This is a genomic window from Lactobacillus sp. UMNPBX12 (genome assembly GCF_002553955.1).
GTDB classification, from domain to species: domain Bacteria; phylum Bacillota; class Bacilli; order Lactobacillales; family Lactobacillaceae; genus Lactobacillus; species Lactobacillus crispatus.
Genome location: NZ_PCYY01000008.1, coordinates 1 through 57,671, shown reverse-complemented (window position 1 = coordinate 57,671; position 57,671 = coordinate 1). Strand labels below are relative to the sequence as shown.

53 protein-coding genes, 2 pseudogenes and 1 other annotated feature (1 of these 56 running past the window's edge) are annotated in these 57,671 nt (G+C 37.9%); of the genes and pseudogenes, 39 read left to right on the top strand and 16 right to left on the bottom strand.

The genetic code is table 11. The features are described 5' to 3' along the window. A protein-coding gene (locus CP363_RS04750; protein WP_005723897.1) for a PTS sugar transporter subunit IIA crosses the window boundary here: on the top strand, window positions 1-162 show its end. The gene continues 237 nt to the left of window position 1, outside the view; 162 of the gene's 399 nt are visible here — the last part of the coding sequence; its start codon lies off the left edge, out of view; its stop codon occupies window positions 160-162. A 49-nt stretch (window positions 163-211) separates the two neighbouring features. Here CP363_RS04750 and CP363_RS04745 read toward each other — a convergent pair whose 3' ends face one another. Continuing rightward, on the bottom strand, window positions 212-2,863 hold the full coding sequence (locus tag CP363_RS04745; RefSeq protein ID WP_098035900.1) for a calcium-translocating P-type ATPase, PMCA-type: 2,652 nt from the start codon (window positions 2,861-2,863) through the stop codon (window positions 212-214). Window positions 2,864-3,042: 179 nt separating this feature from the next. After that, complete coding sequence (locus CP363_RS04740) at window positions 3,043-3,729, bottom strand: DUF4145 domain-containing protein (protein ID WP_057726746.1); 687 nt, start codon at window positions 3,727-3,729, stop codon at window positions 3,043-3,045. 140 nt (window positions 3,730-3,869) lie between these two features. Here CP363_RS04740 and CP363_RS04735 point away from each other — a divergent pair, with 140 nt between their 5' ends. Next, window positions 3,870-5,141, top strand: a complete 1,272-nt coding sequence (locus CP363_RS04735; protein WP_089146076.1) for a hypothetical protein — start codon at window positions 3,870-3,872, stop codon at window positions 5,139-5,141. A 142-nt stretch (window positions 5,142-5,283) separates the two neighbouring features. Here the strand turns inward: CP363_RS04735 and CP363_RS04730 are convergent, their stop codons facing one another. Together CP363_RS04730 and CP363_RS04725 are read right to left on the bottom strand one after the other, a co-directional pair. Continuing rightward, window positions 5,284-5,934 carry a histidine phosphatase family protein gene (locus tag CP363_RS04730; protein ID WP_089150047.1) on the bottom strand — a complete coding sequence of 217 codons (651 nt, stop codon included), beginning with the start codon at window positions 5,932-5,934 and terminating at the stop codon, window positions 5,284-5,286. A gap of 60 nt (window positions 5,935-5,994) precedes the next feature. Further along, window positions 5,995-6,687 (bottom strand): M57 family metalloprotease, encoded by a 693-nt coding sequence (locus CP363_RS04725; protein WP_005727351.1) that lies wholly within the window; start codon window positions 6,685-6,687, stop codon window positions 5,995-5,997. A gap of 153 nt (window positions 6,688-6,840) precedes the next feature. Between CP363_RS04725 and helD the strand changes: the two genes are divergently transcribed. From helD to CP363_RS04700, 5 genes are all read left to right on the top strand, one after another. After that, the gene (gene helD, locus CP363_RS04720; protein WP_013086836.1) at window positions 6,841-9,147 is read left to right on the top strand and encodes an RNA polymerase recycling motor HelD; all 2,307 of its coding nucleotides are present in this window, start codon (window positions 6,841-6,843) and stop codon (window positions 9,145-9,147) included. 42 nt (window positions 9,148-9,189) lie between these two features. Beyond that, window positions 9,190-9,422, top strand: a binding site (T-box leader). Between the two features lie 158 nt (window positions 9,423-9,580). Continuing rightward, entirely contained in the window at window positions 9,581-10,228 is a 648-nt protein-coding gene (locus tag CP363_RS04715; RefSeq protein ID WP_089143440.1) for an amino acid ABC transporter permease, read from the top strand. Window positions 10,229-10,241: 13 nt separating this feature from the next. Beyond that, a complete protein-coding gene (locus CP363_RS04710; RefSeq protein WP_023488342.1) occupies window positions 10,242-10,862 on the top strand; it encodes an amino acid ABC transporter ATP-binding protein in 621 nt (206 codons plus the stop codon). A 3-nt stretch (window positions 10,863-10,865) separates the two neighbouring features. Continuing rightward, window positions 10,866-11,681 carry an amino acid ABC transporter substrate-binding protein gene (locus CP363_RS04705; protein ID WP_089147258.1) on the top strand — a complete coding sequence of 272 codons (816 nt, stop codon included), beginning with the start codon at window positions 10,866-10,868 and terminating at the stop codon, window positions 11,679-11,681. 1 nt (window position 11,682) lies between these two features. Then, window positions 11,683-12,132 carry a GNAT family N-acetyltransferase gene (locus CP363_RS04700; RefSeq protein WP_089143443.1) on the top strand — a complete coding sequence of 150 codons (450 nt, stop codon included), beginning with the start codon at window positions 11,683-11,685 and terminating at the stop codon, window positions 12,130-12,132. On the opposite strand, the gene CP363_RS04695 is transcribed toward CP363_RS04700, so the two are convergent. Continuing rightward, window positions 12,129-12,686 (bottom strand): SGNH/GDSL hydrolase family protein, encoded by a 558-nt coding sequence (locus CP363_RS04695; RefSeq protein ID WP_005725650.1) that lies wholly within the window; start codon window positions 12,684-12,686, stop codon window positions 12,129-12,131. The genes CP363_RS04700 and CP363_RS04695 overlap by 4 nt on opposite strands. Window positions 12,687-12,745: 59 nt before the next feature. Between CP363_RS04695 and coaA the strand changes: the two genes are divergently transcribed. Both coaA and efp read left to right on the top strand, forming a co-directional pair. Then, a complete protein-coding gene (coaA, locus tag CP363_RS04690; RefSeq protein ID WP_098035899.1) occupies window positions 12,746-13,660 on the top strand; it encodes a type I pantothenate kinase in 915 nt (304 codons plus the stop codon). Window positions 13,661-13,777: 117 nt separating this feature from the next. Next, window positions 13,778-14,353 (top strand): elongation factor P, encoded by a 576-nt coding sequence (gene efp, locus CP363_RS04685; protein ID WP_005723909.1) that lies wholly within the window; start codon window positions 13,778-13,780, stop codon window positions 14,351-14,353. Window positions 14,354-14,399: 46 nt separating this feature from the next. Here the strand turns inward: efp and CP363_RS04680 are convergent, their stop codons facing one another. Further along, on the bottom strand, window positions 14,400-14,987 hold the full coding sequence (locus tag CP363_RS04680; RefSeq protein ID WP_023488332.1) for a PepSY domain-containing protein: 588 nt from the start codon (window positions 14,985-14,987) through the stop codon (window positions 14,400-14,402). Window positions 14,988-15,113: 126 nt separating this feature from the next. Then, a complete protein-coding gene (locus CP363_RS04675) occupies window positions 15,114-15,509 on the bottom strand; it encodes a DUF1304 domain-containing protein (RefSeq protein ID WP_013086828.1) in 396 nt (131 codons plus the stop codon). Between the two features lie 300 nt (window positions 15,510-15,809). Here CP363_RS04675 and CP363_RS04670 point away from each other — a divergent pair, with 300 nt between their 5' ends. From CP363_RS04670 to CP363_RS04655, 4 genes are all read left to right on the top strand, one after another. Then, complete coding sequence (locus tag CP363_RS04670; RefSeq protein WP_089148005.1) at window positions 15,810-17,456, top strand: peptide ABC transporter substrate-binding protein; 1,647 nt, start codon at window positions 15,810-15,812, stop codon at window positions 17,454-17,456. Between the two features lie 119 nt (window positions 17,457-17,575). Then, window positions 17,576-19,195 carry an ABC transporter ATP-binding protein gene (locus tag CP363_RS04665; protein WP_060462227.1) on the top strand — a complete coding sequence of 540 codons (1,620 nt, stop codon included), beginning with the start codon at window positions 17,576-17,578 and terminating at the stop codon, window positions 19,193-19,195. Between the two features lie 95 nt (window positions 19,196-19,290). Beyond that, complete coding sequence (locus CP363_RS04660) at window positions 19,291-19,746, top strand: MarR family winged helix-turn-helix transcriptional regulator (RefSeq protein WP_098035898.1); 456 nt, start codon at window positions 19,291-19,293, stop codon at window positions 19,744-19,746. Further along, entirely contained in the window at window positions 19,746-20,270 is a 525-nt protein-coding gene (locus CP363_RS04655; protein WP_057726739.1) for a GNAT family N-acetyltransferase, read from the top strand. Before CP363_RS04660 ends, CP363_RS04655 begins: the two co-directional genes overlap by 1 nt. A 61-nt stretch (window positions 20,271-20,331) precedes the next feature. On the opposite strand, the gene CP363_RS04650 is transcribed toward CP363_RS04655, so the two are convergent. The 5 genes and pseudogenes from CP363_RS04650 to CP363_RS04630 form a co-directional block, all read right to left on the bottom strand. Then, window positions 20,332-20,943, bottom strand: coding sequence for a PepSY domain-containing protein (locus CP363_RS04650; RefSeq protein ID WP_089148097.1), 612 nt, complete (start codon window positions 20,941-20,943; stop codon window positions 20,332-20,334). 17 nt (window positions 20,944-20,960) lie between these two features. Continuing rightward, a complete protein-coding gene (locus CP363_RS04645; protein WP_098035897.1) occupies window positions 20,961-21,509 on the bottom strand; it encodes a PepSY domain-containing protein in 549 nt (182 codons plus the stop codon). A 118-nt stretch (window positions 21,510-21,627) separates the two neighbouring features. Beyond that, window positions 21,628-22,962, bottom strand: a pseudogene (locus CP363_RS04640) (ATP-binding protein). Continuing rightward, complete coding sequence (locus tag CP363_RS04635) at window positions 22,949-23,668, bottom strand: response regulator transcription factor (protein ID WP_098035896.1); 720 nt, start codon at window positions 23,666-23,668, stop codon at window positions 22,949-22,951. The pseudogene CP363_RS04640 and the gene CP363_RS04635 overlap by 14 nt, the downstream one beginning before the upstream one ends. Window positions 23,669-23,725: 57 nt before the next feature. After that, a complete protein-coding gene (locus CP363_RS04630) occupies window positions 23,726-24,643 on the bottom strand; it encodes a prolyl aminopeptidase (protein ID WP_005722412.1) in 918 nt (305 codons plus the stop codon). A gap of 121 nt (window positions 24,644-24,764) precedes the next feature. Here CP363_RS04630 and CP363_RS04625 point away from each other — a divergent pair, with 121 nt between their 5' ends. Both CP363_RS04625 and CP363_RS04620 read left to right on the top strand, forming a co-directional pair. Then, complete coding sequence (locus CP363_RS04625; protein ID WP_098035895.1) at window positions 24,765-26,369, top strand: ABC transporter ATP-binding protein; 1,605 nt, start codon at window positions 24,765-24,767, stop codon at window positions 26,367-26,369. 148 nt (window positions 26,370-26,517) lie between these two features. Next, a complete protein-coding gene (locus CP363_RS04620; protein WP_054832838.1) occupies window positions 26,518-27,258 on the top strand; it encodes a PAS domain-containing protein in 741 nt (246 codons plus the stop codon). A gap of 43 nt (window positions 27,259-27,301) precedes the next feature. On the opposite strand, the gene CP363_RS04615 is transcribed toward CP363_RS04620, so the two are convergent. After that, the gene (locus tag CP363_RS04615; protein WP_061205181.1) at window positions 27,302-27,613 is read right to left on the bottom strand and encodes a hypothetical protein; all 312 of its coding nucleotides are present in this window, start codon (window positions 27,611-27,613) and stop codon (window positions 27,302-27,304) included. A gap of 254 nt (window positions 27,614-27,867) precedes the next feature. On the opposite strand from CP363_RS04615, the gene pnuC reads away from it, so the two are divergent. From pnuC to CP363_RS04530, 17 genes and pseudogenes are all read left to right on the top strand, one after another. Next, window positions 27,868-28,608: a nicotinamide riboside transporter PnuC gene (gene pnuC / locus CP363_RS04610; protein WP_013086814.1), complete on the top strand. Its 741-nt coding sequence runs from the start codon at window positions 27,868-27,870 to the stop codon at window positions 28,606-28,608. Window positions 28,609-28,711: 103 nt separating this feature from the next. Continuing rightward, window positions 28,712-29,161, top strand: a pseudogene (locus CP363_RS04605) (DUF3290 domain-containing protein). After that, window positions 29,161-29,808 (top strand): DUF421 domain-containing protein, encoded by a 648-nt coding sequence (locus CP363_RS04600; RefSeq protein ID WP_005720683.1) that lies wholly within the window; start codon window positions 29,161-29,163, stop codon window positions 29,806-29,808. The pseudogene CP363_RS04605 and the gene CP363_RS04600 overlap by 1 nt, the downstream one beginning before the upstream one ends. Window position 29,809: 1 nt before the next feature. Next, complete coding sequence (locus tag CP363_RS04595) at window positions 29,810-30,631, top strand: hypothetical protein (protein ID WP_060462234.1); 822 nt, start codon at window positions 29,810-29,812, stop codon at window positions 30,629-30,631. Window positions 30,632-30,646: 15 nt separating this feature from the next. Then, window positions 30,647-31,603, top strand: a complete 957-nt coding sequence (locus CP363_RS04590) for an exonuclease domain-containing protein (RefSeq protein ID WP_098035894.1) — start codon at window positions 30,647-30,649, stop codon at window positions 31,601-31,603. A gap of 9 nt (window positions 31,604-31,612) precedes the next feature. Next, window positions 31,613-32,467 carry a DNA/RNA non-specific endonuclease gene (locus CP363_RS04585; RefSeq protein WP_098035893.1) on the top strand — a complete coding sequence of 285 codons (855 nt, stop codon included), beginning with the start codon at window positions 31,613-31,615 and terminating at the stop codon, window positions 32,465-32,467. Between the two features lie 56 nt (window positions 32,468-32,523). Then, entirely contained in the window at window positions 32,524-33,951 is a 1,428-nt protein-coding gene (locus tag CP363_RS04580) for a C69 family dipeptidase (protein ID WP_057726832.1), read from the top strand. Between the two features lie 255 nt (window positions 33,952-34,206). Then, window positions 34,207-35,295, top strand: a complete 1,089-nt coding sequence (locus tag CP363_RS04575) for an ABC transporter ATP-binding protein (protein WP_061205184.1) — start codon at window positions 34,207-34,209, stop codon at window positions 35,293-35,295. Continuing rightward, a complete protein-coding gene (locus CP363_RS04570) occupies window positions 35,295-36,161 on the top strand; it encodes a carbohydrate ABC transporter permease (protein WP_005720695.1) in 867 nt (288 codons plus the stop codon). Before CP363_RS04575 ends, CP363_RS04570 begins: the two co-directional genes overlap by 1 nt. Window positions 36,162-36,164: 3 nt before the next feature. Continuing rightward, window positions 36,165-36,989, top strand: coding sequence for a carbohydrate ABC transporter permease (locus tag CP363_RS04565; protein WP_005720697.1), 825 nt, complete (start codon window positions 36,165-36,167; stop codon window positions 36,987-36,989). Continuing rightward, window positions 36,973-38,268 carry an MBL fold metallo-hydrolase gene (locus CP363_RS04560; RefSeq protein WP_098035892.1) on the top strand — a complete coding sequence of 432 codons (1,296 nt, stop codon included), beginning with the start codon at window positions 36,973-36,975 and terminating at the stop codon, window positions 38,266-38,268. The genes CP363_RS04565 and CP363_RS04560 overlap by 17 nt, the downstream gene beginning before the upstream one ends. A 53-nt stretch (window positions 38,269-38,321) precedes the next feature. Next, window positions 38,322-39,623 (top strand): extracellular solute-binding protein, encoded by a 1,302-nt coding sequence (locus CP363_RS04555; RefSeq protein WP_005723945.1) that lies wholly within the window; start codon window positions 38,322-38,324, stop codon window positions 39,621-39,623. Window positions 39,624-39,741: 118 nt separating this feature from the next. Next, window positions 39,742-40,659, top strand: coding sequence for a magnesium transporter CorA family protein (locus CP363_RS04550; protein WP_005726582.1), 918 nt, complete (start codon window positions 39,742-39,744; stop codon window positions 40,657-40,659). A 15-nt stretch (window positions 40,660-40,674) separates the two neighbouring features. Beyond that, window positions 40,675-41,619 carry a serine hydrolase gene (locus tag CP363_RS04545; protein ID WP_065990829.1) on the top strand — a complete coding sequence of 315 codons (945 nt, stop codon included), beginning with the start codon at window positions 40,675-40,677 and terminating at the stop codon, window positions 41,617-41,619. Window positions 41,620-41,751: 132 nt separating this feature from the next. Further along, entirely contained in the window at window positions 41,752-42,327 is a 576-nt protein-coding gene (locus CP363_RS04540; protein ID WP_005723949.1) for a TetR/AcrR family transcriptional regulator, read from the top strand. Window positions 42,328-42,331: 4 nt separating this feature from the next. Continuing rightward, a complete protein-coding gene (locus CP363_RS04535; protein WP_098035891.1) occupies window positions 42,332-46,012 on the top strand; it encodes an MMPL family transporter in 3,681 nt (1,226 codons plus the stop codon). Between the two features lie 113 nt (window positions 46,013-46,125). Next, on the top strand, window positions 46,126-47,142 hold the full coding sequence (locus CP363_RS04530; protein WP_005727326.1) for a zinc ribbon domain-containing protein: 1,017 nt from the start codon (window positions 46,126-46,128) through the stop codon (window positions 47,140-47,142). Window positions 47,143-47,261: 119 nt separating this feature from the next. Here the strand turns inward: CP363_RS04530 and CP363_RS04525 are convergent, their stop codons facing one another. Continuing rightward, a complete protein-coding gene (locus CP363_RS04525; protein ID WP_061205187.1) occupies window positions 47,262-48,644 on the bottom strand; it encodes an NAD-dependent succinate-semialdehyde dehydrogenase in 1,383 nt (460 codons plus the stop codon). 166 nt (window positions 48,645-48,810) lie between these two features. Between CP363_RS04525 and CP363_RS04520 the strand changes: the two genes are divergently transcribed. Further along, a complete protein-coding gene (locus CP363_RS04520; RefSeq protein ID WP_089146058.1) occupies window positions 48,811-49,314 on the top strand; it encodes a nucleoside 2-deoxyribosyltransferase in 504 nt (167 codons plus the stop codon). Between the two features lie 27 nt (window positions 49,315-49,341). Here CP363_RS04520 and CP363_RS04515 read toward each other — a convergent pair whose 3' ends face one another. After that, window positions 49,342-50,202 (bottom strand): helix-turn-helix domain-containing protein, encoded by an 861-nt coding sequence (locus CP363_RS04515; protein ID WP_057726973.1) that lies wholly within the window; start codon window positions 50,200-50,202, stop codon window positions 49,342-49,344. 2 nt (window positions 50,203-50,204) lie between these two features. Then, window positions 50,205-50,999 carry an alpha/beta hydrolase gene (locus tag CP363_RS04510; protein ID WP_061205190.1) on the bottom strand — a complete coding sequence of 265 codons (795 nt, stop codon included), beginning with the start codon at window positions 50,997-50,999 and terminating at the stop codon, window positions 50,205-50,207. 157 nt (window positions 51,000-51,156) lie between these two features. Between CP363_RS04510 and CP363_RS04505 the strand changes: the two genes are divergently transcribed. The 6 genes from CP363_RS04505 (at window position 51,157) to CP363_RS10720 (ending at window position 57,289) form a co-directional block, all read left to right on the top strand. Further along, window positions 51,157-51,762, top strand: a complete 606-nt coding sequence (locus tag CP363_RS04505; protein ID WP_005722611.1) for a TVP38/TMEM64 family protein — start codon at window positions 51,157-51,159, stop codon at window positions 51,760-51,762. Further along, a complete protein-coding gene (locus CP363_RS04500; RefSeq protein WP_005727319.1) occupies window positions 51,762-52,313 on the top strand; it encodes a GNAT family N-acetyltransferase in 552 nt (183 codons plus the stop codon). The genes CP363_RS04505 and CP363_RS04500 overlap by 1 nt, the downstream gene beginning before the upstream one ends. A gap of 230 nt (window positions 52,314-52,543) precedes the next feature. Further along, the gene (gene serS, locus CP363_RS04495; RefSeq protein WP_098035890.1) at window positions 52,544-53,851 is read left to right on the top strand and encodes a serine--tRNA ligase; all 1,308 of its coding nucleotides are present in this window, start codon (window positions 52,544-52,546) and stop codon (window positions 53,849-53,851) included. 215 nt (window positions 53,852-54,066) lie between these two features. Then, window positions 54,067-54,402, top strand: a complete 336-nt coding sequence (locus CP363_RS04490; protein ID WP_232785577.1) for a YSIRK-type signal peptide-containing protein — start codon at window positions 54,067-54,069, stop codon at window positions 54,400-54,402. 237 nt (window positions 54,403-54,639) lie between these two features. Continuing rightward, window positions 54,640-54,819 carry a hypothetical protein gene (locus tag CP363_RS10930; protein ID WP_233187131.1) on the top strand — a complete coding sequence of 60 codons (180 nt, stop codon included), beginning with the start codon at window positions 54,640-54,642 and terminating at the stop codon, window positions 54,817-54,819. A 151-nt stretch (window positions 54,820-54,970) separates the two neighbouring features. Continuing rightward, complete coding sequence (locus tag CP363_RS10720) at window positions 54,971-57,289, top strand: MBG domain-containing protein (protein WP_233187130.1); 2,319 nt, start codon at window positions 54,971-54,973, stop codon at window positions 57,287-57,289. The last annotated feature ends 382 nt before the right edge of the window (window positions 57,290-57,671 follow it).

The following is a 57,671-nucleotide window of genomic DNA, read 5'->3' as shown; positions in this document are numbered from 1 at the left end:
TATCCTGAGCGAGTACGGGTAATTAGCGGTGTTAATTTGCCAATGGTGCTGGAGCTTAGTCATAAGATGATCAATGCTAGCTTGAATGAAAGTACCGAAAAGGCAATTCAGATTGGTCGTAGTCAGATAGATGTTGACCAATTGGCAGCAGCCAAAGTTTAATATCAAAAAAGACGATAGTGTTGTAATGCTACCGTCTTTTTGTAACTAATTAATCTTCAATTAAATTATTGTCATTAATAAAAATATTTCTAAATTTTGTCCAACCTTTTACTAACTCAACTTGTGCAATTGAAAGTAAAGCTAGGGTAACTACGATTAACCATTGTCCAGCTGACAAACTGGTAATGTGAAATGCATCTTGCATTGCTGGGACAAAGAGAATAATACACATGAAAAATGCAGAGATAATGAATGACACTGTTAACCATGGATTATTACCAGCTGATCTTTTCCAGATGGGATCAGTATTTGAATGCTGGTTAAATGAACGAATCATTTGGGCCAATGCTAAAATACTGAAGGCCATGGTTTGTCCGACAACTTGATTGCCGATTTCTTTACCAATGAAGTAACCAATTAAAGTAAGCAGGGCAACAAATATTCCTTGGGTAATAACCCGAATAACTAGGTCTTTTTCGAATAAAGTACCAGCTTTAACTGGCTTGTGTTTCATAATGTTTTTACTTGCTGGGTCTACGCCAAGAGCAAGGGCAGGTAGAGTAGCTGTAGCTAAGTTAACCCACAAGATGTGTACTGCCAATAATGGCGCATCCCAGTTAAAAATAGTTGCCGCAAACAAAGTGGTAATTTCAGCAATGTTACCAACTAGCAAGAACTGAATTACTTTTTGGATGTTGCGGTAAACGCGGCGACCTTCCTTGATAGCGTGCGCAATTGTGGTAAAACTATCATCAAGCAAAATCATATCAGCCACGTCCTTAGCCACGTCTGTACCCGTTACACCCATAGCGACACCGATATCGGCAGCCTTTAAGGCAGGTGAATCGTTTACTCCGTCACCGGTCATAGCTGTTACCTCACCATTTCGCTTTAAGCTTTGAATGATGCGCAGTTTGTCAGCAGGAGAAACGCGAGCAAAAACGGTAGCCTTTTCAACAGCTTGATCTAATTCCGCATCAGACATTTGGTCTAATTCAGTTCCCGAGATTGCTAAGTCACCTGGCTGATAAATGTTTAACTTTTTCGCAATTGCCAAGGCAGTTACCTTGTGGTCACCGGTAATCATAATTGTGCGAATACCGGCTTCACGGCAGGTTTTAACTGATGCCGCAACTTCTTTTCGTGGTGGGTCAATCATGCCGACAATCCCGATAAAAGTCAAATTATTTTCCAAATCAGCATTTGCTTCAGGTAAGTTATCCACTATTTTGGTAGCAAAGCCTAGTACTCGTAAAGCGTCAGCTTGCATTTGGTGAGACAAGTGGGCAATTTGCTTTTTGTCTTGGGGTGTAATTTTACGCACGCCATTGTCAGTCATAATGTGTGTACATAACGGCAACATTTCGTCCGTTGCACCCTTAGTGAATACCGTTAATTGACCGTCAATTTTGTGCAATGTTGTCATCCGTTTTCTGTCCGAATCAAAGGGTTGTTCGAACAAACGGGGGAATTCTTTCTTTAAGTTAGATTGGTTAAAGCCAAGCTTTTGGGCAAAAGGAATTAAGGCTATCTCAGTTGGATCACCAATTTCTTTTTCACCATTCAAGCTGGCATCGTTACAAAGAGCGCTAGCATAGGCCAAAGTTTGATTGGTTTTATTTGCTGCAAGCTGGTCAACTGCGTGACTTTGGCTGAAGTCATTCGTTGCTGCCTGTGTAACAGTCATTTTGTTTAAGGTTAAAGTACCAGTTTTGTCGGAACAGATGACAGTGGCGTTACCTAAGGTTTCGACTGCTGGCAACTTTTTGATCAAAGCGTTACGCTTAACCATGCGTTTAACGCCTAAGGCCATAACAATTGTCGCGGTTGCTGGCAGACCTTCTGGAATAATTGAAATTGCCAATGAGATAGCAACCAAGAATTGTGGTAAAAGTGGACGGCCATAGAAAGCACCAATTGCAAAGACCAAACTACAAATAATTAAGCCGATAATCGTTAAGACCATGCCGGCTTTAGCTAATTTGCGTTTCAATGGTGTTTGTACTTCAGTTTGATCTTCTAACATGCCAGCAATGGCACCCATTTCTGTTTGCATCCCAATTGCTGTCACGACGCCTTGACCACGACCATAAGTCACAATTGAGGAAGAAAAAGCCATATTGATGCGGTCACCAAGAGCACAATCTGGATTTAAAACAGCAGCTGCGTCTTTTTCTACCAGTACTGATTCACCAGTAAGGGATGCTTCTTGAATTTTCAAGTTAGCTGTTTCAATTAAGCGCAAATCGGCTGGAACCATGTCCCCATCATGCAAGATAACAATATCACCAACTACTAATTCCTTGGCCGGTATGATTAATTCTTTGCCATTACGAATTACATGAGCAGTTGGCGCAGATATGTCACGTAACGCAGCTAAAGAAGACTGTGCCTTTTTTTCCTGAACTACTCCAATAATGGTATTAAGAACCACGATTGTCGCGATAATAATGGCTTCGGTATATTCGCCAAACATAGCAGATAAGAGGGCAGCTACTAATAAGATACCGATCATTGGATCAAAAATCTGCTCTTTGACCATTTGGATTACTGTTTTAGGAGGTTTAGCTGCGAGCTCGTTTAAACCAGCTTGCTGGCGTATTCGAACTTCGTCTTCAGTTAAACCAGTTTCGGTTGTTTTTGTATTTGTTAATACCTCAGACTGTTCGACAGCCCAAGGTTTTTGCCTGTGATTATCCATAGCGGACTAACCACTCCTTTCGTAAAAAAATAATGGAAAACGACCTACTAGCATAAGCCGTTCCCCATTTGAGAAACTTGTTCAGTTTTCATTTGCGTATCGGCAGCGTCATAGGCGCTTCTCGGTATGTAAATTATATAATATATAGTTTATCGCATTGTGACATATTGTCAATATAACTAATCATGGTGAAAGAGTTCTTTAATTTTTCTTAACCAATTGTCTTTAGTAGAAGGAGTAGTTTTCGTTTGTGACGCAGAGTTAGTTTGCTCTATATGCTGTTTACTGGAAAAATGTTTAACATGTTTCGCCTTTTTTGGTGCAGATGCGGACTGTTTTTTCTTAGTATTTTGATGATCATGCAATTTCATTATTTTTGGTTGCTTATTTTGGCGCACATAATAATGGTCTTCATCAGTTTGTGCTTCCATCGCAATATCGGGACGCAAATAATATAGGTCTTGACCGTCATAGCTGTTAATTAAAAAGACAAGAATATCGTGTAAATCACAAATACAGTGCCAGGCTTGCTTTTGATCTGGTTCAATTTGGTTATCGTGGACAGCAGCGTTGCCCATGCGGCGTATTTCGTCAAATAAATCCATGATCGAAAGAGGGTAATCTAGTTCATTGCGTAAATAATGTGTATTATTACGCAAATTACGGTGTTCGCCATCATGAACTGTGTAATATGGACTGAGATTTTCTAACTTAAAAATTTTTTTGATTAGACTCTCTAATAGAAGACGTGAATTTGAAATAACGTCACGATAATCATCAATTGTGTATAATTTGTGGATTTTTTCAGCGGTAGGAAAGGCTTCCTTGAAGCTGCTATTTTTTACAAAATCAAAATTTACTTCCACTGTGCAATCCCCTCCAAAATAAAATAATGCTACTAAATATAATAAGAACTTCGTCTTGATTTGTGAACAAAAGATGTTTGCTTTTTTTGATCAACTTGTTAATCTAAGTTAAAAGGATTTGTGAAAAGGTGTTTTGATCAATGAAAAAACATAAGAAAATTTGGATATCGGGAGTTATTATCCTGTTAATTGGTATTGCATGGCTAATTGGCAATTTTTATTACACTAAAGAACGTCAAATTGACCGCATTGTAGCTAAAATGCAGGATCCTAAAACTGAGCTGGCTCAGTATGTCACGGCTTCAACGCCTGATATGGATGTGACAGATAAATCGCTGAAGCCGCTTCAAAATTACTTTAAAGAGCATCACAGTGCAGCTAAACGTTTAGCCTATAATTTGCGTCATAATCGCGATCATGGTGAAATCAGACTGATTCAAGATGGACGCAATTTTTTGCTTTTTCCAAAATATAAGTTGTGGATACAAGTATATCGCCCACAGGTGAAGACCAATCACGCTAATTCAACTTTGACGGTTAACCAAAAGGATTATGGTGAAATGGAAGGTGGCAACCAGAATTACTATCAAGATTTAGGTATGGTCTTTCCTGGTCGCTATCATATATTAGTTAAATCTAAGGTTAATGGTCGCCATTTAGATGCTGATTCGATTGTTAACATTTGGTCAGATAAGACTGTTGATATGAAGATCAAAACGGCCACTTTCCAAGTGCGCAGCGTTCCTAATGGTACGATCTATATCAATGATCGTAAGGCGGGTAAATTGAACCAGCATGGTAGCTATACTTTCAAGGATTATCCGATTGCTAAGCGAATGGAAATCTATATTAAGAGTAAGGCAGATGGTCAAACTATTAAGTCCGAAAGGGTAACGGATTTGTCGCAATCGATTAGTTCAGAATTTTCTAATAGTGAGGATGACGTCACTGATTATGATGGTACTGCTGAATATCAAGGCAATGGCGAAAAAGATGTCTATCAGGATGCAGAAGGTGACTATATTGTTAACCCGATTTGGCCTGGCTTGATTAAGGTTGGGGATGCAGCTAAGCTATTGTACAACACCCTTAAGTCGCCAAATGCAGATGACTTTGAAAATGGAAAAGAAAATCCAGACTATAAGAAGATTGCTAAGCAACTAAAGGAATGGCATAAAAAGAAGAGTATCAAGAAATTAAGTGTAAAGATCAAGGTGCTCTCTGTTTTACCAGGTAAGCGTAATTATAGTCGGATTAACTATGAAGTAACCTTTATTAAAAAGTATAAAGATAAGAGTAAAAAGAAAGAACGATTGTCGTATCAAAACGCTGTTTTCCACCAAAAAGATGGCAAACAATTGATTCAGACTTTGGGCGACTGCAAGTTAATAAAAACTAAAACAAGTGACTAAAGATTAGTTAGAGTAAGACTTCCTACTGTTAAAAATAGTAGGAAGTTTTTTAATAACAGTGAAGCTATATAAGAATATTGTTTTGCAAAAATAATTAAACAAACAAAATAAGATTAGGCCCGATTCGCCTAATCTTATTTTGCTATAAATGCATTAAATTCCACTTAGGTATCTTAATTTCGCCTTTCTCACTCATTGTCAAAATAGTGATTGAAGCATTCTTAGGACCTGGAACCAAAGGAATATGGTCACCATAACGATACCAGAGACTTCTAATAGTGAAGCCGTGAGTAACTAGCAGAATGTTTTCAGCGCCATCCAATTGACTGATTAATTTAAAACCATCATCAAGACGAGCCCAATATTCTTCAGCGTTTTCTGCTTGGTGATAAGGATCGGCTTCTTTAATCCAATCCTTAATAGTATCGATGCTCTCATGAGCAAACATTTCTTGCCGTGTTCCGTAGCCGTGACTGCCACCAATCATTCGCCAAGCCATTTCGGAATCCATTCCTTCGAAGTAGCCGTAGAATTGTTCTCTGAAAAATGGACTAGCGATGTGCTGCAATTCGTCTTTGTTGGCGTTATATTTCATGATGATCTCACAGGTATCACTTGCTCTCTTAAGATCACTAGACAATGCAATGTCAAAAGGTACTTCGCTTAAAGCTTTACCAGCTTCTTCAGCGCCTTCAATTCCTGGTGTAGTTAATGGTGTGTCACACCAACCTTGCATCTTATTGTAGCGATTGATATAAGTTTGACCGTGACGGACGATATAAATTCTTTTCATATTTTTCTCCTCGTAAAAAGCTCACACTTTATTGTAGAAAAAAGAGGTGAGCTTTTAAAGTTAATTATTTTCGTGGTAGATCTTTTTAACAGTTTTAATATCTTGCGGTTGAATCGTATAGATCGAACCCTTTGGGTACATGACTGAGACATTATTAGTGTGGTTTAAGCCAATTGCGTGGCCTAATTCGTGTTCAGCAGTATTAACGATTCGATTGTAACTGTAACCATACCATTCGTTTTGCAAATAGTAACGGTTCAAGTTGACCGTGGCCTTTAACAAATGTCCTGTAGCAGGGTTATAGGTAGTTGCTGTTTCTCCTGCGGCATTAGTGTCGCTATTATCGACTGTATTAATGACGATTTGAGCGTCTTTTTTATCATTTATTTGGTGAAAAGTAAAAGCACCGGTACGATTCCAAGCGTTCATTGCATTGACTGCAGCTGATCTTAGTTGAGCATTATTGCTAATATCGATATAAACCTTAGCTTCAGGATTTGACCATACACGATTGTCTGAAGAATCGTCATTTTCTGTTTTATCTGTGTCAGTTTTGATATTAGTAGTCTTTTTTTCGTTATTGGGAGAAATGGTCGTTTCGTTAGTTAGAAGTTCGTTAATTCGATAGCTAAGTGTAGCTAGGGAGTCTTGCGTTGCGATACGAATATTGGGATTGTTCTGATAAGTCCAAACGCCAAGAGCGATAAGAGCAAGCAAGAGAACATTTCTCAGTAATTTAAAAAATCTTTTCATGTATATATCACCCCCAATATGTCAAGATTATAGTCTCTAAAGTTAAAGTTTTCATCAATTTTTATTTATATTTTTCTCACGAGCAGGAAAACTATTATGAAAGCGCTATTCATGGTAAAATAGTATGCGAATTTTTAAAGAAAAGGTGATTAGATGGCTACAGCCAAAACTGAAAAAAACGAAAAAGAACTTGAACAAAAGCACCTTGATAATATTATGGGTCAGATCAAGGACCGCGAAAAAACTTTAAAAAAATCTATCAAATCAGCTGAAGGCGAAGCAAGAGAGCTTAATTCACACTTTTTTGACGATGTTAAATTGGATTATGATGGTTATTCCACTTCAATGGAAACAGCACTGTCAATCCACCAGCAGCAACAATTATTGAGTGAACGTGAACATGCTTGGCAACATTCAGCTAAGCAGCTAGAGACTGTAGAGCGTTTAGAGAAGCGACCATATTTTGCTCGGGTTGATTTTAAAGAAAAAAATGAGGACCGAACAGAGACGATTTATATTGGTCTAGGTTCTTTTGCAGACAAGGACGATCACTTCTTGATCTATGACTGGCGGGCACCAATATCTTCAATTTATTATGATGGTAAATTGGGTAAAGTTTCTTACAATTCGCCTGAAGGTGAAATTACAGTTGATATGACTAAGAAACGCCAATTTATGATTGAAGATGGCAAGATTGTGAACATGTTTGACACTGATGAGTCAATCGGTGATCAAATGCTCTTGGAAGTTTTGTCAGAAAAATCATCAACGCAGATGAAGTCAATCGTAACGACGATTCAACGCGAACAAAATAAGATTATTCGAAACACCAAAGCAGATCTGCTTTTTGTCCAGGGTGCGGCAGGTTCTGGTAAAACCAGTGCGATTTTGCAGCGGATAGCCTTTTTGCTTTATCGTTATCGTGGCAACCTGACTTCAAGTGATGTAATCATGTTCAGTCCTAACCAGTTGTTTAATGACTATATTAAGAATGTTTTGCCTGAAATGGGCGAACAAAATATGGTTCAAATGACTTACTGGCAGTTCGTTGCGCGACGGTTGCCAGGTATGGAAGTTGAAAACTTGTTCAGACAGTTTGAAGATCAAACCGCAGACAGCAATATTTCTAAGTTTAAGGATTCAGTTAATTTCTTTAACTTGTTAACTCGTTATGCAGAGCACTTGAATAAGCGCGGTGTTATTTTCAAGAATATTTATTTCCGTGATAAGAAGAAGCCTTACTTTGATAAGGAAAAAATTAAGGAGATCTATTATTCTTTCAATGAAAATTACAAGTTGGCCAACCGAATTGATGCAACGCGTGAAGAATTGATCAAGATGTTGAATCGAAAGATTACGCCAGAAACTAAGAAGGCTTGGGTGGCACACGCTATTGAAGGAATGAGCCAATCTGAATTAAATGAGTTATATGATCGACCTGATCAAGAATTTGAGTCTGAGGCTAAGGAAGAGGCCTTTTTAGGTAGAAAAATTGTATTATCAGCCTTGAAGGGCGTGCATAAGCGTATTTTGCACAACCACTTTTTGAATATGCGAGCACAATACCTGAGCTTTTTGCGAGCTGTACCTAAGATGGTTGATCTATCTAAGTGGAATATTGATGAAAATGATTGGTTGGCTCATGTGGAAGAAGTTAAGAATAACTTTAAGCAGCACCATATTGCCATGAATGATGTTTCAGCTTACTTATATTTGTATGACATGATCACTGGTCGCAGGACTGACTTTGAGATGCGTTATGCCTTCATTGACGAAATTCAAGATTATACTCCATTTCAATTAGCTTACTTGAAGTATAATTTCCCACGGGCCAAGTTTACAATGTTGGGTGACTTGAATCAGGCTATTTTTACTAAGGATGAAAGTCGTAGCTTACTTAAGCAGATCTCTGGCTTATTTGATCCTGAAAAAACTGATGTGGTGCAATTAACGAAATCATATCGTTCAACTAAGGAATTGACCAATTTCACCAAGCAAATTTTGCGTCAAGGCGAAAAGATTGAAGCCTTTAACCGTAAAGGTCCTAAGCCTATAATTTGGGGCAGAAAAACCGATGATGAAGCAATTGATGTTTTAGTTAACGTTTTGCATAATAATGAACAAAATAAGCGTACGACAGCTGTTATTACCAAAGACTTAGCTGCAGCTAAATTTGTGCATGAAGAATTAGCTAAAAAAGGTGAAAACACGACCTTAATTGCGACTGCTAATCAGCGACTAGTTGATGGTACTCTAGTTGTGCCTTCTTACTTGGCTAAGGGACTAGAATTTGATGCGGTAGTCATGTGGGATGCCTCTAAAGCTGCTTACCATAAATTGGATGAAACTCAACTTGTTTATACTATTACCTCTCGTGCAATGTATAAGCTAGATATTATTTATACTGGAGAAAAGAGTCCATTGCTTGATGTTGATCCAGATACTTATGAAGAAAAATAATTGACAAAAGTTGCTAGATCATTTAACATTTATTCAACATTAAAAACAACTTAGAACAGAAATAGTAATACTAGTCAAAGTAATAGAGAGTCTTTGCTGGTGGAAATAAGATATTTGCTAGTATGAATCACATCTGTGAGTTGGTCTTCTGAACAAAAGTAGGAGAATCCGGGATAGCCCGTTATAGCTAAAGGTTGATTATTGAACTTATTGAGGCAAGTTGCGTGAGCAATTTGTAAACATGAGGTGGAACCGCGATTACATTCGCCCTCGTAGCCGTTTGGCTATGAGGGTTTTTCTTTTAAAATAATCAACCTAGTGAGGCATTTCTGCGTGAGCAGGTGCGAACATGAGGTGGAATCACGAGCAGTCGTCCTCTTAGGTTAATCCTAAGAGGGCTTTTTTATTAGGAAAGAAAAATGAAGGTGAGAGTATGTCATTAAAATATATTGCAGAAATTTTACCCGCTCTTTTGTCAGGAGCAGGCATGACGTTAAGTATTTTTTTCTGGACGTTAATTTTAGCAACGCCATTAGGAATTTTGGTCTCATTAGGTGAAAAAAGTAAGTTTAAACCATTACGCTGGTTGGTTAACTTTTATGTTTGGATTATGCGGGGCACGCCCTTATTATTGCAATTGATCTTTGTCTTTTATGGCTTACCAATTATTCATATCGTCTTTCCCCGCTATCAAGCAGCCTTGTTTGCTTTTGTTTTGAATTATGCGGCTTATTTTGCGGAAATTTTTCGTGGCGGCTTCCAATCGATTGATGAAGGCCAGTTTGAAGCAGCGAAAGTTTTGCGCTTGAGCCGCTGGCAAACGATGACCAAGATCATTATTCCCCAGGTAATAAAAATTGTTTTGCCTTCAATTGGAAATGAAGTAATTAACTTGGTAAAGGATTCATCGCTAGTTTATGTCATTGGTTTAGGTGATTTGCTTAGGGCCGGCAATGTGGCAATGGCCAGAGACGTAACGCTAGTACCGTTAGTTTTAGTAGGTGTAATTTATCTACTGTTGATCGGTATTTGTGCTTTTGTTTTGAAAAAGCTGGAAAACCACTTTTCTTATTACAAGTAGTTGAGGTGAGAATATGTTAGAAGTGAAAAATTTGAGCAAAGAATTTAACGGTCACCAAATTTTGCGTGACATCTCCTTTACCTTGAAAGATGGAGAAATTATGACAATTGTAGGCCCATCTGGAGCGGGGAAAACCACCTTACTAAGAATTATTGCCGGTTTGGAAACAAAAGATGCCGGTGAAATTTTGATTGACGGTAAACCTTATGATTCAGGCAAGGTTGGCGTTGTTTTCCAAGATTATAATCTTTTTCCTAATTTGAACGTTTTACAAAATATCACTTTGGCACCTACTTTGGTATTAAAAAAGAGTAAAACTGAAGCAGAGCAGGATGCACGATTATTGTTAAAACGTCTACAAATGAGTGGGCGTGAACAGCAGTATCCTTATGAGTTATCAGGTGGGCAGAAACAGCGAGTAGCTATCGCTAGAGCTTTGGCTATGAAGCCGCGGATTCTTTGTTATGATGAGCCAACTAGCGCGCTAGATCCTAATTTACGTAAAGAAGTTGAGAAAATGATTTTAAGCTTAAAAAAATCGGGTTTAACCCAGCTGATTATCACCCACGACTTGAATTTTGCAGAGAATGTGGCGGATCAGATGCTCAAGGTTCGACCGTTAAGCGAGGATTAGGCAATGAAAAAATGGATTTTAGGTATCGTCTTGGCCTTAACATTATGTTTAACTGGTTGCCAAAGCGTACAAAAAGAAGCTAATACTCAAGATACATGGAATAGGATTGCCAGAAAAAAGCAAGTGGTAATTGGCTTAGACGATAGTTTTGTACCAATGGGTTTTGAAAAGAAAAACGGCCAATTGACGGGTTATGACATCGACTTAGCTAAGGCAGTCTTTAAACAATATGGCATTAAGGTTTCTTTTCAAACGATTGATTGGTCAATGAACGTTACAGAGCTGCGTAACGGTACGATCGACTTACTCTGGAATGGTTACAGCATTACGTCAGAACGACAGAAAAAAGTAGCTTTTAGCAAGCCATATTTACGTAATCGCCAGGTTATAGTTGTGAAAAAAGATAGTGGCATTAGTTCATTTAAACAAATGAAGAATTATGAATTAGGAATGCAAACTGGTTCAACAGCAGAGCAGTGGTATGAAACTAAACAAGACGTGCTGCATGCTAAGAAAACAGTTTTATATGATACGATCTCTAACTCATACTTGGATCTGAATGCAGGACGAATTCAAGGAATTCTGTTAGATGAAGTTTATGCCGACTATTATATTGCTCACATGGCTAAAAGTAGCGAATACAAGGTAATTCAGAATGATCGCGTGCCAATGGACTTGTTCGCTGTGGGGATGCGTAAGGGAGACAAAACTTTGCGTCAGAAGGTCAATCAAGGTTTAGCAAGATTGCAAAAAAATGGTCAATTGCGTAAACTTAATGAAAAATGGTTTGGCAGAAACAATAGTCGGTTAGGCAAGTAATATGAAGATAGATAATTTTACTTTTAAAAAGATTGATGAAATGACAGCTAGAGAATTCTATTGCGTAGAAAGATTGCGCAACACGATTTTTGTGGCTGAACAGAAGATAACTCTACCAGATTTAGATGATGAGGACCTAATTGCTGTTCAGGTTTATTTACTCAATCAAAAACAGACGACTGCCTTAGCGACTTGTCGTCTGTTTCAAGAAGATGGTAAATGGATGCTAGGACGCGTTGCTGTGTCAAAAGAAGCGCGCGGACAACAGCTAGGATCGAAAATGATTACAGCTGTGCATAAATTTTTACGGCAAAATAAGATTGATGCAGTTTACTGTCACGCCCAAATGCGGGTAAAGCCTTTCTATGATAGCTTGGGCTATCAAGTTGTAGGCGAACCGTTTGATGAAGGCGGCGTAGAACATGTGATGATGAAGAGGGACTTGGCTTAGGCTAAGTCTTTTTTGATTACTGGCACGATTTGATTAACTAAAAACTCATTTCCTTGATCAGTTAAATGTTGCCCGTCGGCTTGATAATATGTCGATTTGTCTTTTAAGTTTCTCATTGCAGGTAAAATATCCACAAATTGTGCACCATGTGCCTTTGCGACTTTTTGGGCGATATTGTTAAAAAGATCGAGTCTTTCAGCACCATAATATTGAAAAATGTCACTTTCTGGATTGGGATTGCACAATCCCACAACAATGGCTTTGCCTACTGCACTAAGGATTTGAGCCAAGTTCTTTTCGTAGCTTTCTGGACTAATGCCCCAAGCTGTTGCGGCATCGTTATTGCCGTATTCAACAACAACTAGATCATGTTCTGGGGGAATTTGCTCCAAATAATCGACGCCTTCAACTGTGGTAGCACCGCTTTTAGAAATGTTTTCCACCTGTGCATAATTAATTAGTGCCTGTTGAAATAAATTAGTTACTAGGTTTGTATTTTGACCATTACGATATCCGTTAAAAATGGAATCGCCGAATAGGATTATTTTTTTCATATTTTTAGCGCTTTCTATTATAATAAGTTAGTGTTTTAGAAGGAATATGGATACGATATATGAGAAATTATACGAGTTTTAACAGAAATGAATGGGCTAAATTAGCTCCTTTAGATAAAGTCAATATTACCAAAGAAGAATTAGCTGATATCAAGTCTTTAGGAGACGTGATTGACCTAACCGACGTGCATGAGATCTATACCAGTTTGATCAGTTACTTACACTTAGTTTACCAACAAAAAAAGAATGCGCAAAAAGCACAAATCAAATTTTTGCATAAAAGTTTTTCACCAGCTCCGTTTATCATCGGTATTTCGGGTTCGGTTGCGGTTGGCAAATCAACCACTGCGCGTTTATTACAATTGTTGCTCAGTAGAACCTATCCAGAATTAAAGGTACACTTGATGACCACGGATGGTTTTATTTATCCTAATGAGGAATTAAAACGGCGCAATTTAATGCCCCGCAAAGGTTTTCCAGAAAGCTATGATATGGCTTTACTTAGCAACTTTTTGCGTGATGTCTTGAGTGGCAAAAGCGATATTGTTTATCCGTTGTATTCTCAAGAATTAAGCGATATAGTACCTGGAAAATATGGTCATGTAAAAAATCCTGATGTATTGATTATTGAAGGAATTAATACATTGCAATTGCCCGAGAGTGGACAAGTTGTGACTAGTGACTTTTTCGATTTTTCAATTTATATTGACGCTGAAGAAGATTTGATTGAAAAATGGTACATGCAACGCTTTAGAAAAGTACTTAAATTAAATAAAAATAAGCCAGATAATTTTTACTATAAAATGGCTAATGGACCACTGGAAGATGCAATTCAATTGGCTGAAGAAACCTGGCAGATGGTTAATCTGGTCAACTTGCGTGAATATATTGCGCCAACCAAGGAACGTGCTAGCCTGATTTTGCATAAGACTGACGGACATTTGATTGATCGGATATACCTGCTGCACATCTAATTTGGTATACTAGGTATTATGAATACGATTTATTTACTGTTGATAAAAAAATTTGCTTTGCCTCCAGCGTGTTTAGACTAGTCGAAAGGTAAGTTTAAATTAAAGGGAGAAGAAATAATGGTACAAGCAATTAATTTGAAAAAAGGTATGATTTTTAGCCAAGATGGCAAATTGATCAAAGTTTTAAAGGCTAACCACCATAAGCCAGGTAAGGGTAATACCGTTATGCAAATGGATTTGCGTGACGTTAAGAGTGGTGCAGTTGTCCACAAGACCATGCGTCCAACTGAAAAGGTAGACTTAGTTGAAGTAACTAAGAAAAAGGCTCAATACCTTTACGGCGAAGGTGATACTTATACTTTCATGGATACTGATACTTATGATCAATATGAAGTTTCAGCTGATCAATTGGGTGATGACGTTAAGTTCTTGATGCCTAACATTATGGTTGATATGGACTTTACAGATGATAACAAGATTATCGGTATTGAATTGCCATCAACTGTTGAAATGACCGTTAAGGAAACACAACCAGAGATTAAGGGTGCAACTGTAGCTGGTGGTGGTAAACCTGCTACTATGGAAACTGGCTTAGTTGTGCAAGTTCCTGATTTTATCAAGAATGGCGAAAAGCTAATTATTGGTACTGAAAACGGTGATTACAAGTCACGTGCAGATAGTCAACCTAGATAAAAGATAAGAAAATAATCCTCAACTTGTGCATAAGTTGGGGATTATTTTAGATTACAGCCTTTGTTCTAGCATTAATTTTTACGGTATGTTTGTGTTCACCGTGGATCATTTTAACTTTCCAAATTGAGTGATTATTGTCATCAGTTAACTCCCATGAAATTGGTGTCCCTCCACTAAATTCTTTTAGGGCAATTTCATTAGCTTCTTGGCGTGAAATTGTCTTTTTTAGGTTCAAGGACGCATCTTTTTCGTAGTCATAGTCAAGCACCTGCGTAGATTGACCTAGGATTTTGTTATTAGTTGCGTCAACCTGAATAGTGCAGTCTTTACGGTCATCATAACCCACTATGTCATAAACATAGATATCTTTACTTAAACTAAGCGTGATCGATTTGACTACTGCATGTGTATATAATGATTTGAATTTCTGGACGGCGGAATCCTGTGAGAGATTAATCTGTGGCAAGTTATTGCTAGAATAGCTGATCGTTTCCGGCTTAGCTGCTAAATTAGTAGTTCGAATGGTAAAGTTACTTACTTTTGACGACTGATTATTTAGATAGATCGTTGTCCCAATTATTCCAACAAGTAACCCAGTGATAATGCTGCTGGTAATGATAAAAAATTTTCTCATGAATTCCACCTCGTTATTATGTTCTATATGTTTACTGATATTATATATTACATAACCACAAAGTGACAGTTTATCACTAGGTGTTTTAAATTTTCTTATGGCTTTTGGTACAAAAATGCAATATTTTTAAACAAAAAGAAAAATTAATGCTAAAAGCGCGGGTAGCATTTGTACTAGGAAGATTTTTTTAGTTGCAGTGAATCCGCCATAAATTGCTACTATGACAATCAAACTTAGAATTAATTTCCATACGTTAAAAAGAATAGGGATAGGAAAAATAAAGAAAGCAACGATCAAAATTACACCCAACATCCCATTGTAGATACCTTGGTTAGCTAGTGAAACTTGAGCAGCTTCTTGTTTAACAAAATTGATATCCATGTCGAAAGCCTTAGCTTGTTGTTCAGGTTTACCAAACATTTCTAAGAAACAGATACCGATATGCTCAATAGCCACGATAAATGTTAGGATTGTTCCAATAAGTGTGAAAAGAGTGTAAGGACCATATTTTATAATTTCCATAAAAATTCCTCCAAATATTTTTCTATAATTATACAATAGATTTTTGTTGACAATCGTGATCGAATAAATTATGATTATTCTTATCAAAAGTAAGAAGGAGGATGAATCACATGTTTAAGCGTCAAATGCAATGTCAATACACTGAATGTTGTTGTACAAACAGCATTTGTTTGACATGCTCTGATGTGGTGATTCATCTTAAGACTATTACTGATTAACTAGTTAAAAAGTTGTGGTTCTTAATGGGATGTATTCCGTGTTGGAGTACATCCCATTTTTTTGTTTGAGAAAGGAAAATTTATGTCGAAACTAAAGGGAGTTTTAGCAGGAGTCGTTACTATTTCATTAGGAATGCTTCTTGCAGCATGTGGTAATGGCAATAGCAGTAGTAAGTCGGCAGCTCAAAGTGGCACTTTAAATTTAAGCACCACAGCTCCATTAGATACTATTGATATCAGTAAGTCTACCGGATTTGGTCAAACTGGCAATGTATTCGAAAGTTTTTATCGTCTTGGTAAAAATGGTAAGCCAACAGCCGGCTTAGCTAAAACTGGGACCGTATCTAAAGATGGTAAGACCTGGACGTTTAAGATACGTGATTCTAAGTGGTCCAATGGTGATCCGATTGTAGCGCAGGACTTTGTTTATTCTTGGAGAAGAAGCTTGAATCCTAAGACCGCTTCTCCGTATGCCTATCTTTTTAGTGGCGTGAAGAATGCTGACGCAATCATTGCAGGAAAGAAATCACCTAATGCATTAGGAATTTCTGCACCGGATAAAAAGACAGTAGTGGTTAAGTTAAATCGCCCGATCGCTTACTTTAGAGTATTGATGGCTTATCCACTATTTGGGCCGCAAAACGAAAAAGTTGTGAAAAAGTATGGCAATAGATACGCAACTAAGGCTCAGTACCAAGTCTACTCAGGTCCTTTCAAGATTAAAGGATGGAATGGAACTAATGATACCTGGTCATTTGTTAAGAATAATGATTACTGGGACAAGAAGGTAGTCAAGTTGAACAAGATTAATTATCAGGTAGTTAAGTCCAACAATACTGGTTATCAGATGTATCAACAAGGTAAGCTGGATTTAACTCCGCTTTCAAGTGAGCAAGTTAAGAACTTAAAGAGTAATAATGACTTTACTCAATATCCATATTCACTTGTTAGATTCTTACTTTACAATTTTAAAGACAAAAATCAGATTAATCGTGCAGCTTTAAACAATAAAAATATTCGTTTAGCTTTATCACTTTCAATTGATCGCGATGTTGTAACCAAAAAAGTTTTAGGCAATGGTTCAACTTTGCCAACAGGTTTTGTGGCAAATGACTTAGCTTCAAATCCTAAAACTGGTGAGGATTTTGCTAAAGAACAGTCTGTGAATAATACAGTTGATTATAATTCAGCCTTGGCTAAAAAGTATTGGAAGAAAGGTTTGCAGGAAATTGGTCAAAAGAATTTAACCTTTGATGTCTTATCTTCAAATGATGAGGCTGATAGTGATCAATTAACTCAATACTTGCAATCTCAATGGACCAAGGAATTGAAGGGACTTAAGATCAATATTACGAATATCCCTGAAAAGTCATCTGATTCACGCGCACAACAAGGCAATTTTGATATTTATCTATCACATTGGGGCGGCGACTTTAACGATCCAATGACCTTTATGCAAATTCCAATGACTGGCACTTCATATAATTATGGTAAGTGGTCTAATTCTACATACGATAATTTGGTTAAAAAAGCTGGTAATGAAGATGCAAACAATCCAGAAAAGCGGTGGAATGATTTAGTTAAGGCGGCGAAGATCGTAAACGGCAATCAGGCAATTACACCAATATATCAACAAACAACTGCATATTTACAAAATAAGCGTGTTCACGGCCTTATTCATAATACTGCTGGTACACAATGGTCATACAAGTATGCTTATGTAGATTAAAGGAGAAGGGAGCGATCCCTTTTAATTTTGCAGTAATTTAAGTAAAGTATTAAAAAATATTGAATAAATACATAAATATAGTATTATTAATTTAATTATTTTTAATATAAGGAGAATCAATGGAATTACTGCAATATTTTAAAAGATTAAAGTGGGAATTTTTATTTGTTACATTTTTAATAGTCATTAATGCAGGCTTTTTGACACTAGCCGGAATATCTAGCGCTAATGCTTTAAGTGCAGTTGCAAAATTAAAAGCTGAGCGTTTTTTCATGTGGGTTGCCTTAATGGGCGGTGCCTATATTTTTTACGCGATTGTTAACTGTCTAGTCAATGTTGAGCAAACCCGTTTGGCACAAAATGTGGATAAATTAATTAGAAATGACATTGCGCAAGATCTATCACAGACGAGTTATTCAGGCTTTCATCAACAAACGGTAGCTACTTACAATTCTTGGCTGACCAATGACATTACAACCATTAATAACTTTGGTGTCGAGGATTTCATGATGATCATTAGACAAATCAGTGAAATTGTTTTCGGTATGCTCACTTTGGCGTACTTCAATGTCAGTCTTGTGGTCACTGTGATTATTTTGACAATTATTATGGGAGTGGTTCCCAATTTGTTTTCTAAAATTTTGGCCAAAAGGTCATTAGAATATACCCATGCCAATGAACGTTTGGTTAATTCAATTAATGATGTGTTGAATGGCTTCAATACCTTATTTCTTGCCAATTTACCGCAAACAATCGTCAAAAAGATCAATGGCGCTTCTGATGATGTTAAAAAACATGCGCTAAATTATAGTAAAACAGCCGGGATAACTCAGGCGATTACCAATGGTCTAGCCTTTATCAGTCAAGTTATCATTTTAGGGCAAACAGGCTGGTTGATTTTGCATCAATTAACGCCAGTCGGGACCATCAGTGGGGCACAATTTTTTGCCAGTACAATTTTCGCTGAATTAAGTGGGATTAGTTTTAATTGGCAAGAATTCAAATCAGTTAAACCAATTATAGAAAAATTTAAGACTATACCGCTTAAAACTGTTGATGGAGCTTTGCCTGCTGATTTTAAACTAAGCAATCTAGAATTGGATAAAGTTTCTTATCAGTATTCTGGACAAGATAAGCCTATCTTTGAGAATTTGAATTTAAATTTTAAACTGAAAAATAAATATATTCTGATGGGGGACTCTGCTGCAGGAAAATCAACTCTGCTGAATTTGATTTCTGGCTTACTTAGAGATTATCAGGGGAAAATTGAAATTTCTGATGTGGAATATAACCAGATTTCAGATAAGGATTTGCATGATCAGATTACATATTTGCAGCAAGATCCATATATTTTTACTGCTTCTCTAGGGTGGAATTTAACTTTGGGACGCCAAGTTTCAAAAGCAAAAATTTCTGAAGTGATCAAAGAATGTGGATTAGAGGATCTAATTGCTAAGTTGCCTGATGGCATGGATACTGTTTTAGCTGACCAAGGTAAACAGTTGTCCGGTGGGCAAAAACAGCGTGTTGCTTTTGCACGTGCATTGCTGCGTGATACACCAATTTATCTGTTAGATGAAGCTACTTCTGCCTTAGACAAAGCTTCTAGCGTACAATTAGAAAGATTGATTTTGACGCAAAAAGATAAAACCGTAATTATGGTAACTCACCACTTAAGAGATGAAGTTAAGCAGTTAGCTGATCAGGTAGTCGATCTAAATGAACTAAAGAAAAATTGATGAATTAACTAAAGGGAGCGATCCCTTTTTTAGTTTTTATATTTTATTGCTGCAATTACAACAAAATTAAATATAATAGTTTTTAGGTGAAAAACATGAAAGAAGATATTTTGCGTCAAATTGGCACTATTGCGCGAGCACTTGATTCGATTGCTAATATTGAATTTAAAGAGATGCAATTGAATCGAGGTCAGTACCTGTATTTAGCCCGCATTAAAGAAAATCCGGGAATTATTTCTGACCATCTAGCAGGGATGCTTAATGTTGATCGGACGACGGCAGCGCGTAGCATTAAAAAACTGGAACAAAATCAGCTGATTAGGAAAGAAAATGACCAGCAGAATAAAAAGATTAAGCATCTGTTTGTGACTGATTTAGGTAAGCGACTAGCAATAAAAATTGAAAAAGAAAATACTTACTCAAATGAACTAGTTTTATCAGGATTAAGTTTAAAGCAAAGAGCGGAATTAACTGCTTTACTAAAGGTTGTAGAAGACAATGCCAGCGAAAACTGGCGCTTTGTTAAAAATGGTGGAAAGAGGGAATATTGATGGATTATACAATTAAGCCTATTACTACAAGTGATGTTGAAAAATTACAGAAAGTTTCACGTGAAACTTTTAAAGCGACTTTTGATCCTTACACTGCACCAAATGATATGGCACGCTTTTTGGAAGAAGATTATGAAACAGTAAAGTTAGTCAAAGAAATTGAAAATCCGAATAGTCGTTTTTACTTTTTAATGGTGCAGAATGAAATAGCAGGCTATTTAAAAATCAATGTTGGGGATGCACAGACAGAACATTTGCGTGAGAATGCCTTAGAGGTGGAACGAATTTATTTGCGTTCTAGTTTTCAACATCGTGGCTTAGGAAATGTGTTGCTTGATTTTGCGGAAAAAACGGCGCGTGAAGAAGGTAAAGACTACATGTGGTTGGGCGTTTATGAAAAAAATGTACCAGCACAGCATTTTTATAAGCGGCATGGTTTTAGTAAAGTGAGTCAACACACTTTCCAAGTGGGGAGTGACCCACAAACTGATTGGCTGTTAGTGAAGAAATTGACCAGAAATTAAACATACGAAAAGGCACAACTTGAAGAATAATGTTGTGCCTTTTTCTATGTGTTCTTATTCGTTAATCATCGTGTTCAGTTGAAATAATCTCCCTAGTATGGGCGTTGATTTTAACGTCTGTTTCTTGATGACCATTTTTAACTGTAACTTCCCAGTATGTTTTACCGGTATCTTCATCTTGTTCTAGTTTCCATTCCTCACTAGTACCTTTAACGTGTTCTTCTGCAATGCGGCTAGCGTCGTCACGGCTAATGGCACCTCTGAGGGCCAAGGCCTTTTGATTGCGATCATCATGATCTAATTTTTCTGAATGAACGTGGCTAATTTGACCAGTTTCTGCATTGATATTAACAGAGTATTCATTGGTTGAATCGAATCCCTCAATTTCGTAAAGGTAATGATTACCTTCACGACTTAATTCAATACTTTTAAGCTGCTTACCACTAAATTGTTGATGGAATTTATCAATGGCTTCTTGCTGGCTTAATTTGATTTGAATATTATCTTTTTGAGTTTGTTTGCTCATTGCTGACTCAGAATTGTGTGTAACTTTTGAGGAAGTAACACTTTTTTGAGTAGTCGTCGCAGTGTCGTTTTGCTTAGAACAAGCTACTACTGTTGTTAATAAAGTTGCGCTTAGTAGTGCGACACTTGTAAGTTTAGTAAATTTCATTCTATGTCCTCTCGTAATTAATCACGGTCAACACTAATTACTTTTTTAGTAATTGCGTTAACCTTAACTTCACTTTTTTGACCATTCTTACTGATGGTTACTTCCCAGACATGCTTTGAACCTTCCCGGTCTAATGACCATTCAACTGCCTTTCCAGCTACTCTTTTTTGAGCAATTTTAGTAGCAGTAGAGCGAGAAATTGTCTTGCTTAAGCTTAAAGCCTTTTTGCCACATTCATCGCGATCTAATTTTTCGGAATGCGATGAGATAGTTTTGCCAGTTGAAGCATTGATTTTCATTTCATATTCCTTGCTTGAAGTGAAACCTTCAATGTCGTAAACGTAGCGACCATTTTCTTTATCTAAACTGATTGATTCAATCTTGGCAGTCTTGAACTTTGCCTTAAACTTTTTAACAGCTGTATTTTGTGAAACCTTAATTTTGCTTGAAACAGCTTGCACAACATTAGTTTCGTTAGCTAAATTTATTGTAGCAATTGCGGCAGTTCCTAAGCCGAGTAATGCTGCACCGGTAATAGTAATTTTCTTTAAGTTAATAGTTTTCATAAAAAATTCTCCTCTAAAATCGTTAATAATTTTTGTTTTGCTTTACTTGATATATTTATCTTACTAGGTAAGCGGCTTAAAAAAACTAAGATTTAATAGAGTTTAAATGAAGATTTCTTCATTTTTCTGTAGGAAAAGAAACTGTAAAAATTGTTCCCTGAGGACTATTATCCGTAACTTTAATTTGACCATGATACTTATCAGCTTCAGCTTTGACAATTGCTAACCCTAGGCCAGATCCTTTAACTTTATTGGAGTGGGACGTGTCTTCACGGAAAAAACGTTGAAAGATCTTCTCGCGATTTTCTGGCGCAATGCCCATTCCGTTGTCTGCAACTGTGAAAGAGACCTGTCCTTTATTTTTAGCTAATTTAACTACAATAGTGCTGTCTTGAGGAGAATATTTTGCCGCATTTTCCACTAAGTTGTGCACAATGTTGTGAAAATCTAGTGAATTAATACGATATTTCAATTCTTGTGGCATGTCAGTCTGTATTTTTTGTGGATAAACTGACTGTATTTCTGACACTACTTCATTAATAATTCTTACCAAATCAATTTTGACGACTTCAGTATTGCGTTCGATTCTTCCTAAGGTGAGTAAATCGTTGACTAATATTTCCATCTTTTTTGATTCAGTATCGATATAATCCAGTGACTTAGGGATGATTTCTGGTTTGGCTTGACCATGGCGTCTGATTAAATTAACGTGTCCTCGAATTGCGGCGATTGGTGTTTTGAGTTCATGTGAAGCATCACTGACGAATTGTTGCTCACGCTGTAAGGCCTGTTTTTGAAAAGTTAGCAGATTGTTAAAAGACTGGGCTAATTTTCGAATCTCTAATGGTTATTGCGGCACTGTGATTTGCTCAGTTGAAGCACCTTGCTGGATTTCTTGAATTTCATTATTCATTACCTGAATTGGGCGACTCCATTTGTGGGCAAAACGGCGAATAAGGGGGATGCTCAGCAGAATAGCGATTAAGTTGATGACAATCATTGTCCCAAATAGCCAAATAATTAAATGAAATAAGCGATCAATGTTTAATGCAACCTTGATTTTAAAGTCATGCGAGTTTTCCGTCCGTAAGAAGTAAATATGCTTATTGGAATAGACCATGTTTTGATAATGATTTTGGCGATTAATTTGTTTAAAGGTCTCGTGAGCATTTTCAGAGTAATAACTTTTGCCTTGAGGGGTGGTTAAAATGATGGCATCATCGTCTTGTTTTGCCAAATAAGCATCCAGCATAGCCGACCAGTCATATTTTGAATCAAGATTTTCTTTTACTGCTTCAACAACTTGTTCACTTTGCCGTTCAGCTTGGTAATAAATATAGGCCGATGAAATAATTAGAAAAGCCAAATTGACCAGAATTAAAATAGCGACAAATAGCCTAACGAATAAACGGGTTAATTGTTGCGTAGTTGTTTGAGGATTATTTTTCTTCATGCTCATCATCTAATTTTCTTAAACAATAACCTAAGCCGCGAATAGTTTTGATGATTTTCTTATAGGGCTCGCCTATTTTATTGCGAATAGTTCGAATATAAACATCAACAGTATTGGTTTGACCAACAAAGTCATATCCCCAGACTGTATCAAGCAACTCGTCACGACTTTTGACTTTTTCGGGGTCCCGCATTAGTTCAGTGATTAAGGCAAATTCCTTAGGAGTAAGATAAATTTGCTCGGTGTCACAGTAAAATTCGTGCTTAAGCAGATCAATTTTTAATGGACCAAATTCTAGGGAAGTATCAGGGACGTCATTTTGCTGCCGCATTTTTTCCAGTCTTCGCAAGACTACCCGAATTCGTGCCAGCAATTCCTCGATTTCAAATGGTTTGGTGAGGTAGTCGTCTAGTCCCTGATCAAGAGCAGAGCTTATATCAGAGGCAGAATTTTTGGCGGTAAGCATAATAATAGGGACATCACTTTGCTTGCGGATTCGCCGTAACACGGTCATGCCATCATATACTGGCAACATCCAATCAAGCAAAATTAAAGTTGGCTTTTCTTGAGTAAAAAGTTCTAATGCTTTTTTGCCGTCTTCAGCCCAAACAACTTGGTAATCCTCAAATTCTAATTCAGTTTTGACGAAGCTAGCGACGCTTTCTTCATCCTCAACTAGCAGAATTTTGACATCTTTTTCATCCATATCATTTTCCTTAAAAATAAAAGGCCGGAAATCGATTCCAGCCTAAATATCTGTTAATTAATTTTCGCCCTTAAATGTACCATTTTCTACTTCACGAATAAAGTCAGCTAAGTGCTTATAATATACGTCAGGGTTGTCAACCATGTGGTGGTGACCACCGTCAGGTGTAGTTACTAAGCGTGAGTTAGGAATCTTCTTTTGCATAATCTTAGCAGTTGAAATTGGCATAGTTTCGTTTTCACCAAAGGTTAATAGGGTTGGCACCTTGATCTTGTGTAATTGATCTCTGAAATGCCAGTCTTTTAATTTACCAGTAATTACGAATTCATTGTCGCCTTGGAAAGCGTTGTAAACGGCGGTTCCACCAATGTCTTTTAAGTGGTAAAGCTTAGATGGTTGCTTTCGGTCAACGAAATTAATATTTAAAATTTGTACGTCATCTTGATAGCGTTGATTATCATAGTCGTTGTTCTTTTCGCATTCGTGCATGAAGTCGATTTCGGTTTGTGGTAAAACCTCTTGGCGTCTTCTGTTAACTGAAGCAACGTACTCATCGATTTCATCAACCATTGAGGAGATAATTGCACCTTTCAAGTGTTGACCATATTTAACGGCGTATTCTTGAACTAATAGGCCACCCCAGCTTTGGCCGATTAAATAAATGTTATCAAGTCCTAACTTTTCACGGACTTCGTCAACCTCATCTAAGAAATATTCGTAGGTTAAATATTTCTTGGCAATTTCAGGATCAGAGTAGTCAGGCTGATCTGAATAAAGCGAACCAAGCTGATCGTACATAGTAACTTGCACGTTCAAGCCTTGCTTTTTCAATTGTTCTGCAGTGTCTTCCCAATATTCGTGATTGCCACCAGGACCACCATGCAAAGCTAGAAGATGAATGTCGCCTTCACCTTGGGTGTTGGTCCATAAGTGATAACCGTTGTCTAAAGTAATAATTTTAGTACCAGTCTTCATTAAAAGTTCCTTTCTGCTTTTCATTAAAAATTAAAATGATTACTCTAATTATCGTATCTAATTGAGAAAAAGACAAGCTAGCGGGTATAATGTTTCTAACGGGATAGAAAAGGAGAAATTAATGAGCCTGAAGTACGCTAAAAAAAGCCAAATTATTAGCTATACCATTTTGGCCGCAATCAAGGCCTGCAACATCGTCTTTGTAGCTTATATGGTACAAATTATGTTGAATGTTGCTTCGTCAGGATCGCATGATTATCTGCATTTGATTCGCCTGGCTGCTTTGACTTCCTTAGGTCAGATGTGTTTTATGGCCAGTAACTTTGTCTATGAAACGGTAAAGATGGGCATTATTCGTGACGTGAATATGACCTTTAAGCGCGCTAACTTGCGTTATTTGGTTGATCAAGGTGAGCCTGATATCAAGAGCGGTTTATCACTGATGACCAACGATTTAAAACAGATTGAAACTAATCGGATAACGGCACAATTGGATATGATTTTCCAAGGTTTGTCGTTTTTCGGGGCAATTACTTTTGCTTTTTATAGTTCATGGCAGATGACCCTAGTATTTTTGATTGCTACGCTTGCGCCAGCATTAGTTCAAATGCTTACTAGTCCTATCATTACACGTAAGTCCAAGATTTGGGCAACGACTAACGCTAACTATACGCAAAATGTGTCCGATTCATTAAATGGGGCACAGGCTACCAAGCTTTATAACGTGCGCACCAACATCGTTACACGAGCAGCTGGTGCGGCCCAGGCAATGGAGAACGCTCTGCGTAATATGACATTGACTCAAGCTTGGGCACTAGAATTAATTTATTCAGCTGCTGAATTGTTTTGCTTCATCGTACCATGTACTATTGGCGGTATTATGATGATGCAGGGAAATTTAAAGGTGGGTACATTAGTAATGATGGTCGATTTGGCCTTGAACTTTATCACGCCAATCGTGACTCTTTTTAACGAATTTAACCAAGTCAAGTCGACTGTGCCAATGTGGGAAAAGACCCAGCGCGCTTTGCATCACGTGCTGAAAGATGATAAGCAGAAGATCGATCATTTTGATGGTATGGAGGTTGAACAACTATCTTATGTTACAGGTAGTGATCACAAACGCATCTTTGAGAATGTGAACTTAACAGTTAAGCCGGGTGAAAAAGTTCTATTGATGGCGCCAAGTGGTTGGGGCAAGACCACCTTGCTTCGCTTGCTATTAGGTTTGAGAAAGCCCAAAGATGGTAAAATTTTGATTAATGGTACGGATGTAACGGGAAATTGGGATGCTGCCCACAATTATTTTTCCTATGTTAATCAAAAGCCATTCATGTTTGATGATACATTGCGTTTCAACATTACGTTAGGACGTAAAGTGAGTGACGAGCATTTGAAAGAAGTTATTCATGAGGCTGGTCTAGATGAATTGGTAAAGGAACAGGGTCTAGACAAGGCTGTAGGTGAAAACGGTAGTGGCTTGTCGGGTGGACAAATCCAAAGAGTAGAAATTGCCCGTGCGCTTTTATCAGATCGGCCGATTTTGCTAGCTGATGAAGCGACAAGTGCACTTGACCCCAACTTGTCGTTAGGCATTCATAAGACGCTGTTGAAGAATCCACGTATTGCTGTTATTGAGGTGGCTCATAAGATTTCACCAGAAGAAAAAGCGATGTTTGACGTGATCATTCATTTGGACACTCATACAATTGAGACAAAGATGTAAAGAGTTGATCGTTGATCAGCTCTTTTTATATAAAATAATATATAATTTAGCTAGCGAAAATATTTTATAAAATATATTAAAATCGTTGAACTGAAACCACTTACATCATATAATTAGGTTAACAGAGTTCATACGAGGAGGTTTTACTATGGCTGAACCAAAATGGCTTAAAGATATGAATGCCGATGAATACTTAAAAGAAGATTTTGATGCAAAGGGCAAGTCTAAATATACAGTTGAGGGAATTGATAAAAATGATCCTGATTGGTTAGATAAAGCCGCTAAGAAAGTTCATGCTGCAGAAGGTGATGATTACGTCAAGCTTGATGCAGGTTTGTTAACTGTTAACCAACTTAATTGGATGTTAAGGAATACTATCGGTGAAATGACGTTTGTTGACGATAACAACCAATTTTTGTGGTATAACCGTCCAACTGATCCTAACAAGAAGATGCTGGCTAAACGTACGCCAGATCAAGTTGGTGATACGATGGGAGCAGTTCACCCAGATGTCCGCGATGTTATTCCAGATGCTAAAAAGGTGGTTCATGCTTTGCGGACCAAGCATGAAGGTCATGATGATGTTTATATGCCAGTGCCAACAGGTAATTTAAAGAAATTGGTTTTGCACTATTATAAGCGTGTAGAAGACGACCAAGGCAACTATGCTGGTATTTATGAATGGGTACAAGACTTATATCCGTTGGTTAAGTATTTCTGTGAGACTACTGGTCAAAAGTTGGTAGTAGACGATGACGCAACAACTGGTGCAACTTATCGTAGAAATTCTGATCCAGACGCCGCAACTGGTGCATCAACTAAAGCTGCAGAAGTTAAAGAAGAAAAGCACGAAGAACCAGATACTACAACTGGTGCTTCGCAACATTAATATCAATTGCAATTAAAAAAGTGACTCAATCGAGTCGCCTTTTTTAATTAGATAATCTGACTGCGATCATTATTTCATCAGGCAGATTTTCACAGGTGATATTCTCCTTAGGATAAGCAAAGTAAGGAAAAACTTCGTAATTTTCAGGAAGATGAGTGTTGATAAATCTCTTGAGCTGGTGGTGAGTGATAGTTTCATTTGCTGCCAGGTTAATTCCAGAATAAGTGCCAACCATGTTGCCTTCAGGATCGTAATAGTTGATAGGCAATTGGTAGTTTGGAGTGTTAGTTGCCTTAGTAGGAAGAATTTGTTGGAATATTTTTTGAGGAACATAAATTAGTTTGTTTTTTAGCATATATATACACCTCTATCATTTTTGTGACATAGTGTCATTTTACTAAAAAACATAGTTTTAAGCTACTTTTTAATTTTGACTACAACATATAGATATAGTTTATGCTAATAGCACAATATTTGGTTGAATTCAATCTTGTATAAAATTTATCTTTCTATTAGGATAGATATCGATGTGCTTTTTTGTATAGCACGGATAAGGCACAAGATCTTGTATTTTGCGACCTAAAATAAAAAAGGGGAATGTTGAATAGGATGGAAAGAAAACACGAAAATTATTTTGTTTGGCTATTTAATCAATTGAAAGGCTGGCCAGTTCAAAATTACTGTTTATGGTTTTTTGCGTTTGGATTTCAATTAGCTTTGCTGATTCAAGGCAAAATTACAAGCGTAACTTTGATTACTTTTATTGGTACGCTTTTGGGTACACTTTGTGTATTGGCAATTAACGCTACTAAGGCAATTAATGGTTGGTTGGGGTTGATTTCAGCTGCTTGTTTTATCTATGCAGGTTGGTCAGCTAAGAATTATCTTTCCATTTTTGAACAGATTGCTTATATTGCAACTTTAGATTTACCAGTTATCATTGCCGTTAGATCATGGAATGACGATACTAAGAATCATTTGAGAAAATTTGGTTCAAAGGAATGGCTTATTGCTATTGTTGGAACTTTACTTGTTTATGTTGTATCCGGCTTTTTGATTGGTAAATTTACCAATGATCCTCGTCCTTGGATTGATGCTATTAGTTTTGCTATTTCATTAACTGCTGGGATCATGTGCTTTATGCGTTACAACAATCAATACTTTTGGTGGACTGCTAGTGGCGTCTTCCAGTTGATTCTTTGGGGCGTAACTTATGCTCAAGGTGATGCAAACTTAGCCATGGCAATTAATTCATTGATCTATGTAATTAATGATGTGTTAGCCTTCACTGTTTCACCATGGTTTAACATGGGCCGTCGCAAAGCTGGATTAAAAGAAATTCAAAAATAATTAATAATAGTGAAAAGTGAATAATTTCTAGTAAAAGTAGTACGAAAGTGCTACTTTTTTTCTGTGTTAGAATGAAAGAAAAATATGAAGGGTGAGGTAGAGCATGACCTTTTATACAATGAAATATATTCAAAATAACTAGAATACTAATCAGGCAGTATTATATGCTTTGATGTTGGTGGCGGCGTTAGCAATGATAATTTTTGCTTTGCTATATTTACATAACCGTTTTGCAACCAAGTATCGCGATTTGGGTATTATTGCCTTATTATTTTTGCTTTTGTTTGCCGGTACGCAATATGAAAAATATGTGCAACTTAATACGCAAAAATCACAGGCGATTCAAATCGTGCCATTCATCAAATCGATTGCTAAAGATGAAAATGTTTCGACTTCTGATGTTTTAGTTAGTTCAACGGTTTTAACTAATGGCATGATCGTAAGGATTGATTCTAAAAATATTGATTATCAGTTAAACCTTAATGATGATCGCAATACTTACACATTAACGCAGGCCCATGTAATTGATCATAAAGTAGAGGTAATAAAATAATGCAGCTAGATTACACACAATTATTCATTAAGTTTGCTCTCGGTATCTTAACTTTAATCATTCAAATCAATGTCTTTGGTAAGTCTAATCTGGCTCCTACGACTGCATTAGATCAGTTGCAGAATTATGTTTTAGGTGGAATTATTGGTGGCTTGATTTACAATCCTAGTATTACAATTCTTCAGTTTTTCCTAGTTCTAATTGTTTGGACGTTGGTTGTTTTTATTTTGAAATTCAGCCGTGATCACAATAATTGGATTAGAGGGATTATCGATGGTAAACCCGTTCAGGTAATTAAAAATGGCAAGGTGCTAGTTGGCAACTGCATGAAAGCAGGAATCTCCGCTAATGAATTAATGTTTAAATTGCGCAGTCGAGGTATCTACTCTGTTGAAAAGATTAAGAATTGTATCTTTGAGCAAAACGGGCAATTAACTATTATTGAAAATGATGAAGCTAACATTCGTTTCCCAATAATTAGTGATGGTCAGGCTAATATTGATGTCTTAGAGTTGATTCACAAAAGCGAAGCTTGGTTACAGCAACAAGTTGAAGAGGCAGGTTATAATAGTATCAGTGATGTTTTCTTAGGAGAATACATTAATGGACAATTACGCTTGACAGGTTATTCAAAGGGAAAGAGATAAAATGGCAGATTTAGTGACAGCAAAAAAATGGCTGAAAAATGCTAACACGGTGATCGTAACGGCTGGTAATGGCATGGCCAAAGAAGAGGGACTAGATATCCTAAGTGAAGAAGGCTTTGATGATCAATTTGGCAAAATTGCAGATAAGTATGATGTGCATACAATTGGGGATGCATTAGATAAGAGGTTTGATACTTGGAGCGAGCAATGGGCTTTTTGGAGTGAGCTAATCAACGAATATTCCTTACAATATGAGCCTAGTGAGACGATGCTTGCTCTAAAAAAGCTAATTCGTGATAAAAAATATTTTATTGCGACCAGTACATTCGGGCACTTTTTTGAAAATGCAGGCTTTAATGAAAATCGAATTTTCAATGCCTTTGGTGATTGGACTAAAATGCAGTGTTCTAGCGGGATTAATCATGGTCAAAAGGATAACCGTGAAGTAGTAGAACGCTTTATGACGGCAATTAAGAACGGCAACGTAACGACAGATTTAGTACCAAAGTGCGAGGACTGCAATAGCCCAATGGAATTGCATATGCCGCTGAATGCTAACTTCTTCCCTGATACCGATGCTAATACGCGTTTTCGTTGGTTTCTAACGGGAGCCGAGGACAAGAATGTCGTAATTTTGGAATTAGGCGTAGATGAGACCAGTCCTCAATTACTTGATCCAATGGTAAAGCTAGTGCAGCAATTTCCTAATTGGCATTATATTGCCGCTGATTTAGCTGATGCAGATTTGCCAGCTGATCTTAAGAAACGAGCAATGGGTTTTGATAGCAATTCGCACGAGATGCTGATGAATTTGATTAAATAATTAAATAGGTGAAGAATGAGTATTTACATAAAAAATGGAATTTTACATGTAACCGGTGCGCAAGACAAGTTGCGTAAAAAAGGACAGGAAAAGCCTGACTTTTTGACCAATTATACAATGCTTGATATTGAAACAACGGGCTTATATCCTTACCGCGATCGAATTACTGAATTAGGTGGGGTTAAGGTACGTAACGGTCAAATTGTTGATCAATATACTAATTTGGTGAAGTTTTCCAAGAATAATTCTGTTCCTGCTTTTATTACTAAGCTAAATGGAATTACTGAAGAGCAAATTGTGAAGGAAGGGATTCCGGCTGAGCAGGCTATTCGTGAATTTCGTGAGTTTATTGGTGATGACGTTATCATTGGGTATAACGTCAATTTTGACTTGAACTTTTTGTATGATTTAAGTCAAAAATATGGCTTACCAGTGCTTGATAATGATTACGTTGACGTATTGCGTTTGGCGCGGACATATTATCCACGCGAGCGCCATAACCGTCTGCTTGACTGCGTGCAGCGGGCTGGAATTGCTCAAGTTGAGGCTCACCACGGTTTGCAGGATTCTCTTGATACGATCAAGGTTTATGATGACTTTGCCCAGCACTTTACTGATGATTTATTGGAAAAGGCACAAAGCAAGATTAAGAATATCGACCTAACTACTGGCGAATTGGATTATGTTGACTTAGGTTGGCACAATCCGGTTCAAAATAAGAATATCGTTTTGTCTGGCAATATTCATATGAACGAAGCTGAAGCGGGCAAGATGATCAACAATATGGGCGGCCAAGTTGACAATTCAGTGTTAGCAACGACTAATTACTTAATCATGGGTGATCAAGATTTCTTTAGAAAAGATAATCAGGATTTGAATGCAGCACGTGATTTGATCAAAAATGGTGCTAAGATTAAACGTTTCTCGGAGACCTTTTTCTTAAGCATGCTTGATGATTGGGCTCGTAGTTAGAGGAAAAAGATGACACGAAGAAGACGAAAAAAACAAGGAACGGTTGTTTCATCATTAATTGTCTTAATCGCGATTTTATGGGGAGTTTTTACTAAAGTTGGCAGCGATCCAAATGGCAGCCAGTTTTTGCGTGACTTTACTGGCAATAATGATGAACATGTAACTAATACAATTAGCGATGCATCAAAAGCCAAGACCAATTATGGAGGTCTATCGCCAACTGATTATCAAAAATTAGCTAATTTGAATTTTAAGAGTGGCAGTCGCGCTTATACCGAAGTCAACCATGATAAGTCGACTTTGGTCAAAGGCGCATGGAAGATAAATCGGGTGATTTACTCTAACCTTGATTCATTGAATCGAACATCGCGCTCTAATACAGCCTTTTTGGAAAAGCGCAATGTGGCTAATGATAGCTTGCGAGTAAGGCAATATGTTGAACCGACTGGCTGGCACTATAATCACCGTAACGGTACCCAAATCTATAATCGGGGCCACTTGATTGCCTATTCAGTCTCAGCTGGAATTGATCAAAGCGGCAATTATGATCCACGCAATCAATCAGGGGACCAAAATAATCCTAAGAATTTATTTACGCAATCCGCTTATTCTAACCAAAAGATTCAGACTATTTTTGAGGCTAAGGTTAGGAGAGCACTGCGGCAGAATAAGCGTGTAATTTATCAAGCAACTGCTGTTTTTCGTGGTAATGAGTTAATGGCCCGCGGCGTGAATTTGCAGGCCGTTTCAACTGATGGCAGTTTAAACTTCAATGTCTATCTCTATAACGTGCAGCCCGGTTATGTTTTTAACTATAATAACGGTCGAGCAAAAGTTGATCGGCAAATGCAGGTTAATGAGTAGTAGAATTAATAATATGAAAAATTATTACTGAAATAAAAAAGGAAGTATAAACAATAATGAAAAAAGATAACTGTACTGCAATGCTAGTTGGTAAGGACGCTTCAATCGATGGATCAACCATGATTGCGCGTGACGAAGACGGTTATGGTGGCATTAACGAAAAAGTTTTTGTGGTAAACCCAGCCCGTCATTATGATGAAGATTATGTATCAAAATATAACGGCTTTAAGATGCACCTTGAGGGCGATGGCTGCAAATGGACTGCTGTCCCTACTGCTGATGATTCAGAAGGTCGCTGGGACGAGCAAGGCATTAACGAATATAACGTTGCCATGTCAGCCACTGAAACTGAAGCTACTAATGCTCGCTGCTTAGGACATGATCCTTTAGTAGCAAATGGAATCAACGAAGACTCAATGGTTTATATTACTTTGCCATTCGTGAAGACTGCTCGTGAAGGTGTTAAGCGCTTAGGGCAATTAATCGAAAAATATGGTACCGGTGAAAGCAACGGTATTGCCTTTTCAGACAACAAGGAAGTTTGGTATCTGGAAACTGGCGCGGGTCACCAATGGGTTGCGGCTCGTGTTCCTGATGATTCTTACGCAATTTGTCCTAACATCATGGTGATTCAAAATGTTGACTTTGATGATCCAGATAACTTTATGTATTCAGCTGGTATTCGAGAATTCGTAGAAAAGAATCATTTAAACAATAGTACTGACGGTAGCTTTTCTTTCAGAGATATTTTTGGTACTAAGGATGAAGCTGATGCTTTTTACAATACTCCAAGAACTTGGTATGGACAGAAGTTGTTTAATCCAAGCATTGAACAAGACCCAACTAGTCAAGAAATGCCATTTACGCGCGTTCCCGAAAAGAAGATTGGTGTTGAAGATGTGCAAAGATTTTTAACTAGTCACTATAACGGTACACCATACGATCCAATGGACACTTTTTCATCTGGTTCAGAAAAAGAACAAAAGATGTTCCGTTCTATTGCTTTAGACAGAAACCAAGAATCAAGCATCTTGCAAATTAGAAATGATGTTCCTGCCAAGATGGCTGCAATTCAATGGATTAATATGGGCTTTTATGCATATTCACCATATGTTCCTTTCTACACCAATATTGAGGATACACCACTTAACTATAAGGTGGCAGATCATATCGTTGATCCAGATAGTAGTGCTTACTGGTTGTATAAAACTTTACAAGTGCTTGTTGAACCACGCTATCACCAATATATTTATGAGGTAAACGCCTATCGTGATGATTGTCAAAGCTACGGTATTGGCCGAATTGATCTTATTGATGAAAAAGCTAAAAATATGGAAGGCAGAGAGCTTATTAAATATTTAACTAGCGCTAATGATGAAACTGCTGGTGTGATTACCAAAAAGACTAAGAGCTTGATGAGCAAGTTGGTTCGTCAAGCCTTGAATAGTTCAAAATATCAATTTGAACGTGGAGATAACTTATGATACAAAAAGCCATGACTAATTCATGGCTTTTTTGGTACCTACCACAATATTTAGTAAACCCGAATTTTTAAAAAGAAATAAGTGAAAAATAAAAGCAAATGCGAACAAAAGCCGAATACTTGCTGAGAAGCATTTCACAAAGTCGTTGAAACCCCGAATTTCAAATGAAAATTATTTGTTATTTTCGTATATTTAGCTTAGAATTAATAGAGAAATTTAAAAATTTAAATCAATATATAGTGGTGCGTGAAACTTATGAATGATGAGAAATTCGTGGAAGTAAAGAACCTTAAAAAGGTTTATGATAACGGTCATGAAGCAATCAAGGATGTTAGCTTTTCCGTAAAAAAAGGTGACCTTGTATGTTTGCTTGGCCCATCTGGTTGTGGTAAAACAACCATCTTAAATATGCTAGCTGGTTTGCTTAATCCAACTAGCGGTGACATCCTTTTTGATGGCAAGTCAGTTGTTAACGTAGCACCTAAGGATCGTCAGATCGGCTATGTTTTCCAGAACTATGCCTTATATCCACATATGACTGTACTTCAGAATGTAATGTTTCCTCTGACTGTGGGCAAGCAAAAGATGCCTAAGGATGAGGCGAGGAAGATTGCTGAAAAATATATGGCAACGACCCAGATTACCGAACTTGCTGATCAAAAGCCGGGCAATTTATCTGGTGGTCAACAGCAGCGTGTAGCTATTGCCCGTGCTTTAGTGCAACAACCTAAGATTCTGCTGATGGATGAACCATTGAGTAACTTGGATGCACGTTTACGGTTGAAGATTCGTGAAGAAATTCGTGCTTTAGTTAAAAGTGTGGGTATTACCACCTTGTTTGTTACTCACGATCAAGAAGAAGCCTTGTCAATCGGTGATAAGATTATTCTCTTTAATAATGGTGTGATCCAACAAGATGACTTAGGACAAAACTTCTATCTTGAACCAAATAACTACTTTGTTGCTAATTTTGTTGGTAATCCTGTGATTGATAACTTTAATGTAAAGGTTAATGGCGGCAAGATTACTGGCTCAGATTTTGAAATTAACGTGGGCGATTTAGACAAGGATCGTTTTAAACGTGACTTAACTGACGGCGAGTACGTTTTATCCGTTCGTCCAGAAAATATTTTGCCAGTTGAAGAAGATGGTGCAGTTTCAGCTAAAGTTGATGATGTCGAATTAATCGGTCGTGAACGAATTTTGAAATTTACCCATGATGGGGTACAAGCTCGTTCATTAGTCAACCTTGAGACACCAATTAAGCCTGGTGATAATATCAATTTGAAGATGCGTCTTGATCGAGTATTCCTGTTTACTAAGGAAGGAGAGCGTGTCTACTAATGAAGAGCAATCAGAAAAAGGCGTGGCTCTTTTTAGCGCCAACAATTATCTTTGTTACTTTCTTTAGTATTTATCCAATTTTGCGGGCCTTTGTAATGAGTTTTCAAAGCGGCTCGTTAATTAATCTGAATTGGAGCGGCTTCAGCAATTATCAATATATCTTTAGTGATCCAGAATTTTGGCGGGCAATCAAGAATACTATTTTGTATGCCCTAATTTCTGTGCCAGTTGCTTTGGCTATTTCAATCATGTTGGCCTGGTTTATTTTCAGCAGGATAAAGCATAAGTCATTCTTTGAAACGACTTTCTTTATGCCATATGTTACGTCAACTATCGCTATTGGTATCGTATTCCGTTATATTTTTAACGGTGACTATGGTTTGCTTAACTTCTTGCTCAAGGCAGTTCACTTGCCAACACCAAACTGGATTGATGATCCAGCGATGTCATTGACGACAATTATCATCTTTGGTGTTTGGACTTCTTTAGCTTTTAACATCGTTATCTTGATGGGGGCTTTGAGAAACATTGACCCTAATTACTACACAATTGCGGATATGTATGGCGCAACTGGTACTGAAAAGTTCTGGCGTATTACAATGCCGCAGCTTGTGCCAACGATCGCATTCTTATTAACAATGAATATCATTGCTGCATTTAAGATTTATACATCTGTTTATGCTTTATTCAATGGACAAGCAGGTGTTGGTAACTCAGCTACAACTGCAGTGTTCTACATCTATAACAAGTTCCAAATTGTTGGTACTCCAGGTGTAGCGATGGCCGCAACGGTTGTCTTATTTATCATCATTATGTTTGTCACATTCTTGCAACGCAAGATGATGAAGAAGATTGGAGGACAGTAAAGGATGAAGAAGATTCGTTGGGGCACTTTGATTGCTTATATTATTTTAGCGATTTTCGCAATCATTACTGTCTTTCCATTCATCTACATGATTTTGGGTGGATTAATGAGTTTTAGAGAAACAACCACTATTCCACCAACAATCATTCCTAAGCATTTTGAATGGTCAAATTATGCCAAAGTATTCGCCCAAGCTCCATTTGCTCGTTACTTCCTAAACACTTTTATCACAGCTAGTGTAACGACAATTGTGAGTTTGTTTAACGCCTTGCTTGGTGCTTTTGCCATGGTTAACTTGAAGTTCAAGGGTAAAGGTGTTGTTCAAATGGTACTTTTATCATTATTGATGGTGCCTGGTGAAGCAATTATCTTTACTAACTACAATACCATTGCCAGAATGGGCTTGTTGAACACTTATATTGGTTTGGTATTGCCATTTTTAACTTCAATTTTCTACATGTACTACTTGCAAAGCTACTTCGGTTCAATCTCACAGACAATTTATAAAGCTGCGATGATTGACGGAGCGAGTGATTGGGAATATATTTGGAAAATTTTGGTGCCAATGTCTAAAGGTGGCTTGTTCACCGTTGCTTTATTAAGTTTCATTTCTGGTTGGAATTCATTCCTCTGGCCATTATTGGTAACTAACGAAGACAGCATGAGATTGTTGAACAATGGTTTAACTTCATTTGCATCTGATGCAGGTAGTGAAACTCAACTTCAACTTGCTGCTGCCACATTGACTGTTTTGCCAATCTTGATTTTGTACTTCATCTTTAGAAAACAAATTATTCGAGGAGTAGTGCGCAATGACCTTAAAGGATAAAACGACAGTAACTTTTTATAATGGTTTAACCACAATTGGTGGACCGATGATTGAAGTGGCCTATAACAAGTCGCATGTATTGTTTGACTTGGGGGAAGTTTATCGGCCAGAGTTAAAATTGCCAGATGAAAGTTATCAAACTCTGATTAAAAATAAATTAATCGGGGATGTGCCTAATTTTTACGATCCTAAATTGACGGGTAAGCCAATTGATACTGACCGCTGGGAGCATGCGGCGGCCTATATTTCGCACCTACATTTGGATCACAGTAAGGCAATGAACTTTTTGGCCCCAGAAATTCCACTTTATGCAGGTCCAATTACAGCTCATTTATTGCCAGCCTTGAATGAAAAGGGCGACTTCTTGCTTTCTGCTGCAGGTCATGATCGGACTTATACTCGTCCAATCATCGCGGCAGAATACAAGAAACCAATTAAGGTGGGCGATATTATCCTGGAAATATATCCTAGTGATCATGACGCTTACGGTGCTACTGGTCTATTAGTTAAGACACCGGATAAGCAAATCGCCTATACTGGCGACATTCGCTTGCATGGTTATCATCCAGATTGGGTGCGGGACTTTATGCAGGCAGCTAAAAATAGCGATATGCTAATCATTGAAGGCACTGGCGTTTCTTGGCCAGAAGAAAAGCATGATGAAAACAGTGAAGAGTTTACTGGCCCTAAGAATGAAGTAGAACTAACTGAAGAAATCGTGCGCCTGCAAAAGGCTAACCCTGAACGCCAAATCACTTTTAATACTTATCCTACTAATGTTGAACGATTATTGCGAATCATTGCCGATTCACCAAGAAAGGTCGTTTTACATGCTCAGCGTGCCCATTTGATTAAGGAAAGTTTGGATGAAGACTATCCTTACTATTACATGCCTAATGAGGAGCACTATGCTGACCTTAAGCCAGAGCTAGAAGTTACCTATGATGAGCTTTTAGCAGATAATCATAAATACATGTGGCAAGTTGTCACCGATTATGATAAGCTGCAAAAGGGTGGTTTGTATATCCACTCAAATGCTGAGCCATTAGGGGATTTTGATCCTGCCTACAAACCATTTGTAGAGGCTTTAGCTAACAATGATATTGAGTATAAGGCGTTGCGCTGTTCAGGCCATGCCGATGAAAAAGAACTCAAGGAAATCATTGCTGGGGTTCAACCAGCTGTTTTAGTACCGGTGCACACATTGCATCCGGAGCTGGAAGAGAACCCATATGGAGAACGGATTTTACCTAAACGTGGTCAAACAATCACGCTTTAGTGAATCAAAAATATATTGTTGTTTAGTTTTATTTTTTGGGAGGATTTATCCAAATGAAGTTTAGTAAGAAACTTACTATGGCTGCCGTTGCTACTTTGGCCCTAGTTGGCACTGCTGCTTGTTCAAAGAGTGGCAATTCTTCTTCATCAAGTTCAGAGAAGATTCCATCAAAGATTACTAAGAAGACTACAGTTGTCTTCTGGAACGCTATGCCGGGAGTACAAGGTTCTACTTTAAAGCAATTAACTAATGAATTTGAAAAGAAGAACCCTAAAATTACTGTTAAGCTTGAAAACCAAGGTGCATACAATGATTTGCAAGCTAAGATCAACTCAACTTTGCAATCACCAAATAACTTACCTACTATTACTCAAGCTTATCCAGGTTGGCTTTGGAACGCAGCTCAAAACAAGATGCTTGTAAACATGACCCCATATATCAACAACAAGAATGTTGGTTGGGGCAGTGCAAAGGCATCTGACATTAGAACTGAACTTCTTGATGGTGCAAAAATTAAGGGAACTCAATACGGTATCCCATTTAACAAGTCAATTGAAACTTTGACTTACAACAAGACCATGTTTAAGAAATATGGCATCAAGAAAGTTCCAACTACTATGGAAGAACTTAAGGATGTTTCAGAAACTATCTACAAGAAGAGTAACCACAAAGTTGTAGGTGCTGGTTTTGATTCACTATCCAACTACTACACTCTTGGTATGAAGGACGAAGGCGTGAACTTTACTGATAAGATTAACTTCAGTGGTTCAACTTCAAAGAAAGTTCTCAACTTCTATGCAGATGGTATTAAGAAGGGTTACTTCAGAGTAGCTGGTTCAGAACACTACCTTTCAGGTCCATTTGCTAACGAAAAGGTTGCAATGTTTGTTGGTACTTCTGCAGGTGAAGGCTTTGTTAAGCAAGGTGTAGGTAACAAGTTTACTTATGATGTTGCTCCACGTCCTGGCAAATACACCATGCAACAAGGTACTGATATTTACATGTTTAACCACGCTAGCGCTGAACAAAAAGCTGCTGCATTTAAGTACATTAAGTTCTTAGTATCTAAGTCAAGCCAAATTAAGTGGGCTAATGCTACTGGTTACATTCCTGTAAACACTAGTGCAATCGAATCTAGTGAATACAAGAATAACAAGAGCATCAAGCTTCCTGCTAAACTTGAAGATGCTATGAAGAACTTGTACAGTGTTCCTGTTGCTAAGAATTCAAATGCTGCATACAACCAATTGAACAGCATTTTGCAAAATATCTTTGCTGCAGCCCAAAAGGGTCAAAATACTAACAGCCAAATTAATACTGGTAAGCAAAAATTTGATGCTGCTTGGAAGCAATAAAATTAAATAGCAATTAGATTTCAAAGAGCAGACCGTAAGGTCTGTTTTTTTGTGGAAAAAGAATTGAGAAAAATGGTACCATTTACTAGGTAATAAAATAAAAGTTGAGGTGAGCTGGTTGATTAGACAACAAAATTTTCCGGTAAGAACAAAGTATAAGTGGTATGACATCAATAATTTAAGTGAAGAAGACAGTGAGAGATTGCAGCAGGATTTTAATTTTACGCCTGACATTATCTCTTATATTTCTGACCGTCACGAACGTCCTCACTATGACTATGACGTCCATACTAAGAGCCACTTGCTTGTTTACGATGTGCCAATTTGGCCGACCAACACGATTAAGCACTTTACCTCACACCCAATCACTTTTTTAGTAGTGGGTGAAAATATCTTTACTTTCCATACAGAATCAACCAGCTATGTGTTTGATGAATTCAACGATGAACATATGCGGGAGCGTTTGTCTGAAGCTAAAGATGTTACTGAGTTGTTGATGCTCTTTTTCCTATATTCATCACAATACTTCCAGCGTGCCGTAACGCAACTTGACGTTGAACGTAACAGCCTAGATCAGAAGTTGTCTGATGACATTAACAATAAAGATTTGGTGGAACTTTCGAATATTGAAAAAAGTTTAGTTTATTTATCAAGTTCAATTCAGACGGATTTAATCATGTTGCATGGCCTGAATCACAGCAAATTAGACTTCACTAAAGAAGCCAGTGAACGCTTGGATGACGTCTTGATTGAATCAAGCCAGTCTGCAGAAATGGTGCAGATTTCCCAGCAGGTAACTAAGACTTTATCAGCTACCAGTAATAATATGATGAACAATAATTTGAATGACACCATGCAATTCTTAACTGTGTGGTCATTGGTATTAACTATTCCAACTATTTTAACCGGTTTTTATGGTATGAATGTTAGTCTACCAATTTTAAAAAATTCATTTGACTGGGTTTTAATCATTATTTTGATGGTTGTTTTAATGGTTTGGTTAGTCATTTTGATGAAAAGGCATCATTTCTTCTAAAATTGAGGCGTTTTAATGAAACATAAAATATTAATTGGTTCTTTAATTGTGACTTTATTTGCATTCATTTTGTATACATCAAACATAAAGCGGGTGGAAAACGCGCAGTTAAAGATTGTTGACCCAAATAACAGCAAGGTCGCTAAGAATAAAAAGAAGACCAAGGAGCCAAAGGTTAAAAAATTAGAAAAGCCTAAGGAGCCCAAGGTTAATTCGATTGAATATTCTAACCATGTTAAAGCTCAAAAAGGCAGTAATCAGAAGCTAGTCAAGCAAATCAAAAAAGTTATGGGCATTGATGATAGCTTCCAGGTAGTAGCACAGGATTTAACTAACTCTAGTCACTTTGCCGTAGTTTCTAATACTAATAAGGCTCATGACGCAGGAAAAACAATGCGGTTATTTTTACTGATCGCCTTGTATGAGCAAGAACAAAAAGGCAAGATGGGGTCGCGAACTGCGATTAAGATTAGCAAAAAAGACAAAGCCAAGGGTGATAAGATGTTTCAAGTTGGTATTACCTATGGTGTAAGTTATTTGCGCAGCGCAATGCTTAAAGGTAACAAAACTGCAGCTAGTGCCTTAACTAGAAAAATTGGAGTTAATAATATTGACCAAGTTGCTAAAAAAATGGGTGCCACTCAAACTAAGGTCAATTCAAATATGACTGGTCAGACAACAGCTAATGATTTAGCTAAGACAATGATTGGCTTGTATCAAGGTCGGGTATTAAATCGGCAATATGCTAGCCGAGTTTTAGCAACCCTAGCTAAAGAGCGACCAAGTTTAGTTTCTGGCTTAAGTGGCGGCATTTATGCAATTGGTGATGATGATTTTGCTGTCGCAATTGTACAGACTAACGGACGTGCTTACTGTATGTCTGTTTGGAGCACGCAACACAAGAATTTTAATAAATTGGGCAAAACGGTTAATGCTTGGTTTATAAAAAAGCATAAGTAACGGAAATGATGAAGTCCGAGAAGGCTTCATTATTTTTTTATAGAAAAAATAAATTATTTACACTATGTAGATTGTAATCTTCACACTGTAGGTGTATATTATTTACTATGCTAAGACAAAGGAGGGATGAAAATGGCACAGAAAAGAAATCTTGATCTGGATAAAATAATTGATCAAGCTACTGAATTAATTTCTAAAAAAGGACTGACAGCTACAACTTTGCCAGCATTGGCTAAGGCGCTCGATGTCCGCTCACAGTCGCTTTATCATTACGTTTCCGGACGCAAACAATTGCTATCACTAGTTGGTGCAAGACGGATTAAGATCCTACGTCATGAGTTGATGAATGATTTAATTGGTATGTCAGGTAGGGATGCATTGCTTAAGTTTGCGGATGTTGTGCGCGACTTTTTATTAAGCGATCCGGCTTTATCAAGTATTCTGTATCATTTGAACGAATATCCAAAGGATGCGGCCATCAATCAAGAAATCTTGGATTTAATTAAAATGGGTGAAAGACTTAATTTTAAAAAAGAAAGTGTCATTTCATTTCATGCTTTAATTGGCGCCGTATTAGGGTACGTTTTTTTGGATAAATCGAAGTCTTTTGGAGATGAAACAGAAGATGAATCTAATCGTAATTATCATGAAATGATTTTACGACTTGTAGAACCAGTACCTGATTTACAACAAATAGGGAGGAAATAGGAAAGTGCAGAAATTTCTGAAGAACCATGTTTTCGAACTGATTGCGTGGATTTTAATATTGATTATTTCCGTTGTTGCTTTGCCTAACATTACGCAGCTGACTAATGATCACTCTAACATTACGTTGCCAAGTAATGTGCAAAGCAATGTGGCACAATCAATAGAGAACAATTGGGGCTCGAAAAAGAAAAACACTTATGCAGTAGCACTTGTTTTTAACAAAAAGAGTGGCAAGCTAACTGATGCCGATAAACAGGCTATTAATAATACGCTTGATAAGTTCACTAATGATAAAGGCAAGTACGGAATCAAGGATTCATTACTTCCAGATTCCAATATTGCTACAAGAAAGAAACTTCAATCAAAAGATGGCACGACTTGGGTAGCACAATTTAATGTGGCTAAGAGTCATGGCACGATTGAAAAAGTTTATAACGAAATGAACAAGGCCGCGAAAACGCAAGGGCTTCGTACTTATGTAACGGGTGCGGATGTCTTGCAGCACGACTTCTCCGCCTCAATTCAAGAGGGAATTAAGAAGACTGAAGCCATTACAGTTGTCTTTATCTTTATTGTTTTGGTTATCGTATTTAAGTCACCAATTGTTCCACTTATTTCATTGTTGACAGTTGGTGTTTCATTCCTTACTTCCTTCTCAATTGTTACTAATTTAGTTAAAAGCGCCAATTTCCCATTTTCAAACTTTACGCAAGTGTTTATGGTTATCGTGCTCTTCGGTATCGGTACCGACTACAACATTTTGCTGTATGACAAGTTTAAAGAAAATCTAGGAAAAGGGATGGACAAGTATAAAGCCATGCATGACGCTTTGCGCAATGCTGGTAAAACAATTCTTTACTCAGGTTCATCCATCTTAATTGGTTTTACTGCTTTAAGTTTAGCTAAATTCTCCGTTTACCAATCAGCTGTTGGTGTTGCGGTCGGCGTTGCTGTTTTATTGGTAGTGCTTTTAACACTCAACCCATTCTTTATGGCTACGCTTGGTAAGAAAATGTTCTGGCCAGTTAAGAAATTTATTGGTGAAAGTGATGACAAGTTATGGCATGGTATTTCATCTGCCACATTGAAGCATCCAATTATTTACTTGGTTGTGTTAGCAGTTGTTGTTGTGCCATTCATGTTAATGTACTCAGGTCACTTGAACTACGATGACACTGATGAAATTGCAGATTCAGTTCCATCTAAGCAAGGTTTGTTGATAGTACAAAAGCACTTCTCTAAAGGGATGGCTGAACCATCATACTTGTACATTCAAAGCAAGCATAGATTAGACAATGAAGAAAATTTGAAGTTAATTGATCAAGTGACTAAGCAACTTCAAGCTTCAAAAGATGTTTCATTTGCGACATCTGTTACAGAACCTTACGGCGAACCAATTGATATGCTTTATGTCAACAATCAATTAAACACGGTTAACGACGGTGTTGATCAAGCTCGTTCAGGTTTGGGTAAATTGAGCAAAGGCTCAAACAAGGTTGCTAACGGTGCTAACAGCTTAAAAGATGGTGCTGATCAACTTCAAAACGGTACTAGTCGTCTTCAAAGTGGCGCTAGCCAATTAGTTAGTGGTACTAATCGTTTGCAAAACGGTGCTAGTCAATTACAAAGTGGTGCAACTCGCCTGCAAAGTGGTTCAGGCCAACTAGTTAGTGGTGCTGATCGCTTACGTAGTGGTGCTGTTCAATTACAAAGCGGCGCTGTTCGTTTACAAACTGGTGCAGGTCGTTTAGAAAGTGGTACTCATGCATTGCAAAGTGGTGCAAGCAGCTTAGTTAGCGGTGCAAATCGTTTGAAGAATGGTGCTAACAGTTTGCAAAGTGGTACCCAACAAATGGTTAACCAATTGCAACAATTGAGTTCACAACTTTCAACTCAATTGAGTGGCTCTAACAAGCAACAACTTGCCCAACTTCAAACTGCTTTGCCACAAATCAATAGTGGTATTCAACAATTGAATCAACAAGTTAGTGGCTTAGATATTTCTGGTTTAACTTCACAACTATCTGGATTAAGTGACAAGATTTCAGCAGCTGAAAGCTCAGCTAAAGATCAAGCAGCAGGTGCTGTAAAACAAGCTTCATCAGCCGCTGGAGATGCAGCTATTGCTGCTCTTGAAAAGAGTGGTGTAAAGATTGATTCTAGCCAAGCAGCAGCTGCCAAGGCAGCAGCAAATGCTGTGGGTGATCAAGCTTCTGGTCAAGTTAAGAATTCATCTTCATCTGCTGCAGGCAATATTGATACTAATTCGTTATCATCAATGACTAGCCAAGTTTCACAATTGAAGCAAGCAGTAGCTCAATTAGCCCAAGCTTCAAACAAGGCCCTTCCAGGTGCAGCTACTGCATTGAACCAATTAAGTTCAGGCTTAACTCAAGTTCAATCCGCTGCTTCACAAGGTGTAGCTGGTGCACAAAAGCTTAATAACGGTGCTGGTCAATTGAGTAACGGCCTTGGTTCACTTTCATCAGGTGCTAGTCGCCTTGGTGCAGGTGTAAACCAAGTTAATAATGGTGCCGGCCGATTAAATAATGGTCTTGGTACTCTTGCAAGCGGTGCAGGTACGTTGAACAATGGTCTTGGCACTCTTGCAAATGGTGCTGGAACTTTGAACAATGGCTTAGGTACTCTTGCTAGTGGCGCTAGTCAACTTAACAGTGGTATCGGTCAATTAGCCGGTCAAGCTCCACAACTTATTTCAGGTATCAGTCAACTTAACACAGGTGCTGGACAACTTAGTGCAGGTGCTGGTAAGTTGGCAAGCAAAGTTCCACAATTGACTTCAGGTATTGACACTGTTAATAGTGGTTTAGGTCAAGGTGAAACCTACCTCAGAGGTTTAGGTTCATCAGCTGCCGCTGATACTTTCTACATCCCTAAGGAATTCTTGAAGAACGATATGTTCAAGAAGTCAATGGATGTTTACCTCAGCCCAGACAAGAAGTCAGCTCAAATTATTGTTGTCTTCAATTCAAATCCAAGTGCAACTGAAGCTACTGATAAAGCACAAGAATTAAGTGCTATGGCTAAGAAGTCACTCCAAGGTACTGCCTTGAAGGATGCTAAGGTAGCTATGGGTGGTCAAAGTTCAAAGATTAAGGATACTAAGACGGTTGCTAGTGGTGACTTCCTTAGAACCGCTGCTATTATGTTAATCGGTATCGGCATTGCCTTGATGTTTGTAACTCGTTCACTTTTGCAACCAATCTACATTCTTGGGACTTTGCTTATTGCTTACCTCTGCTCACTTTCAATCAATCAATGGATTGTTAAAGCAGTTCTTGGTAAGTCAATGCTTACTTGGAACACACCATTCTTCAGCTTCATTATGTTGATCGCTTTGGGTGTTGACTACAGTATCTTCCTGATGACTCGTTATCGTGAACTTGAGTCTGAAGGCTACACTACTCCAAGTTCAAGAATCTTGAAGGCATGTGCTATCATTGGTACGGTTGTTATATCAGCCGCAATTATCTTGGGTGGTACTTTTGCAGCCTTGATTCCATCAGGTATTCCAACTTTGATTGAAGTTGCCTTAGCCGTGGATATTGGTTTGCTCATCTTGGTCTTCATTTTGCCAATTACTATGTCAGCAGCTACTAAGTTGACATATGAGGGAATCGACCTTAATAAGTTTGCCAAAAGAAGAAAAAAGAAAAATAATTAATAAATAGTTTTTCAGATCGAATCGTAAAGGTTCGGTCTTTTTTGTTTTATTTCTCAAATTTCGATCCATGTTATAATAATCATTAACAGATTGAAAAAGAAGGGAATTCTTATATGACTACTTGTCCAAATTGTGGCCATAAAATTAGTGAAACAGATGATATTTGTCCAAACTGTGGCTTCAATCTAAAAAAATATCGAGACGACTTTTTCACAGATCAGCACCAAAAAGCAAAGTTTGAAGAACCAGATGAAGGCGAAAAGATTATCAGCCGTGCAGCCTATCGGGAAGAATTTATTCCTGAAAAGCAAAACACCACTGTCCAAAGAATGATTGCGTGGGTTAGGAAAAATGCGACCTTAGTCTTCTTATTGGGAGTCTTACTTTTAATCCTAATGAGTTTCTCTAGAGCGGCAGGGTGGACTGGCTTTTTAGCCCTAATGGTTTGGCTTTATATTGTGTGTGATCGTAAAGATAAGATCGAGCAGTATACGGTTGATAAGCGATTAACGCAAAAGATTGACCGAATTGGTTCCGATGTCTTTAACCGGGTGGATGCACGTGAAAGTAAAGTCAAAGCGAAAAACCGAGAATTTGTGCAAAAATATCCTCGGATTGAAAATCATGTACGTGAAATAAAAAATGTTCGCAAGCATCACTTCAATTACGTGCAGATTTCAGTTATTTTTACGGCTTTAGTTAGTCTAATCGTTCTCTTTACCGACTCGGGTGCCTCGGCTTACACGCAGAGAATGTCTATTTCCAATGTACTGTTCGGTTTAGCAGGGCGCTTGCTTTCATCTGGCGTGACATCATGGTATGCACTTATTCTTTACATTGTCTGGTTGCTACTATTCTTGTTCCCAATTTTCATTATTTATAATATTTTGAAAAATACTAAGGCTAGTCAGACTTTGGCCTTCTTCCTTTCTTTGATTGAATCAATCTTTTTGATTTATATGATTTTTCAAATATCAAGCGCAGCACATGCTTCAACTGGGGTGCTGGCTCAATTGACGAGTCAGCTTATGTCATATGCAGTTTCTCTTGGGGCTTCAGCTTACTTTATGATTTTGGCTAGCGTGTTGACCACGATTTTGGCTGGATATAATCTTTTTAAAAAGAAATAGAATTAATAATAAGTAAAAGAAATACGCTGGTTAAGTTGCCAGCGTATTTTCTACCCAAAGTCAAGTATTATCAATGATTTAAGAAAATAAATTTACTTGTTTCTTTTATCGAAAAATTACTATTGATTATTCTTAGTAACATCAATTACTAAGTGTTCGTTAACAAAGGCCATCATGCCCAAGTCACTTAATTCACGACCGTAGCCAGACTTCTTCACGCCACCAAATGGCAATTCACCAGAGGTAATCCAGCGGCCATTGATGACAGTCATACCAGTTTCAATTTGAGCGGCCACGTTTTGAGCACGTTTGATATCGTTAGAGATAACAGATGAACCTAAGCCATAGCTAGAATCATTTGCAAGCTGAATGGCATCGTCATCATCGTCAACTACAAAGACTTCTGCTACAGGGCCAAATAATTCTTCATCATAAATAGGATTTTCTTTGTCGATGTTAGTCAAAATTACAGGTCTGAAGAAGGCACCTTTAGAATCAATCTCTGGATATTGGTAAAAAATCTCGGCTCCTGCGTCAACGGCCTTTTTAACCTGAGCTTCTAATTTTTCCTTAGCACGTTCGGAATTCATTGGTGGCAAGGTAGTATCGGCTTCAAGTGGGTCACCCGCTTTAAGATTAGAAAAGACGTTTTTAAGCGTATGTAGCACTTCCTCATAATGAGATTTTTCAACAATAATTCTCTTGGATGAAGTACATACCTGGCCATCGTTATAAGTTCTAGCATCGCCTAAAACGTTACGCAATACTTGCGGATCTGCATCATCTAAAACGATAAATGCGTCATTGCCGCCAAGCTCCATGGTTGATTTCTTTAAATTTTTACCAGCAGCTTCGGCAACAGCTGAACCGCCACGTTCTGAACCAGTTAATGCAACGCCTTGAACTCTAGGATCGGCAATAATATCGCTTAATTGATCATAGGTTGGATAAAGGTTAATTAAGCTGCCTTCAGGAGCACCAGCACGTCTAATGATTTTAGCGGTTAAAGCAGCAGAACCTGGAACATTGTGGGCGTGTTTCAGTAAGATTGGGTTGCCCACGATAAAGTTAGGAGCGAAGACCCGAATAACTTGATAAAGTGGGAAATTCCATGGTTCACAAGCCATAATAACGCCAGTTGATTGCTTCAAATAATATGCATTGCCTAAGTCTGATTCGATTGGAGTAGGAGCCAACATTTTGACCCCGTTTTTGGCATAGTAATCACAAATTGAAGCACATAATTCAACTTCTTCTCTTGATTCGCGCAAAAGCTTTCCCATTTCCAGGGTCATCATTTTGGCTAAGTCATCTTCATGCTCGCGCAAAGCATCTGCTATCTTGTGTAATTGACGACTGCGGGTCTCAGGATTTTCATGACGCCATTTTTTATATAAAGCGTGTGCTAAGTTAATGGCATCGTCAATTTGTGCGGCAGTAGAATTGTCATAGCTTGCAAATTCTTCGTTAGTATATGGATTAATTGATTGATATCTAGACAAAATAATTCCTCCAATAAGTTTTATGTTTAGCTTTAATAAGTTATGTTTCTATTATAAAGCGTTTACAATGAAAACACAGCTATTTGTGCTTTTAGTTGTAAAAAAGTCATGCTAAAATGAAAAATAATTTTATTTTGTAAGTTTTAAACATTGAAGGGACAAAAGCATGAACAAACAAGTTTCAACTGCTAAGATTTATTTAGGCACTCCATTTTACAATGATGATCAACGTGCTAGAGTTGATAAGGCTCGTGCCTTGTTAGAAGAAAATCCGACAGTGGTCAGAGTGCATTTTCCATTTGATCAAAATTTTGTTGATCCGGATGAAAAGAATCCTGAAATTGGTGGCATTCGCAGCATGACTTGGCGCCTTGCCACTTATAACAATGACCTGGAAGGTCTAGTTAACTCTACATGTGGCGTCTTCTTGTATGACATGGACAATGTAGATGATGGTAGTGCTTTTGAAATTGGTTTCATGCGTGCTTTGCATAAGCCTGTAGTCTTGGTAACCTTCACTAAGGATCCAGACAAGGATAAAGTGATGAACCTGATGATTGCTCAAGGTGTTACTACAATTATTGATGGTAATACTGAACTGGACAAACTTGCTAACTTTGATTTCAATACAGTACCTGCTAAGCCAGTTACTGGTTACATGATTATCTAAAAAAATCCCCATTTTGGGGATTTTTTGTTAGTCATTTAATTTTTTTAGTAATTTTTTAGCCTGATTTAGCGTAATCGTGTTGCGGTTGATTCGGGCAAAAGCACAGGCATCATGCAAATGTTGGATAGCAATTGCTTTCTTTTTTGACTGATCAATATCATTCATGCCTTGCCGCAGTAGGATGCGTGCCATGTAAAAAATCACGTGCTTCTCAGCGCCAATCTTATAGGCATAGCGCAACAATGCATTAGACTCACGATACATTTTTCGTTCGCCATAGAATTCACCGGCATCACATAAAATACTTAAGGCATGCATTGTAGTCAAAATATTATCGATCTTGACGTCCATAATGTTCTTTAATACTTGACTATAATAGTGCTCGGCTTTCTCTGTTTCACCTTGTTTAGCATAGATTTGACTACAACCATTTAATGCCAACAAGCGGTAAATATCATTTTCAGGCAATTCCTGGGTGGTCAAGATATTGTTGAAATAAAAGAGCGCACTCATTTGATTGCGATCACTTCTTAGAGCATATTGTCCGCGCAAATAGTGATAATGAATCCGATTTGTTTGGCGTTTTAGGTCTACTTCGGGGTTGATTTGTGAAAGTAAAGTAAAAATTTTACTGTAATCAAAATTGATAAAGGCAAAATCCGCTTCAAACAGGATATGCGCGATATATTTGTGCTCACTGCTGTCCATAATATCGCTAACATCAATATCCATCCGTTCACAAAGCTGCTTAAGAATTTTAAATGAAGGTACCTGTCCGTTGTTTTCAAACTTACTTAAGGTTGACTGCGTGCAAATGCCGCGGCAAAGTTCAGTTTGCGATAGCCTTAATTTTTTTCTGGCTTGAACAAATTTTTCTATGTTGATCATACTTAATCTTGTCTCTTAATAGTTTGATATAAAAAATCGAGCGATTCGTCTACATAATCGGGACCATAAGCCATGGCGTGACCGTGACCAGGAATTACGAGGAGCTGTACGCCTAAGTTTTTGTCAGCTAAGAACTTAACAAAATCCAATACTGTAGCTAGTGGTGTCAACTCATCTGCGGAATTAATCATCATTAATTGCTTGAGATGGCTATAGTCAAATGACTTAGCGTCTAATTTTTGTAATACAGCCTCATCTTCAGTACCTGTGTAGGTTAATGTGAAGTACTTGTAGAAAGATTGTCTGATCTTTTCAGGATCGGTAATGCCAAAATCGTTAGCGGCATCTGGGGATGCTTTAGTATCTTGATGATCTTTAATCCAGTTTGAATATTCAACTGGAGCAGACCAGGTGACAGTAGGGAAACCGTATTTCCCAGCAACCTCAATTGCCATTTCACCGCCAACGCTGGCTCCAATTTGAACAATGTTTTTGACATCGTCTTGATCAGTGTATTCAGAATTCAACAGCCAGTCGACAAAGTGCAATGCATCTTCATGAGCAGCAGGAAAGTGGTATTTAGGTGCTAAGGAGTAGTCGGGGATGAAGGTCATAAAGCCCGCATTAGCAAAGCGAATACCTAGATTTTTTACGCTTTCTTTATTACCTCTAAACCAGCCACCGCCATGCCAGAAGATTAAAATCTTGGTATTAGAAGATGTATCATTAGGATAGTAAATATCCGTTTTTAATTCTTTAGTCTTGTCATAAACAATATCATTCTTAATTACAACCATAAGATGCCTACCTTTCTAATAACTTATTAACTTTATTATATAGTATCTGCCCAAAGTAGCTAAAATAATAAAACTTTTTTTAGATTTGCATGTTTACGGTATCTGGGCTGGATTTTTGTTAAAATTGAACTACTAGGCGATGAAGGAAGGCGAGAAAATGCATCTATCGACTAAGGCTAGTCGTAAATTAATCAATATTGCAACTATAGTTTGTGGAGTCGCAATCGTGTTGCTGGTGATTTATTGGTACCGCTTGGGGATCTTTACCGATCAAGCTAAAATGCGGGCTTATCTGGCTAATAAACAAATTGTTGGTCCGATTATTTTCGTGTTGATTCAAATTGTTCAGGTAGTTATTCCGATTATTCCTGGGGGCGTGTCTTTATTAGGAGGCGTGGTCTTCTTTGGCCCAGTTGCTGGGTTTATTTATAACTACGTGGGGATTTGTATTGGCTCAATTATCAACTTCTTTTTAGCTAGACACTACGGCCGGCCCTTTATTTTGCATATTGTTTCGGAAGAAACGCTTGATAAATATATGAAGTGGACAGAGAATCAGAATAAATTTAATTGGTTCTTTGCATTATGTATTCTCGCCCCAGCAGCTCCCGATGACGTGCTTTGCCTGCTAGCAGGATTGACTAAAATGAAGTTTTGGACTTATTTTTGGATTATTATTTTGTGTAAGCCATGGACAATTGCGGCCTATAGTATAGGCCTACAGTTTGGTGCAAAGTGGCTCTTGAAGCTGATGGGTAACTAATGCTTGAATCTAAGAGGATATATTTGAGACCTTTTGAAGAAAGGGACGCGCAGCAATTACTGAAGTGGGGTGGCAATCCCCGCTACCACAAGATGGCTGGCTTTGAGGAATACCGCAATCTGACTGAGGCGGTTAATGGCGTGAAGCAATATATGTCGCGTCCTGAAAGTTATGTCGTTTGCTTGCGCAAGAACAATGAAGTGATCGGTCTGGTTGAATTGTATGAACGCGGCTTAGATGAAAAGAGTGGCCTATTAAAGACTAAAGAAGTTGGCTTTTTGCTAGATCAGTCGTTTGAAGGTCACGGCTATATGACTGAAGCTTTACGATTGATTTTGACCTATGCTTTTAAAAAGAAAAAGCAAGTAGAAGTCTGGGCTGGAACTTTTGCCGATAATGAAAAATCACAGAAATTGCTTAAAACACTAGGATTTCAGTATGTTTATACTGTCGATTACACACAAGTTAGTGCACTTTTTTCGTTTAAAGAAAAATATTATTTGCTCAAAAAAGAAGAATGGCTTAAAATAAATGCAAACACGAAATCCTAAGACTGCTTCAGAGAGTTCACGGTTGGTGCGAGTGAATGCATAGTCGCTTCCAGATTTCAATAATGTGGGCAATTAATAGTTGCACGGTTTGACGTCGTTACTCGTCTGGTAAAGAGGTGCAGTCTAGATAGACTGAAGCTGGGTGGTACCGCGAAACCGTGTAAGAGCCGATTCGTCCCAAGTGTAGGGATAAGTCGGCTCTTTTTTTATGCATATCATGGAGGTTTTATATGCTTGATATTAAAGTGATTCGTGAGAATCTTGACTGGTCAAAGAAGAAATTGGCTACACGTGGCATTAAGCCAGAAGAATTAGATGAATTAGTTGAAATTGACGCTAAGCGTCGTAAGGATTTGACTAAGAGTGAACAATTAAAGGCTAAGCGTAACGACGTTTCTAAGCAAATTGCAGAAAAAAAGCGTAACAAAGAAGATGCTAGCGATGCAATTGCTGCTATGCGTGAAGTAGGTAAGGAAATCAAAGACTTAGATAAGGAAGTTGCGGAATTAACTGAAAAGCAAAACTACATCTTGCTTAGATTGCCTAACTTCCCAGCTGATTCAGACCCAATTGGTCCGGACGATAGCTACAACGAAGAAGTTCGTAAGTGGCACCCAACTACTGAATTTAACTTTAAGCCAAAGGCTCACTGGGATATTGGTACTGACCTTGGCATCTTAGACTGGGACCGTGCTTCAAAGGTTTCAGGTGCACGTTTTGTTTACTACATCGGTGCTGGTGCGCTTTTGGAACGTGCTGTCTTCAACTTCTTCCTTGATGAAAACACTAAGGAAGGTTATACCGAAATTATCCCACCATACTTGGTAAACGATGCATCAATGCAAGGAACTGGTCAATTCCCTAAGTTCCACGAAGATGTTTATACCATCGTTGATAATGACGATCCAGATAAACCACGTGACTTAACTTTGATCCCAACTGCTGAAGTTCCATTGGTAAACTACTTCAGAAATGAAATTATTCATGAAAACAAGTTGCCAATCAATGTTACTGCATTGTCACCAGCATTCAGAAGTGAAGCAGGTTCAGCAGGACGGGATACTCGTGGTTTGATTAGAATGCACGAATTCCGTAAGGTTGAGATGGTTAAGGTATGTAAGCCTGACGAATCATGGGATGAACTCGAGAAGTTAACTCATAATGCGGAACACTTATTGCAAAAGTTGGGCCTGCCATATCACGTAGTTGCTCTTTCAACTGGGGATGCAAGTTTTACTAGTGCTAGGACTTACGACCTTGAAGTTTGGATGCCTGCACAAGACAAGTACCGTGAAATCTCAAGTTGTTCAAACTGTACTGACTTCCAAGCTCGCCGTGCACAAATTCGTTACCGTGATGAAGACGGCAAGCTTCACTTGGCACACACTTTAAATGGCTCAGGTTTGGCTGTTGGTCGTTGTGTAGCTGCTATTTTGGAAAATTACCAAAACGAAGATGGTTCAGTAACTGTTCCTGATGTACTTGTTCCTTACATGAATGGTATGAAGAAGATTACTAAAGAATCAGGTTTAATTTAATTCCTAAATTTAATTAAAAAATGAGCACAATAAAATCGTTATTTTAGTTGTTGTGACTGACAACCTAAAATAACGATTTTTTTTGCATATAATTTAAGCCTGCTTTTTGTTGTGATTTATGTTAGGTGTTATTAAAATAGATGAATAGAATAAAACCGCGTAATAGAAAGACTATAAGTTAGAGATAAAACATAACTTAAGGGGATTGAGAGGCTATGACTTTTAATAAACATGACTTTGAAGGTAAGCAACGTTTTAGTATTAGAAAATTAAGCATAGGTGTTTGTTCCGTTTTGCTTCCAACTTTGTTGTGGACGATGAATACAAGTCAAACGGTTCATGCGGATACTACGGATCCAGTAGAAACAGAAGAGGTTGAGTCGGCTAAGAAGACTACCACAGATACTGGAAATGATCAGACTACGACAGCTGATAAGAATGATAACGATACTACTGCTCAAAAAGAAGTTAGCGGTACCGATCCTTTGACTAGCAAAAATTCAACCGAGCAGAATTCAACTAAACAGGCAGAAGATAAAAAAAGCTACTAGTCTAGAAGATACTAAAGATGTTTCTACTCAAAATAATAAGGAAGTTTCTTATAGTGCTTACAATAAGAGCGGCGATCCAGGTCAGCAAACCAATTTGTTTACCCAACTTGGAATAAGGAAGATACATCTAGTGAGGGTAAGGAGTCTCTAGCATATACTGAGAACGCCTCAGTTTATGAAGCCCGTCCAGTTCATACTGTTTTGTATATTCCAGTAAAACAGCAAGCGAGAACAGTAATGGCTAAATATGTAATTGCTGGTGGTGACAAGAATGGTCAACAATTTGCACCTGATTCACAAATACAGGTATTCTATGCCCAGACTGGTAGTTTAAATGTTGCTAATAACACGATTACTTATGGTAATTGGCAATGGGTCAAACAGCAGGTGATTCAACAACGCCAGGATTTAAAGTGATTTCTGGTTCATGGAGCCTACCTAAAGAAGCTGGACAAACTTGGCAAGTTAATGTTCCTGATCCAGGCAAGGATTATGTTGTTGTAAATATACGTATGGTAAAAATAGTACTAATAGTACTATTTTAAGCTACACTGCTAAAGATGGTGACTTGATCTTTGATCAAACTCCAGGCAATGTCGGTGAATACCACGTGGAATTATCTACGCAAGGGTTGGCTAACATTGAAAAAGCTTTGGGTACTAACTACGCATACCCACAAGTAGCAGCTGATGTAACTACTAAGGGTACATTAACCATTAACCAGGGCGAAGCTACTGTTACCCTGAATAGTGGTGACAGCAAGACTTATGATGCTAAGCAAACCTTACCAAGTGGACTTAACTTGAATAAGTACAACGTAACCTACGATGCGACGGTTTACTCCGCTGATGGTGAAGCTCAGACACTTAAGTTAACTGCTGACGATTTGCAAATTGTTGGTAATGCAACGAATGTCGGTACTTACCAAGTTAAATTATCACAGGCTGGTCAAGAAAAGCTTAAGCAACTAACTGGTAATAATGGTGCTAACTACAAGTGGACATTTAAGACAACAGCTAACTACATAGTTACTGCAGCCACTGCTGACGCAAAACTTAATGGCTCTAACCAAAAGACATTTGATGGTACAGCTGTAACAACTGCACAAGTTAACAGCAATGGTCAAATTTTAGTTCACTTTACTTTTCCAGGTTCAACTACCGAAAGTACGTATGCTCTGCAAGACGGTGATTATATTTGGAATGCTGGCAGCGCACCAGTTAATGCTGGTACTTACACCATTACGTTGAACAAGCAGTCAATATTGGCTCACTTGCAAGATGCCTTGAAGAAGCAAGTTAACGGTAATGTAACTATTTCCGCTGACGATTTAGGAGGCCAGGCAAGCTTCACAATTACGCCAAAGGCAATTACTGATATCACTATTTCTGGTAGTGATCAAAGCAAGACTTATAATGGCAAATCAGCTGATCTCGATGTTAATGGCTTGAAGATCACGGCAAATGGTACGGTTACGAACACACCATTAGTAAACCCAGGAATCACTGCTAGTGACTTTACGTGGTACGATGCGGCTGGTAAGAAACTTGACGGAGTTCCAACGGATGCAGGAACTTACCAAGCCCACTTGAATGCCAACACGCTCGTTGTATTGCAAAAAGCAAATCCAAACTACAAGCTGAATATTTCTTCAAAGGCTAAGTTTACTTTGGATGCAACCTTAACGATTGAATTTGAAGATACTCAAGAAGGTAACAAGCAAGTTGGTCAGACAATTACTAAGTCTGGCGTTGCTGGCTATACCACAAATCCTAACAAGGTTGAACAAGTGAAAGTAACTGGCAATGATAAGGATAGTGAAGTCACTGTTACTTATACTGTCAACACTCAAACGGGGAAGATTTCTTACGTTGATAGTGATGGCAAAGAAGTAGGGCAAACTCCGCTTAGTGGCAAGACCGGTGAAACAGTAGATGTAAATCCACAAGTTCCAGCAGGATGGAAGATTGTTTCAGGACAGGATATTCCTAAGACAGTAGTTGCAACTGCTGATGGCATTCCAACTGTAACTGTAAGGGTTGAACACGACACCATTATTGTTACTCCAGAAACTCCATCGGGGGATGTTCCAACAGGTCCAGTGCCAGGTGATCCAAGTAAGAACTATGATCACTTCGATACTTTGACTAAGACTCCAACTAGAATAATTACAGTCATTACGCCTTCTGGTGCTAAGCTGATTATCACTCAAAAAGTAACATTTACTAGAACTGCAACGTTTGATAAAGTTACTGGCAAAGTTACATACAGTGAGTGGAAGGTAGATGGTAATACTCAGTGGGATGCATATACTGCTCCAACGTTTAGTGGCTACACTGCTTCACAAAGTAAGGTGGCAGCGGAAAAGGTTTCAGTAGATACGGCTGACAGTAATATTGAAATTACTTACAAGCAAGATGAAGTACCAACTCCGGAACCAGAACCTCAACCGAAGCCAAAACCAAATCCAGAGCCGAAGCCAGATAAACCTGACAAACCAAATAAACCGGATAAGCCAAACAAGCCTGCTAAGCCAGCAAAGCCTAATAAGGAAAGTAAAAAGAAGCATAATCATTCTAAAGCAAATAAGAAGGGCTATGACTCTAATAACAATCCTAAGTATGAAGGTATGCCTATAGGTCGAAAGAAACGCGCTAACGGCCCAGTTAAGGCAGCAGACGCTGAATTTGGCAAGAGGACAATAGGGAAAGCAGAAAGAAAGCAATTAGCTAACAAATTAAATGCAAAACCGAAGTCCGTGCAAGACTTATTGCCTCAAACTGGTAGTGAACACAAACACACACTAGGTTTGATTGGTACATTACTCGCTGGTTTAGGTTGGATTAGTTTACTTGGCGTTGAAAAACGTAAGAAAAAAGATGAATAGACACTAAAGATTGATCATCTAAAGATATAAAATGAGACGTTTATCGAATGATTATATTTGATAAACGTCTTTTTTTGCATTTTGAGTGAAAAATTAGGCAAAACACTGTTTTTTGAATTATTTTGAAAAAATTTCGAAAAATTTTGTACTAAAATTAAGAGAAAAAACATTAAAACTCGAATAATAAGCGTAAGGATAAAAATAAAGTAAGCAAAAAGAAAAAGGTAGATTGAAATAGAAACAAAGGAATAATTACAACGCGTCCAAGCGTTTCTAAAAGATTGCGAACGAAGAGCAAGACTTGCCAAAGCAGAGAAAATAAGGTAAATTAATAAAGTCGCTTCGAGAGATGCGACGAGAGCTTAAAAACAGACATGTAAGG

Coding starts and splice junctions, on each gene's coding strand:
- CP363_RS04695 (WP_005725650.1), bottom strand. CDS start 12,686: ATGAAAAAAATAATCCTATTCGGCGATTCCATTTTTAACGGATATCGT.
- CP363_RS04540 (WP_005723949.1), top strand. CDS start 41,752: ATGGCACAGAAAAGAAATCTTGATCTGGATAAAATAATTGATCAAGCT.
- CP363_RS04700 (WP_089143443.1), top strand. CDS start 11,683: ATGAAGATAGATAATTTTACTTTTAAAAAGATTGATGAAATGACAGCT.
- CP363_RS04710 (WP_023488342.1), top strand. CDS start 10,242: ATGTTAGAAGTGAAAAATTTGAGCAAAGAATTTAACGGTCACCAAATT.
- CP363_RS04745 (WP_098035900.1), bottom strand. CDS start 2,863: ATGGATAATCACAGGCAAAAACCTTGGGCTGTCGAACAGTCTGAGGTA.
- CP363_RS04570 (WP_005720695.1), top strand. CDS start 35,295: ATGAAGAGCAATCAGAAAAAGGCGTGGCTCTTTTTAGCGCCAACAATT.
- CP363_RS04545 (WP_065990829.1), top strand. CDS start 40,675: ATGAAACATAAAATATTAATTGGTTCTTTAATTGTGACTTTATTTGCA.
- CP363_RS10930 (WP_233187131.1), top strand. CDS start 54,640: ATGGCTAAATATGTAATTGCTGGTGGTGACAAGAATGGTCAACAATTT.
- CP363_RS04505 (WP_005722611.1), top strand. CDS start 51,157: ATGCATCTATCGACTAAGGCTAGTCGTAAATTAATCAATATTGCAACT.
- CP363_RS04735 (WP_089146076.1), top strand. CDS start 3,870: ATGAAAAAACATAAGAAAATTTGGATATCGGGAGTTATTATCCTGTTA.
- CP363_RS04520 (WP_089146058.1), top strand. CDS start 48,811: ATGAACAAACAAGTTTCAACTGCTAAGATTTATTTAGGCACTCCATTT.
- CP363_RS04665 (WP_060462227.1), top strand. CDS start 17,576: ATGGAATTACTGCAATATTTTAAAAGATTAAAGTGGGAATTTTTATTT.
- CP363_RS04645 (WP_098035897.1), bottom strand. CDS start 21,509: ATGAAAACTATTAACTTAAAGAAAATTACTATTACCGGTGCAGCATTA.
- CP363_RS04490 (WP_232785577.1), top strand. CDS start 54,067: ATGACTTTTAATAAACATGACTTTGAAGGTAAGCAACGTTTTAGTATT.
- coaA (WP_098035899.1), top strand. CDS start 12,746: ATGAGAAATTATACGAGTTTTAACAGAAATGAATGGGCTAAATTAGCT.
- CP363_RS04585 (WP_098035893.1), top strand. CDS start 31,613: ATGACACGAAGAAGACGAAAAAAACAAGGAACGGTTGTTTCATCATTA.
- CP363_RS04680 (WP_023488332.1), bottom strand. CDS start 14,987: ATGAGAAAATTTTTTATCATTACCAGCAGCATTATCACTGGGTTACTT.
- CP363_RS04655 (WP_057726739.1), top strand. CDS start 19,746: ATGGATTATACAATTAAGCCTATTACTACAAGTGATGTTGAAAAATTA.
- CP363_RS04670 (WP_089148005.1), top strand. CDS start 15,810: ATGTCGAAACTAAAGGGAGTTTTAGCAGGAGTCGTTACTATTTCATTA.
- CP363_RS04635 (WP_098035896.1), bottom strand. CDS start 23,668: ATGGATGAAAAAGATGTCAAAATTCTGCTAGTTGAGGATGAAGAAAGC.
- CP363_RS04590 (WP_098035894.1), top strand. CDS start 30,647: ATGAGTATTTACATAAAAAATGGAATTTTACATGTAACCGGTGCGCAA.
- CP363_RS04580 (WP_057726832.1), top strand. CDS start 32,524: ATGAAAAAAGATAACTGTACTGCAATGCTAGTTGGTAAGGACGCTTCA.
- CP363_RS04565 (WP_005720697.1), top strand. CDS start 36,165: ATGAAGAAGATTCGTTGGGGCACTTTGATTGCTTATATTATTTTAGCG.
- efp (WP_005723909.1), top strand. CDS start 13,778: ATGGTACAAGCAATTAATTTGAAAAAAGGTATGATTTTTAGCCAAGAT.
- CP363_RS04675 (WP_013086828.1), bottom strand. CDS start 15,509: ATGGAAATTATAAAATATGGTCCTTACACTCTTTTCACACTTATTGGA.
- CP363_RS04630 (WP_005722412.1), bottom strand. CDS start 24,643: ATGAAGACTGGTACTAAAATTATTACTTTAGACAACGGTTATCACTTA.
- CP363_RS04625 (WP_098035895.1), top strand. CDS start 24,765: ATGAGCCTGAAGTACGCTAAAAAAAGCCAAATTATTAGCTATACCATT.
- CP363_RS04660 (WP_098035898.1), top strand. CDS start 19,291: ATGAAAGAAGATATTTTGCGTCAAATTGGCACTATTGCGCGAGCACTT.
- CP363_RS04615 (WP_061205181.1), bottom strand. CDS start 27,613: ATGCTAAAAAACAAACTAATTTATGTTCCTCAAAAAATATTCCAACAA.
- CP363_RS04650 (WP_089148097.1), bottom strand. CDS start 20,943: ATGAAATTTACTAAACTTACAAGTGTCGCACTACTAAGCGCAACTTTA.
- CP363_RS04730 (WP_089150047.1), bottom strand. CDS start 5,934: ATGAAAAGAATTTATATCGTCCGTCACGGTCAAACTTATATCAATCGC.
- helD (WP_013086836.1), top strand. CDS start 6,841: ATGGCTACAGCCAAAACTGAAAAAAACGAAAAAGAACTTGAACAAAAG.
- serS (WP_098035890.1), top strand. CDS start 52,544: ATGCTTGATATTAAAGTGATTCGTGAGAATCTTGACTGGTCAAAGAAG.
- CP363_RS04560 (WP_098035892.1), top strand. CDS start 36,973: ATGACCTTAAAGGATAAAACGACAGTAACTTTTTATAATGGTTTAACC.
- CP363_RS04575 (WP_061205184.1), top strand. CDS start 34,207: ATGAATGATGAGAAATTCGTGGAAGTAAAGAACCTTAAAAAGGTTTAT.
- CP363_RS04555 (WP_005723945.1), top strand. CDS start 38,322: ATGAAGTTTAGTAAGAAACTTACTATGGCTGCCGTTGCTACTTTGGCC.
- CP363_RS04600 (WP_005720683.1), top strand. CDS start 29,161: ATGCAGCTAGATTACACACAATTATTCATTAAGTTTGCTCTCGGTATC.
- CP363_RS04725 (WP_005727351.1), bottom strand. CDS start 6,687: ATGAAAAGATTTTTTAAATTACTGAGAAATGTTCTCTTGCTTGCTCTT.
- CP363_RS04510 (WP_061205190.1), bottom strand. CDS start 50,999: ATGGTTGTAATTAAGAATGATATTGTTTATGACAAGACTAAAGAATTA.
- CP363_RS04530 (WP_005727326.1), top strand. CDS start 46,126: ATGACTACTTGTCCAAATTGTGGCCATAAAATTAGTGAAACAGATGAT.
- CP363_RS04620 (WP_054832838.1), top strand. CDS start 26,518: ATGGCTGAACCAAAATGGCTTAAAGATATGAATGCCGATGAATACTTA.
- CP363_RS04715 (WP_089143440.1), top strand. CDS start 9,581: ATGTCATTAAAATATATTGCAGAAATTTTACCCGCTCTTTTGTCAGGA.
- CP363_RS04595 (WP_060462234.1), top strand. CDS start 29,810: ATGGCAGATTTAGTGACAGCAAAAAAATGGCTGAAAAATGCTAACACG.
- pnuC (WP_013086814.1), top strand. CDS start 27,868: ATGGAAAGAAAACACGAAAATTATTTTGTTTGGCTATTTAATCAATTG.
- CP363_RS04515 (WP_057726973.1), bottom strand. CDS start 50,202: ATGATCAACATAGAAAAATTTGTTCAAGCCAGAAAAAAATTAAGGCTA.
- CP363_RS04500 (WP_005727319.1), top strand. CDS start 51,762: ATGCTTGAATCTAAGAGGATATATTTGAGACCTTTTGAAGAAAGGGAC.
- CP363_RS04705 (WP_089147258.1), top strand. CDS start 10,866: ATGAAAAAATGGATTTTAGGTATCGTCTTGGCCTTAACATTATGTTTA.